Source organism: Pelagivirga sediminicola, from assembly GCF_003072125.1.
In the GTDB taxonomy this organism is placed as follows: Bacteria; Pseudomonadota; Alphaproteobacteria; order Rhodobacterales; family Rhodobacteraceae; genus Roseovarius; species Roseovarius sediminicola.
Genome location: NZ_QCYH01000013.1, coordinates 1 through 55,646 on the forward strand (window position 1 = coordinate 1; position 55,646 = coordinate 55,646).

Annotated in this window: 60 protein-coding genes and 1 pseudogene (1 of these 61 running past the window's edge); 40 read left to right on the forward strand and 21 right to left on the reverse strand. The window is 62.0% G+C overall.

Translation table 11 applies throughout. The features are described 5' to 3' along the window. The coding region (locus DC366_RS16110; protein ID WP_165802939.1) for a multicopper oxidase domain-containing protein at positions 1–897 on the forward strand (897 nt) is incomplete at its 5' end. 29 nt (positions 898–926) lie between these two features. Continuing rightward, positions 927–1,631 carry a copper resistance protein B gene (locus DC366_RS16115; RefSeq protein ID WP_243405174.1) on the forward strand — a complete coding sequence of 235 codons (705 nt, stop codon included), beginning with the start codon at positions 927–929 and terminating at the stop codon, positions 1,629–1,631. Positions 1,632–1,695: 64 nt separating this feature from the next. Here DC366_RS16115 and DC366_RS16120 read toward each other — a convergent pair whose 3' ends face one another. Beyond that, positions 1,696–3,087 carry an ATP-binding protein gene (locus DC366_RS16120; protein ID WP_108693253.1) on the reverse strand — a complete coding sequence of 464 codons (1,392 nt, stop codon included), beginning with the start codon at positions 3,085–3,087 and terminating at the stop codon, positions 1,696–1,698. Further along, positions 3,087–3,809, reverse strand: coding sequence for a response regulator (locus DC366_RS16125; protein WP_108693254.1), 723 nt, complete (start codon positions 3,807–3,809; stop codon positions 3,087–3,089). The genes DC366_RS16120 and DC366_RS16125 overlap by 1 nt, the downstream gene beginning before the upstream one ends. Before the next feature lie 182 nt (positions 3,810–3,991). On the opposite strand from DC366_RS16125, the gene DC366_RS19690 reads away from it, so the two are divergent. Beyond that, the gene (locus DC366_RS19690; protein ID WP_133176225.1) at positions 3,992–4,288 is read left to right on the forward strand and encodes a hypothetical protein; all 297 of its coding nucleotides are present in this window, start codon (positions 3,992–3,994) and stop codon (positions 4,286–4,288) included. 373 nt (positions 4,289–4,661) lie between these two features. Here DC366_RS19690 and DC366_RS16130 read toward each other — a convergent pair whose 3' ends face one another. The 6 genes from DC366_RS16130 to DC366_RS20485 form a co-directional block, all read right to left on the reverse strand. Continuing rightward, positions 4,662–5,003 carry a copper-binding protein gene (locus DC366_RS16130; protein ID WP_108693255.1) on the reverse strand — a complete coding sequence of 114 codons (342 nt, stop codon included), beginning with the start codon at positions 5,001–5,003 and terminating at the stop codon, positions 4,662–4,664. Between the two features lie 33 nt (positions 5,004–5,036). Beyond that, positions 5,037–8,216 carry an efflux RND transporter permease subunit gene (locus DC366_RS16135; protein WP_108693256.1) on the reverse strand — a complete coding sequence of 1,060 codons (3,180 nt, stop codon included), beginning with the start codon at positions 8,214–8,216 and terminating at the stop codon, positions 5,037–5,039. Beyond that, on the reverse strand, positions 8,213–8,563 hold the full coding sequence (locus DC366_RS20335) for a copper-binding protein (RefSeq protein WP_243405175.1): 351 nt from the start codon (positions 8,561–8,563) through the stop codon (positions 8,213–8,215). Before DC366_RS20335 ends, DC366_RS16135 begins: the two co-directional genes overlap by 4 nt. A gap of 6 nt (positions 8,564–8,569) precedes the next feature. Continuing rightward, a complete protein-coding gene (locus DC366_RS16140; RefSeq protein WP_243405176.1) occupies positions 8,570–10,204 on the reverse strand; it encodes an efflux RND transporter periplasmic adaptor subunit in 1,635 nt (544 codons plus the stop codon). Positions 10,205–10,295: 91 nt separating this feature from the next. After that, on the reverse strand, positions 10,296–10,697 hold the full coding sequence (locus tag DC366_RS19695; protein ID WP_133176226.1) for a hypothetical protein: 402 nt from the start codon (positions 10,695–10,697) through the stop codon (positions 10,296–10,298). Between the two features lie 31 nt (positions 10,698–10,728). Next, positions 10,729–10,860, reverse strand: coding sequence for a hypothetical protein (locus DC366_RS20485; protein ID WP_279305766.1), 132 nt, complete (start codon positions 10,858–10,860; stop codon positions 10,729–10,731). A gap of 164 nt (positions 10,861–11,024) precedes the next feature. Between DC366_RS20485 and DC366_RS16145 the strand changes: the two genes are divergently transcribed. The 7 genes from DC366_RS16145 to lgt all read left to right on the forward strand — a co-directional run bounded on the left by DC366_RS16145 (position 11,025) and on the right by lgt (position 16,427). After that, complete coding sequence (locus DC366_RS16145) at positions 11,025–11,660, forward strand: EF-hand domain-containing protein (protein ID WP_243405177.1); 636 nt, start codon at positions 11,025–11,027, stop codon at positions 11,658–11,660. 173 nt (positions 11,661–11,833) lie between these two features. Next, positions 11,834–12,220, forward strand: a complete 387-nt coding sequence (locus tag DC366_RS16150) for a DUF302 domain-containing protein (RefSeq protein ID WP_108693257.1) — start codon at positions 11,834–11,836, stop codon at positions 12,218–12,220. A 102-nt stretch (positions 12,221–12,322) separates the two neighbouring features. Beyond that, a complete protein-coding gene (locus DC366_RS19705) occupies positions 12,323–12,703 on the forward strand; it encodes a hypothetical protein (protein ID WP_133176228.1) in 381 nt (126 codons plus the stop codon). A 10-nt stretch (positions 12,704–12,713) separates the two neighbouring features. Continuing rightward, complete coding sequence (locus DC366_RS16155; protein WP_439331666.1) at positions 12,714–13,400, forward strand: TVP38/TMEM64 family protein; 687 nt, start codon at positions 12,714–12,716, stop codon at positions 13,398–13,400. Then, positions 13,393–14,193, forward strand: coding sequence for a hypothetical protein (locus DC366_RS19710; RefSeq protein ID WP_133176229.1), 801 nt, complete (start codon positions 13,393–13,395; stop codon positions 14,191–14,193). The genes DC366_RS16155 and DC366_RS19710 overlap by 8 nt, the downstream gene beginning before the upstream one ends. Continuing rightward, positions 14,194–15,516 carry an APC family permease gene (locus DC366_RS16165; protein ID WP_108693260.1) on the forward strand — a complete coding sequence of 441 codons (1,323 nt, stop codon included), beginning with the start codon at positions 14,194–14,196 and terminating at the stop codon, positions 15,514–15,516. 11 nt (positions 15,517–15,527) lie between these two features. Continuing rightward, the gene (lgt, locus tag DC366_RS16170; protein WP_108693261.1) at positions 15,528–16,427 is read left to right on the forward strand and encodes a prolipoprotein diacylglyceryl transferase; all 900 of its coding nucleotides are present in this window, start codon (positions 15,528–15,530) and stop codon (positions 16,425–16,427) included. Between the two features lie 925 nt (positions 16,428–17,352). Here the strand turns inward: lgt and DC366_RS16180 are convergent. Beyond that, positions 17,353–18,270: a DMT family transporter gene (locus tag DC366_RS16180; RefSeq protein ID WP_108693262.1), complete on the reverse strand. Its 918-nt coding sequence runs from the start codon at positions 18,268–18,270 to the stop codon at positions 17,353–17,355. A 470-nt stretch (positions 18,271–18,740) separates the two neighbouring features. Here DC366_RS16180 and DC366_RS16185 point away from each other — a divergent pair, with 470 nt between their 5' ends. Further along, positions 18,741–19,163, forward strand: a complete 423-nt coding sequence (locus DC366_RS16185; RefSeq protein WP_108693263.1) for a MerR family DNA-binding protein — start codon at positions 18,741–18,743, stop codon at positions 19,161–19,163. Next, positions 19,160–19,429: a four-helix bundle copper-binding protein gene (locus DC366_RS20655; RefSeq protein WP_108693264.1), complete on the forward strand. Its 270-nt coding sequence runs from the start codon at positions 19,160–19,162 to the stop codon at positions 19,427–19,429. Before DC366_RS16185 ends, DC366_RS20655 begins: the two co-directional genes overlap by 4 nt. 109 nt (positions 19,430–19,538) lie before the next feature. Here the strand turns inward: DC366_RS20655 and DC366_RS16195 are convergent, their stop codons facing one another. After that, complete coding sequence (locus DC366_RS16195) at positions 19,539–20,207, reverse strand: methyltransferase family protein (RefSeq protein ID WP_108693265.1); 669 nt, start codon at positions 20,205–20,207, stop codon at positions 19,539–19,541. A 518-nt stretch (positions 20,208–20,725) separates the two neighbouring features. Between DC366_RS16195 and DC366_RS16200 the strand changes: the two genes are divergently transcribed. Continuing rightward, positions 20,726–22,021 carry an SAM-dependent methyltransferase gene (locus DC366_RS16200; RefSeq protein WP_243405178.1) on the forward strand — a complete coding sequence of 432 codons (1,296 nt, stop codon included), beginning with the start codon at positions 20,726–20,728 and terminating at the stop codon, positions 22,019–22,021. Between the two features lie 548 nt (positions 22,022–22,569). On the opposite strand, the gene DC366_RS16205 is transcribed toward DC366_RS16200, so the two are convergent. Continuing rightward, positions 22,570–23,700, reverse strand: coding sequence for an IS110 family RNA-guided transposase (locus DC366_RS16205; RefSeq protein ID WP_108693266.1), 1,131 nt, complete (start codon positions 23,698–23,700; stop codon positions 22,570–22,572). A 120-nt stretch (positions 23,701–23,820) separates the two neighbouring features. Between DC366_RS16205 and nhaA the strand changes: the two genes are divergently transcribed. The 26 genes from nhaA to DC366_RS16335 all read left to right on the forward strand — a co-directional run bounded on the left by nhaA (position 23,821) and on the right by DC366_RS16335 (position 47,880). Continuing rightward, entirely contained in the window at positions 23,821–25,011 is a 1,191-nt protein-coding gene (nhaA, locus tag DC366_RS16210) for a Na+/H+ antiporter NhaA (RefSeq protein ID WP_207768745.1), read from the forward strand. A gap of 611 nt (positions 25,012–25,622) precedes the next feature. After that, positions 25,623–25,925, forward strand: a complete 303-nt coding sequence (locus DC366_RS16215; protein ID WP_207768746.1) for a DUF5676 family membrane protein — start codon at positions 25,623–25,625, stop codon at positions 25,923–25,925. Next, positions 25,922–27,682, forward strand: coding sequence for a DUF3141 domain-containing protein (locus DC366_RS16220; protein WP_108693269.1), 1,761 nt, complete (start codon positions 25,922–25,924; stop codon positions 27,680–27,682). Before DC366_RS16215 ends, DC366_RS16220 begins: the two co-directional genes overlap by 4 nt. An 18-nt stretch (positions 27,683–27,700) precedes the next feature. Beyond that, complete coding sequence (locus DC366_RS16225; RefSeq protein WP_108693270.1) at positions 27,701–27,880, forward strand: DUF2933 domain-containing protein; 180 nt, start codon at positions 27,701–27,703, stop codon at positions 27,878–27,880. Then, complete coding sequence (locus tag DC366_RS16230; protein ID WP_108693271.1) at positions 27,873–29,081, forward strand: acetate/propionate family kinase; 1,209 nt, start codon at positions 27,873–27,875, stop codon at positions 29,079–29,081. The genes DC366_RS16225 and DC366_RS16230 overlap by 8 nt, the downstream gene beginning before the upstream one ends. Before the next feature lie 3 nt (positions 29,082–29,084). Further along, entirely contained in the window at positions 29,085–30,116 is a 1,032-nt protein-coding gene (locus DC366_RS16235; RefSeq protein ID WP_108693272.1) for a bifunctional enoyl-CoA hydratase/phosphate acetyltransferase, read from the forward strand. Next, on the forward strand, positions 30,113–30,925 hold the full coding sequence (gene fabI, locus DC366_RS16240; protein ID WP_207768747.1) for an enoyl-ACP reductase FabI: 813 nt from the start codon (positions 30,113–30,115) through the stop codon (positions 30,923–30,925). The genes DC366_RS16235 and fabI overlap by 4 nt, the downstream gene beginning before the upstream one ends. 54 nt (positions 30,926–30,979) lie before the next feature. Continuing rightward, positions 30,980–33,376 (forward strand): copper-transporting P-type ATPase, encoded by a 2,397-nt coding sequence (locus DC366_RS16245; RefSeq protein WP_279305767.1) that lies wholly within the window; start codon positions 30,980–30,982, stop codon positions 33,374–33,376. A gap of 125 nt (positions 33,377–33,501) precedes the next feature. Next, positions 33,502–34,698 carry a copper-containing nitrite reductase gene (gene nirK / locus DC366_RS16250; RefSeq protein ID WP_207768748.1) on the forward strand — a complete coding sequence of 399 codons (1,197 nt, stop codon included), beginning with the start codon at positions 33,502–33,504 and terminating at the stop codon, positions 34,696–34,698. 78 nt (positions 34,699–34,776) lie between these two features. Beyond that, positions 34,777–35,028 carry a DUF2933 domain-containing protein gene (locus tag DC366_RS16255; protein ID WP_108693275.1) on the forward strand — a complete coding sequence of 84 codons (252 nt, stop codon included), beginning with the start codon at positions 34,777–34,779 and terminating at the stop codon, positions 35,026–35,028. Next, entirely contained in the window at positions 35,025–35,675 is a 651-nt protein-coding gene (locus DC366_RS16260) for a methyltransferase family protein (protein ID WP_108693276.1), read from the forward strand. The genes DC366_RS16255 and DC366_RS16260 overlap by 4 nt, the downstream gene beginning before the upstream one ends. 15 nt (positions 35,676–35,690) lie before the next feature. Beyond that, entirely contained in the window at positions 35,691–37,142 is a 1,452-nt protein-coding gene (locus DC366_RS16265) for a YfcC family protein (RefSeq protein WP_108693277.1), read from the forward strand. A gap of 15 nt (positions 37,143–37,157) precedes the next feature. Beyond that, a complete protein-coding gene (locus DC366_RS16270; RefSeq protein WP_108693278.1) occupies positions 37,158–38,387 on the forward strand; it encodes an arginine deiminase in 1,230 nt (409 codons plus the stop codon). Between the two features lie 14 nt (positions 38,388–38,401). Beyond that, a complete protein-coding gene (gene argF / locus DC366_RS16275; RefSeq protein ID WP_108693279.1) occupies positions 38,402–39,403 on the forward strand; it encodes an ornithine carbamoyltransferase in 1,002 nt (333 codons plus the stop codon). 3 nt (positions 39,404–39,406) lie between these two features. Further along, on the forward strand, positions 39,407–40,336 hold the full coding sequence (gene arcC, locus DC366_RS16280; protein WP_108693280.1) for a carbamate kinase: 930 nt from the start codon (positions 39,407–39,409) through the stop codon (positions 40,334–40,336). Positions 40,337–40,340: 4 nt separating this feature from the next. Further along, complete coding sequence (locus DC366_RS16285) at positions 40,341–40,901, forward strand: HdeD family acid-resistance protein (protein ID WP_108693281.1); 561 nt, start codon at positions 40,341–40,343, stop codon at positions 40,899–40,901. After that, positions 40,894–42,276 (forward strand): F0F1 ATP synthase subunit beta, encoded by a 1,383-nt coding sequence (gene atpD / locus DC366_RS16290; RefSeq protein ID WP_108693282.1) that lies wholly within the window; start codon positions 40,894–40,896, stop codon positions 42,274–42,276. The genes DC366_RS16285 and atpD overlap by 8 nt, the downstream gene beginning before the upstream one ends. After that, the gene (locus DC366_RS16295; RefSeq protein ID WP_108693283.1) at positions 42,273–42,674 is read left to right on the forward strand and encodes an ATPase; all 402 of its coding nucleotides are present in this window, start codon (positions 42,273–42,275) and stop codon (positions 42,672–42,674) included. The genes atpD and DC366_RS16295 overlap by 4 nt, the downstream gene beginning before the upstream one ends. 2 nt (positions 42,675–42,676) lie before the next feature. Further along, positions 42,677–42,931 carry an AtpZ/AtpI family protein gene (locus tag DC366_RS16300; protein WP_108693284.1) on the forward strand — a complete coding sequence of 85 codons (255 nt, stop codon included), beginning with the start codon at positions 42,677–42,679 and terminating at the stop codon, positions 42,929–42,931. Then, positions 42,931–43,233, forward strand: coding sequence for an N-ATPase subunit AtpR (locus DC366_RS16305; RefSeq protein WP_165802940.1), 303 nt, complete (start codon positions 42,931–42,933; stop codon positions 43,231–43,233). Before DC366_RS16300 ends, DC366_RS16305 begins: the two co-directional genes overlap by 1 nt. Further along, entirely contained in the window at positions 43,224–43,916 is a 693-nt protein-coding gene (locus tag DC366_RS16310) for a F0F1 ATP synthase subunit A (protein WP_108693286.1), read from the forward strand. The genes DC366_RS16305 and DC366_RS16310 overlap by 10 nt, the downstream gene beginning before the upstream one ends. Then, positions 43,913–44,203: a F0F1 ATP synthase subunit C gene (locus DC366_RS16315; RefSeq protein WP_108693287.1), complete on the forward strand. Its 291-nt coding sequence runs from the start codon at positions 43,913–43,915 to the stop codon at positions 44,201–44,203. Before DC366_RS16310 ends, DC366_RS16315 begins: the two co-directional genes overlap by 4 nt. Before the next feature lie 3 nt (positions 44,204–44,206). After that, positions 44,207–44,965: a F0F1 ATP synthase subunit B family protein gene (locus tag DC366_RS16320; protein ID WP_108693288.1), complete on the forward strand. Its 759-nt coding sequence runs from the start codon at positions 44,207–44,209 to the stop codon at positions 44,963–44,965. Next, positions 44,955–46,463 carry a F0F1 ATP synthase subunit alpha gene (locus tag DC366_RS16325; protein WP_243405180.1) on the forward strand — a complete coding sequence of 503 codons (1,509 nt, stop codon included), beginning with the start codon at positions 44,955–44,957 and terminating at the stop codon, positions 46,461–46,463. The genes DC366_RS16320 and DC366_RS16325 overlap by 11 nt, the downstream gene beginning before the upstream one ends. Continuing rightward, on the forward strand, positions 46,447–47,355 hold the full coding sequence (locus DC366_RS16330) for a F0F1 ATP synthase subunit gamma (RefSeq protein ID WP_108693290.1): 909 nt from the start codon (positions 46,447–46,449) through the stop codon (positions 47,353–47,355). Before DC366_RS16325 ends, DC366_RS16330 begins: the two co-directional genes overlap by 17 nt. A 36-nt stretch (positions 47,356–47,391) precedes the next feature. Beyond that, complete coding sequence (locus DC366_RS16335; protein WP_369333112.1) at positions 47,392–47,880, forward strand: CBS domain-containing protein; 489 nt, start codon at positions 47,392–47,394, stop codon at positions 47,878–47,880. Here DC366_RS16335 and DC366_RS20575 read toward each other — a convergent pair. The 4 genes and pseudogenes from DC366_RS20575 to DC366_RS20345 form a co-directional block, all read right to left on the reverse strand. Further along, positions 47,827–48,186 (reverse strand): annotated as a pseudogene (locus DC366_RS20575) (bifunctional enoyl-CoA hydratase/phosphate acetyltransferase); the annotation flags it as partial. The gene DC366_RS16335 and the pseudogene DC366_RS20575 sit on opposite strands and share 54 nt — an antisense overlap. Positions 48,187–48,498: 312 nt before the next feature. Then, positions 48,499–48,834, reverse strand: a complete 336-nt coding sequence (locus DC366_RS16350; RefSeq protein WP_165802941.1) for a chaperone modulator CbpM — start codon at positions 48,832–48,834, stop codon at positions 48,499–48,501. Continuing rightward, positions 48,831–49,358: a J domain-containing protein gene (locus DC366_RS20340; protein WP_243405181.1), complete on the reverse strand. Its 528-nt coding sequence runs from the start codon at positions 49,356–49,358 to the stop codon at positions 48,831–48,833. The genes DC366_RS16350 and DC366_RS20340 overlap by 4 nt, the downstream gene beginning before the upstream one ends. Then, entirely contained in the window at positions 49,268–49,756 is a 489-nt protein-coding gene (locus tag DC366_RS20345; RefSeq protein WP_243405182.1) for a J domain-containing protein, read from the reverse strand. The genes DC366_RS20340 and DC366_RS20345 overlap by 91 nt, the downstream gene beginning before the upstream one ends. 500 nt (positions 49,757–50,256) lie before the next feature. Here DC366_RS20345 and DC366_RS20350 point away from each other — a divergent pair, with 500 nt between their 5' ends. Then, positions 50,257–50,478 (forward strand): hypothetical protein, encoded by a 222-nt coding sequence (locus DC366_RS20350; RefSeq protein WP_243405183.1) that lies wholly within the window; start codon positions 50,257–50,259, stop codon positions 50,476–50,478. On the opposite strand, the gene DC366_RS16365 is transcribed toward DC366_RS20350, so the two are convergent. From DC366_RS16365 to DC366_RS16390, 6 genes are all read right to left on the reverse strand, one after another. Beyond that, complete coding sequence (locus DC366_RS16365; protein ID WP_108693293.1) at positions 50,440–50,889, reverse strand: hypothetical protein; 450 nt, start codon at positions 50,887–50,889, stop codon at positions 50,440–50,442. The two genes, DC366_RS20350 and DC366_RS16365, sit on opposite strands and share 39 nt — an antisense overlap. Before the next feature lie 98 nt (positions 50,890–50,987). Continuing rightward, complete coding sequence (locus DC366_RS16370; protein ID WP_207768750.1) at positions 50,988–51,215, reverse strand: NADH-quinone oxidoreductase subunit A; 228 nt, start codon at positions 51,213–51,215, stop codon at positions 50,988–50,990. A gap of 115 nt (positions 51,216–51,330) precedes the next feature. Then, positions 51,331–52,212, reverse strand: coding sequence for a DUF305 domain-containing protein (locus tag DC366_RS16375; RefSeq protein WP_207768751.1), 882 nt, complete (start codon positions 52,210–52,212; stop codon positions 51,331–51,333). Positions 52,213–52,305: 93 nt separating this feature from the next. Beyond that, positions 52,306–52,722 carry an ion channel gene (locus tag DC366_RS16380; protein WP_108693295.1) on the reverse strand — a complete coding sequence of 139 codons (417 nt, stop codon included), beginning with the start codon at positions 52,720–52,722 and terminating at the stop codon, positions 52,306–52,308. Positions 52,723–52,737: 15 nt separating this feature from the next. Next, positions 52,738–53,157: a Cu(I)-responsive transcriptional regulator gene (cueR, locus tag DC366_RS16385; protein WP_018065824.1), complete on the reverse strand. Its 420-nt coding sequence runs from the start codon at positions 53,155–53,157 to the stop codon at positions 52,738–52,740. 13 nt (positions 53,158–53,170) lie between these two features. Next, positions 53,171–55,646: the 3' portion of a heavy metal translocating P-type ATPase gene (locus DC366_RS16390; RefSeq protein ID WP_108693296.1), read on the reverse strand. The gene runs 32 nt beyond the window's last position; only the last 2,476 of its 2,508 coding nucleotides appear in the window; its start codon lies off the right edge, out of view; the stop codon is at positions 53,171–53,173.

Genomic DNA, 55,646 nt, shown 5'->3' on the forward strand with positions numbered 1-55,646 from the left:
TATGGCATCATTGCCGAATCCATGGGCCGTACGGCCATGGTCCGCGGATCGCTGTCGCCCAAGCAGGGCTATGCCGGTCTTGTTCCGCGGATGCGCCCGCAACCGCTGCTGACCATGGCCGACATGGGCGGCATGATGGACGGTATGGACATGAGCGGCATGGACCATAGTGCCATGACGATGTCCTCGCAAAGCAGCGCTATGCCCGAGGGCATGGACCACAGCCAGATGGATATGTCCGGCGCCACGACGGAAGTGGATCAGAGTCAGATGGACATGTCTGGAGACATGGAAGGGATGGACCACAGTCAGATGGACATGTCCAGCGACACGAAGAAGGTGGACCATAGCCAAATGGACATGTCCGGCGGCATGGCGGGCATGACTGGCATGAACCACAGCGCCCGTGACAGCAAGATCGGCGAATTCTACGCACCGGGCAGCGGTCTGATCCCAAGCGCGGCGAATGGCGGCAAGTTTCTGTCCTACAATGACCTGAAGGCACTCCGGCCGCTTTACCGTGATCGCCCGGCGACCCGGACGATTGAGGTGCGCCTGACCGGCAACATGGAGCGTTACATCTGGTCCATCAATGGCGTGAAAATGGATGATGCCGATCCGATCCGCCTGAAATACGGCGAGCGTGTCCGCTTCAAGTTCGTCAATGAAACGATGATGTCACATCCGATGCACCTGCACGGCATGTGGTCGATCCTCGATACCGGCAAGGGCAAGTGGGACCCGATCAAGCACACGGTCAGCATCGCGCCCGGCACCACCGTCTATACCGAGACCGAGGTCGATGCGACGGGCCAATGGGCTTTCCACTGCCACCTGTCCTACCACGCCGAAGCGGGCATGTTCCGCAAGGTGATCGTTGAAGGTGGACCGGTATGAACAGCGTTAGCAAAACAAGGATTGAACCGATGAAAACGATCTACCTGCCCGCTCTCGGTGCGGTGCTGGCGTCCATGACCTGGACACCGGCAGCGGCCGAGCCGATCATCTGGGGCTTTCAAGCCGAGCAGCTCGAATACCGGTTCAACGATGGCGAAGACGCGTTCGTCTGGGATTTCGACGCGCTTGCCGGGGCGGACGAGCTGCGCTTCGTCTGGCGCAGCGAAGGCGAGGTCGGCGAATCCTCGGGCGACTTCGAAGGGCTGGAAAACCAGTTGCGCCTGCAAATGCCGATCTCGACCTTCTTCGACGCGGTGGTCGGCGTTCAGGCCAGCACGCCCGATGGTGGGCCGGATCGCTACAACGCCGTGTTTGGGGTCAAGGGCCTTGCTCCGCAATGGTTCGAAATCGACGCCGATCTCTATGTCTCGGATCACCCCTTCTTTCGGTTTGAGGCCGAATATGAGGCGCTCCTGACCAACCGGATCATCCTGACGCCCAGCGTCGAGATGACGCTGCCGCTAAAAGACGATCTAGCGGCCGACCAAGGCGCCTGGGGCCCGGCGTTCGAGATCGGCGCCCGCGTCAGCTACGATCTGATCGATCGTGCGGTATCGCCTTATGTCGGCATCAATTACGAGCGGTCCTTTGGCGACACCGCCGACTTGCTGCGCGCGGCGGGCGACGACAAGGACGCGTTCTCCGTCGTCGTCGGAGCACGCATCATGTTCTGACGGGCGCAACACAACGAACGCATCCCGCAGGCCGTGTGCCTGCGGGATGCAAACCGGGGGCAAGTCAACTCTGGTCGCTGCCCTTTCGAGGCAGGACCAAAGCGGCGATCAACCCGCCCTCCGCCCGATTTTCAAGATGAACATCGCCGCCATGGGCGCGGGCAATCGTCCGCGCGATCGACAGGCCCAACCCGGTCCCGCCAGTATCGCGCGAGCGTGACTTTTCCAGCCGAAAGAACGGCTCAAAGACACGTTCCATATCCGCGTCGGGAATGCCGGGGCCGCTATCCAGAATCTCGATGACCACAGTTTCTGCGCCGCCCCGAGCAGACACGGTGGCGCCCCCCCCGTATCGCTGCGCATTCACAATGAGGTTTCGTAAGGCGCGGCGCATCGCATTTGGGCGCAGCCTGACACGTATCTGGCCAATGTCACCAATCTCGAAACCTCCGTGCATGTCCTGCTGCAGCTTTTCGAGAAAGGCGCGCAACTCCACGGTTTGCGCCTCTTCCGACGTAGCCATGCCATGCGCGAAGGCCAGGGTCCTTTCGACCATGTCCTGCATCTCTTCGATGGAGGAAATCATGCTGTCGCGGATGTCGTCTTCGTCAACCAGTTCGGCATGCACACGCAGCGCCGTCAACGGTGAGCGCAGATCGTGCCCCAGCGCCGCCAGCACGCGGGTGCGGTCCGCGATATGGCGCGTCAGGCGGTCCTGCATGTTGTTGAAGGCAACCGTCAGATCGCGCACTTCGCGCGGTCCTGTTGCTGGCAGCGTGCCCGGCGCCTCGCCCCGGCCGAAGCTTTCGGCGGCGGATGCCACGCGCCGCAGCGGGCCTATGAGGCGGTTGAGAAGAAACCATATCACTGCGACCAGGAGCAGAGCAGCGGTGATACCGAAACTGAGGGTCGAGACCACCGGCCATTGAAGCGGAGGCCGGTTGAACCGCGTATCGACGTTCAGCCAGCGCCCGTCCTGCAACCCCACCGACACGGTCATCTCGAGCGTCAACAGCCCGCCTCGCATCACTTGCAGATGCATATTGTTGCCGTCCGGGTTGATATGGGACATTGGCGTCAGCGTACCTTCGGCCTTGTGCAATTCGACCCGGATCGGGCGATCGTCCTCCGGGCCCAGAAGCGCGCGCATGCGTGCCTCGACGCTGCCGCCATCGACATGGTTCAAATGATCGACAGCCGACTCGGACGTCACATCAAACCGCACCAGAGGCGAATCCGCGGCGCGCAGGATCGACGCCTGCAATTCCTGCGGAGCTTCCTCGATCAGGCGGGCGACATTCGCGGCGCGCCCCGCCGCCTCGGCCCCCAGGGCCGCGCGAACCGCAAGGCCGCGTTCGTCCACGAAGAGCCACAGACTGATAGCTTGCGCCAGCACGAGCGCACTGATGATCAGGAGCACCAACTGGCCCCGCAGGCTGCCCAGAAATCTGCGCATCAGTCCGCGTCCTCGACTTCGGCAGACAGGCAGTATCCGCCGCCTCGCACCGTCGTGATCAACTTGGGTCGCATGGGGTCCTTTTCGACGCTGCGCCGCAGCCTGCTGATCTGATTGTCGATCGTCCGGTCAAACAGTCCGGGCGTTCGCCCAGCAGTCATTTCCAGAAGCTGCTCACGCGTCAGAACAAGCCGCGGCCGCTCCAGAAGGACGGTCAGAAGCTTGAACTCGGACACCGAGAGCTGTGCCTCCACACCGTCATCATCTACCAGAACGCGGGTATCGGTATCCAGCGTCTGGTGCCCAAACCTGACGCGCCTGCCAGTCAAAGTCCCGCCCAGGATTTCGGGGCGCGTAGATCGTCTCAGGATGGCTTTTATCCGCGCCAGCAATTCACGCGGATTGAACGGCTTGGCCAGATAATCATCCGCACCGACTTCGAGGCCGATGATACGGTCCATCTCTTCTCCCAAGGCAGTGAGCATCAGGATGGGTATCGATCCGTTGGAGGATAGACGCCGACAGACGGAAAGCCCGTCCTCTCCGGGCATCATGACATCCAGCACAATAAGATCGAACCGGCTTTTCGCCAATTCCGCATCCATTTCAGATGCGTTTTCGGCCTTCGTCACCCGCATCCCGTTCTTCACGAGATACCGGGAAACCGCATTCCTGATTTCGAGGCTGTCGTCGACGACAAGGATATGGTGAACATCTGACATATGGCGTTAGTATAGGTTTTCCGGTTAGATGTATCTGCTACTTGCCTGAAAAATGTAACGAAAAGTATCATGGGGGCCCTATGTTACAAACCGTTACCAAGCCGCCCTCGCCGCCCATTGTGAATGCCGTCGCAATGCTCAACTTGGTGTCATCGACAACGAGAGCAGAAGGAAGCTTCACAATGAAACGCAGTATCATCCACGTCTTTGCACTGGCCAGCGCCATTTTCGCAGGCGGTGTTGCCTTGGCAGATTCAGGCTACAGAACAGGCCATCACGAATTTCGTGCGCAGAGCGCCGGATCAAACTCCGGAGTAATGACGAAAAGCAGCGTCGGGCATAACGGCGCTTTCCTTGACGGAAAGGTTAACCCAAACGACGCCGATGCCCACCCCCGGAACATGCAACGGCGCGACATGCGGGCGGGACGCGATAGAGAGTACAGTCCGCTGCCTCCGAATGCCGGTAACGACCGCTGAACAAAGAGATATTCTTATGCACGGCGTCAAAAACGCGCCGTGCATTTTGACACAAGGTCGGTCGACGCCCCTCTACGAACCGACCACCAGGTTTCCTGGGAAAAAAGCGGGTCATAGGCTTGGCGTAACCGCTTCATTCTCCGATTGAATGACGGCGCACCCCTGAAGGACTTGACCGAGAATTTGACACGCGGCGGCGACCTCAATCAGCGGCAATATCGGTCCGGAGGCAGAGCCGCCCTATGGGACGTGTCCCGATGCGGGCTGTTCCCGGAGGGCACGACGTTCAGGAATTTCCAGCATGCCTTTTAGCTGGCGACGCCTGCGACACACAGCCACTCCTGCCCGCTCAGTTCCAGACCGGCACGCGATCTTACTCCGGCATCATGGCGCCAATGGCATACATGCCGTCCTCGCCCTTGATCAGCATCAGAGTGACTTTGTCTCCGGCTGAAGCCCCGCCCAACATCTGCGCCTCGGAAGTAAGGGCGAAATCCATCGTCATCGCGGGCCAGCCTATTTCCGGGATCGGATCATGGCTGACATTGACGGTGCCGTCGCCGATGGAATTCAGGGTGGCCGTGGTATGCACCGCGCCTTCCATCTGCGCATCGCTCATCTGCATCTGGGAATGATCCATCCCGTCGCTGGTCTGCGCCAGCGCCAAAGGCGCTGACAGAGCAAGGGCGAGAATGGAAAGGGAGAGGGTTTTCATGGGTATTCCTTTCAGTGGAGTTATAGTTAAGTGTCATTCGGCGAGGGTGGCAACTGCATCGGTCGGGGCCTGGCGCTGCAATTCTCGGTTGACACGCTTCAAGGCCAGCCGTTTCCAGATCACGAAGATGGACGGGATCACAAACAGGGTCAGCAGGGTCGCGGTTGCCATGCCGCCCACCATCGGCGCGGCGATCCGCTGCATGATCTCCGAGCCGGTCCCCGTGCCGTACATGATCGGGATCAGGCCCGCGAAAATCGTCGCAACGGTCATGATCTTGGGGCGCACCCGCAACAGGGCGCCGTCGAACACGACCTCCTCGACATCGATCGCGGTCATCAGCCTCGATTCAAGAATGGCCCGTTTCTTACGCTTTTCCCAGGCGAGATTGAGATAAAGCAGCATCACGATGGCTGTCTCTACCGCCACGCCCGCCAGCGCGATGAAGCCCACCAGCACGGCTACGGAAATGTCGAAGCTGAGATACCAAAGGAACCACACGCCCCCGGCCAGGGCCACAGGCAGGGCCGCAAGGATGATGCCAACTTCGATTATCCGGTTGAACGCCAGAAACAGCATCAGGGTTATGATCAGAAGTGTCGCGGGGGCGACCAGCGTCAGCCGTTCCTGCATCCGTTCGATATACTCGTACTGGCCTGACCAGGTGATCGAATAGCCCGGCGGCAGCGTGACCTGATCGGCCACGAGTGCGCGGGCCTCCTTCACATATCCGCCCCGATCGCGCCCGGCGATATCGATAAAGACGAACCCGGTGCGCCGGGCGTTTTCGGAACGGATCATGGCAGGACCGTCAACGATCTTTACCTCGGCCAACGCCCCCAGCGGGATATGCGCGCCCGACGGTGTGACGACGGGCAGATCGCGCAAGGTTTCGGGACTGTCCCGCCATTCCTGCGGATAGCGCATATTGATCGGATAGCGCTCCAGCCCCTCGACGGATTCCGAGACCTGCATCCCGCCGATGGCGGTCTGAACAACGTCCTGAACGTCCCGCACGCTCATCATATAGCGCCCGGCCGCATCGCGGTCGGGCGTGATCTCGATGAAACGTCCGCCGATCGGCCGTTCGGCATAGGCCGACGCGGTGCCTTCCACGCTGGCGACAGCACGTTCCACCTCGATCCCGATCTCTTCGATCACGCGCAGATCGGCGCCGGAGATCTTGACGCCCACCGGCGTCTTGATGCCGGTGGCCAGCATGTCGATGCGGTTCTTGATGGGCTGGATCCAGACGTTGGTCACGCCGGGAATCTGCACGGCCTTGTCCAGAGCATTGCGGATTCCTTCCATGGTCATGCCCGTGCGCCACTCCGCCTCGGGCTTCAGCTGGATTGTCGTTTCGATCATCGTCAGGGGCGCGGGGTCGGTTGCGGTGTCGGCGCGGCCCAGTTTGCCATGAACGGTCTGAACCTCGGGGATCGTGGCGATCATCCGGTCGGTCTGTTGCAGAACCTCCCGCGCCTTTCCGATGGAGATGCCCGGATAGAGTGTCGGCATGTAGAGAAAATCGCCCTCGTTCAATTCGGGCATGAACTCGCTTCCGATCCGCTGCAAGGGCCACCACATCGACGCCACCACCAGACCCGCCAGCAGTGTCGTCGCCCAGGGCCAGGCGACGGCGGCATCCAGAAACGGGCGGTAGATCCAGATGATCAGCCGGTTCAGCGGGTTCTTCCGCTCGGGGATGATGCGCCCGCGCACGAAATAGCCCATGAGAACGGGCACAAGTGTGATGGACAGGATTGCAGCGGCGGCCATCGCGTAGGTCTTGGTAAAGGCCAGCGGCTTGAAGAGGCGCCCTTCCTGGCTCTCGAGCACGAAGACGGGCAGGAAGCTGACCGTGATGATGGCCAGCGAATAGAAGAGGGCGGGCCCCACTTCGGAGGCGCATTCGCTGACGATGCGCCACCTGTTTTCGGGAGTGATCTTCTCCTTTTCAAGCCGTCGATGCATCGCCTCGATCATCACGATGGCGGCGTCCACCATGGCGCCGATAGCGATGGCGATGCCGCCCAGCGACATGATGTTGGCGTTGACCCCTTGCAGTTTCATCACGATGAAAGCCGCCGCGATGCCGAGGGGCAGCGACACGAGGATCACGAGGGACGAGCGGATGTGCAGCAGGAACGCGGCGCAGACAAGGATGACGACGATGAATTCCTCGGTCAGCTTCTTTTGCAGGTTCTTGATGGCCCGCTCGATCACGCCCGCCCGGTTGTAGGTGGTCACGATCTCGACGCCCTCGGGCAGGCTGCTGCGCAGTTCCTCCATTCGCGTCTCGACCGCCTTGATCGTGCTGAGGGCATTGCCGCCCCAGCGCAGGATCACCACGCCACCCACGGCGTCGCCCTCGCCATTCAGCTCGCCCACGCCGCGGCGCATCTCGGGGCCAAGGCGAATATCGGCGATGTCGCCAATCGTCAGGGCCGCGCCCCGATCATTGACCATCAGCGGCGCCTTGGCGATATCCGCCAACTCATCGACATAGCCGGTTGAGCGGACCATGAATTCAGCCTCGCCCATTTCGATCACGCTGCCGCCGGTCTCGCGGTTGGCGTTCTCTATTGCGGACCGGATCTGGGCCAAGGTCACATCATAGGCACGCAGCTTGTCCGGATCGATGACGACCTGATACTGCTTGACCATGCCGCCTATGGTGGCGACCTCGGAGACGCCTTCGACGGTTTGCAGCTCATATTTCAGGAACCAGTCCTGAAGGCTGCGCAGCTCCGACAGGTCATGCCCGCCCGTCCGGTCGATCAGCGCGTATTGGTAAATCCAGCCAACGCCGGTGGCATCGGGGCCCAGCTCGGGCGATACGCCCTCGGGCAGGTTCGAGGTGATCTGGGCGAGATACTCCAGCACGCGGCTGCGCGCCCAGTAAAGGTCTGTGCCATCTTCGAAGACGACGTAAACATAGCTGTCGCCGAAGAAGGAAAAGCCGCGCACGTCGCTGGCGCCGGGAACGGCCAGCATCGCGGTGGCAATGGGATAGGTGATCTGGTCCTCGACCACCTGCGGCGCCTGACCCGCATAGGGCGTGCGCACGATCACCTGCACGTCCGACAGATCGGGAATGGCGTCAACCGGGGTCGAGCGGATGGCCCAGACGCCGACGACGCCCATCATGATTGCCAGTGCGAGTATGATGACGCGGTTGGCGATCGAGGCCTGGATGATGGCGCGGATCATTCGCCTGCCCCCTCTGTGATGCCCACAAGGGTCATTGAGAAGTCAGGATTTTGCCGAAACTTCAGGGTGACCTCACGGCCCTCGGGCAGGGCTGAAGCGTCCACCGATGAGTCAATCGCGAAATCCATCGTCATGCCGGGCATCCCGGTTTCGGTGATCGGGCCATGGGTGATGGTTGCCGTTCGCGTGGCTGGATCGACGGCGTCGATGCTGCCGGGTACGGTTATGGGCGGTGTCTTGCCTGCCTCCGGGGTGGTCTTGGCCACAGAATCCGTCATCGTCATGTCCTGTGCGATGTCGTCGCCGCTGTCCGTGCCTTTGCCGCGAACGGCCACCACCGTGAACACGCCGTCCTAGCCCTTGGACAGATCAAATTCGACTGGGGCGTCCAGCGGAACCGAAGCGGGGTCGAACCCCGCGACGGGCATATCCATCTGCATCGCAGGCCAGCCAAGTTCTGGAATGGGATCATGGGCAAGCGTCAGCTTTCCATCGGCGGTGATTGCGACAACCCTTCCGTTGCCTGTTGCCGCAACACCGTCATCGCTCCCCAGCGAGATGAGCCCCAGCAGCCCGTCCGCGCCGCGCGCGACGCGAAAGACGACTTGCTGGCCGATCTTCAAACCATCCAGCGCGACATCCGCGCGCACCGCAAAGCGCGAGCTCATTGCAGGCCAGTCCAGCGCGTCGAGGGCGCCGTGCCGGATCGTCGCGATCCGCGCCTCTCGGTCCAGTGCGATCAACGCGCCCGTCCCGTCGGCCGGCGCGTCGTCCGTTGGCGCCATGCGCATCAATCCGGCGCTCAGCGCGCTTTCGCTGTCGAGCAGGAATTGCGCCGACGCGACGACCTCTTCGCCCGGAGCGAGGCCCTGAACCACTTCGGTGCGCCCGCCTTCGCCGAATTCGTCGTGCAGCCCCGTCGTGATGAGACGCGGCTTGTACGTACCGTCGCCGGTTTTCAGGATGACGCGTTCGGCGGAGCCGGTGCGGATGATCGCTTCGGTCGGAACGGTCAGCGCCATGCGCGTGTCGGTCGGGATCAGGTTGACCGTGCCGAACATGTTGGGCCGCAGGAGCCCTTCGGAATTGTCGAACTGCAGACGCACAGGCAGGGTGCGCGTCTCGGGATCGAGCTCGGGGTAGACATAGTCGATTTCCCCTTCGAAGGTGCGGCCACTCAGATGGTCGAACGTGGCAACGGCACGCATGTCTTCGGTCAGCCGGGCGATGTCCCGCTCGAACACGTCGACGATCAGCCAGACGGCGCTGAGATCGGTCAGCGAGACGGCACGGGTTCCTGGTTGCAGGAACATCCCGTCTGCCGCATCAAGCGAGATGACGACGCCGTCCTGTGGCGCCAGAACTTCGAGGTTGCGCTCAGGCGTGCCGCTCGCTTCGATCCGGGTGATCTGCTCATCGGACATTCCCTGACTGCGCAGGGCGTTTCGCGCAGCGTCGATGATCCTCTTGTCGCCTGCCTCGATCGCGCGGACCAGATCGCTGCTGGACGATCCGATCACGGGCGAGAACATCTCGAACAGGGTATCGCCCTTCTCGACGGGGTCGCCGACAGCCCGCACGTTGAGCGCCTCGATCCAGCCCTCGACACGGGTGTGAATGTGGCTGGTCAAATGCTCATCGTAGCCGACGAAGCCGACCGTCTCGATCCGTCTTGCAATCTCGGACGTCTTGGTGATCGCCGTGCGCACACCGATTGCATTGATCTCGCCAGTGGACAAAGTCACTTCTGCGGGATCGCCCGCTTCTTCCTGCCCAGAGTAGACCGGAATCAGATCCATCCCCATGGGCGACTTGCCGGGGCCGGGTTGCCTGAAGTTCGGGTCCATCGGAGCAACCCAGTACAGAATGTCCGGCCCGGCCGCGTCGGTCGTGCCTGCCGGGTTCAGGTGAACCCTTTCCAGATAAATCCCGCCTGCCGCGCCCGCAGCAAGCGCCAGAACGGCCAGGGCCGAATATCGTCCACGCATGTTTACCTCAATTTCGGCTCCTGCACAGGTGCCGCTTCCAATCAATCAGCATCGCATGATCGCAGGATGCGGCCACGCGTCAGGCAGTCGATCAGATGTTGCGCGGAGGACGGTCTTGAGTGGTTCCCAAATGTAGCGGAAGCACCGGGCCGCCTTCGGCCAAAAGATCCTTGGCCAGCAGAGTGCTCACAGGAGCGGGTGTCGACACATCAAAGGATACATAAACGCTGCACATCGACGGCCCGCAGTGCATGGCGCTGCCGGACTCATCATCGGTTTGAGAGCTGACATGTGCCGTGTCATCTGGCTGAGCCGCGTGCATCGTGCAGTCGCCGGCGTGCTCGGCTTCGACTTGATGGCGGGTATGGCATTGCAGCGAATTGGATGCTGAAGCGGGAAGTATCGCCTGGAGCAACAGCATGATTGTCAGCAGCAATAAACCTGCCGGTCTCAAAACCGCTTGAACATCGAAATTTCGATATAGCCATGCCATGTTGGTCGTGTGTCGATAAAACGCGCGAAGGTCAATTCAGAAACTTGTGATGGTAACGGGCCGGCGGAGAGGCGTAATCCGCGCCAACCACCGTCAGGTTGGCCCATTTTTTTGCCAAGCGGGCATCCGCTTCAAAGACGTCGATGGCCTTGAAAAAAAGCATGCTGGTCTTCTCAGGACAGCGCGAAACCACGTTCCGAACCTCCAGCGGATTGGAGAACCTGATAAGACGAAAAGCTGCACGATTGGCCCCACCGTTACAAAGCGTTACAAAAGAATTCACTGCCATGCCGTGCAGACCCGCGCTCAGTTGCCTAGGTTAGCCTCATGGCAACGGAAAAGGAGTTCACCATGTCACAACGTTTCATTCTTGCCCTCTCGATGGCTGCTGCAACCGCACTCGGCGGTGCTGCCTACGCTCAAAGTGATCACGGCCATGGCGGGAAAGCAAAACCCGCTGATGGCGGTATGATGATGCAGGGCGGCGGTTCCGGTATGATGGGCGATATGTCCGGCATGATGCAGAAAATGAAAAACATGCACCAGATGCACGGCAACAAGATGGGCGGCATGGGCAACATGGGGTCCGGTATGATGGGCGGCGCCATGATGCAGATGCTCGACGCCGATGGCGACGGCAACGTGACGCCCGAGGAGATGCGCGAGCAGATGCAGGCCAAGCTGGCCGAGTATGACAGCGACGGCGACGGCACATTGTCGATTTCCGAGTTCGAGGTGCTGCACAGCGCGATGATCCGAGAGAAGATGGTAGACAAGTTCCAGCATCTCGACGCCGACGGCGACGGCGCCATCACCAGTGACGAAATGACCGCACCAGCCAAAAAGATGGAGCGTATGCAGAAGATGCGTTCCGGCATGATGGAGCAGATGCAGCGTCAGCCCGGCACAGGTCAGGGTATGGGGTCCGACATGAACGATGCTGACGACTCCGGCGACAATTGAGGATTACGGCGCCGGCCCATGGCCGGCGCCACCTCTTCGCTGACCGGAACTGGAGGTCGACATGATGGGTTTTGGAATGGGTGGCTTTTGGATGCTGCTCGGCATCATTTTGGTCGTGCTGGGGATTCTGGCGCTGGTCAAATACCTGTCCAAATAATCGAAAGGAAAGAGAAATGTCCTATACCTATGACCGCATCCTGACGAACGTCGATATCGACGACGCGGAAATGCGCATCCGTGATGCTCTGGCCAAAAACGGCTTCGGCATTTTGACCGAGATCGACGTCAAGGCGACGATGAAAAAGAAGATCGACGTCGAGATGGAGCCTTACCGCATCCTTGGGGCCTGCAACCCGGAAATGGCTCACAAGGCTATCGGGATCGAGCCGCGAGTGGGTGCAATGCTGCCCTGCAACGTCATCCTGCGCAAAGTGGACGATGGCACCGAGGTCAGCGCCATCGACCCCGTGGCATCCATGCAGGCCATTGACAACGGCCAGCTGCACGAGGTCGCGGGCGAGGTGCGGGACATGATGCGAGCGGCTGTCGACACCGCCTGACGGAGATATTTTTCAACAATACCTTGACCTTCCAGCAGATTGAATAATTAGGGTTGGCCGGAATCGAATGCAACACCGGCTGGACGAGTGGGGGCTGGCAACATGTCAGGCGATGGAACTCAGCCCCTGGCGCCCGTCCAGAAGCTTGGTGCAAGTGTCATTGGAGCAGATCTTCTTATTGTCTTTGTGCCGATCCATTCGTTGGAGGCTGAAGAACTCTTTGTTGCGGTTGCCACATTGACGCTCGCATTGATCGAGGGTGCCAATATCAGCTTTGGCGCTTCAGCCTGGTCAGTGACGACCTTCTGGCTGGAACTTGGGGCATCATATTCTACGGGTTCATTCTACGGGGCTGTGGCGCTTGCCGGGTTGCTCTGGAACCCGCTTGCCTTGCCGCTGGGGCTTGCGGCATATGCCGTTTGGAGTTTTCTGCACCATAACCGGGTATTCGGCGCGCCGGTTCCGAAATGGTATCTCCCGTGAGGAGTGTTCAGTGACGCACGGATTCTTGATAGGAACGATCGCAAAAGGCGCCCTCGCAGCCGTCCTGGTCCTTGCTGCTGTGGCGCTGTTCGTCGGCCCCTTGTCCGATCTGGTCGAAAACCTCGATGGCGAGCGCATATCCGACTGGGTAGATGCCGCCGGTACGTGGGGGCCAATCCTGATCATTGCCTTGATGACCGTCGCGATTATTGCGACGCCCATTCCAAGTGCGCCGATCGCTCTGGCCGCCGGTGCCGCATACGGGCATACACTGGGCACCATCTACATTGTCATCGGCGCTGAAGTCGGCGCTTTGGCCGCCTTCGCACTCGCACGTTTTCTGGGTCGCGACGTGCTGACCCGATGGTTGGGCGACAAGGTGGACAAAGGCTGGCTCGGGTCGCAGAACGCGCTGACCTTCACGGTCTTTGCCAGCCGATTGATGCCGTTTATCTCTTTCGACATCGTCAGCTACGCCGCCGGCCTCAGCTGTCTACACTTCTGGCGCTTCGCGGTGGCCACCCTTGCCGGGATCATTCCCGCGAGTTTCGTTCTGGCGCATTTCGGCAATGAAGCCGTCAGTGGAGAACCAGGGCGTGCCGCTTGGGCCGCCATCGGGCTGGGTGCGTTGACGCTGACACCTCTCGTCATCGTTGCGGTAAGGGACCGGCGCAGAAAGCGGGTATCTCATGACTGAACAACCTTTATCGGGTGAACGCACGCCCCTTGGTTGGAGGATAATCCGCTGGCTTGTTTGGAAAGACGTCAGGCGCACGTGCCATCGGCATCTGGCCAACCGGACACTGCGGCTGACCAGCGGTGATGCGCTGCGCTGGTTGCCCGACGACACTGACCGCTTCCTCGACACGCTGGAGCGCGAAAGCACGGAGATGAGAGCGATTGCCGATTTGCCGCAGCTTCCGAATGCCGGGAGTCGGCTGATGGTTGAACTGGCGATCCATACGGTCGCCGCCGACGCGGCGCTGCGGTCCCACGGAGTCGAGACGGGCTCTGCACATTCGGTCGTGGCCGATGTAGGTTGGAATATTTATCGTCGCATGCTCGGTCTGTCGTCTCTGCCATCACGGATTGTCAGCCGCAATCCTGGGCGCAGACTTCGTTGGACAATTCGCGGATTGCTGATCTTTCCGTTCCGTCCGGTCGGCGCACCGGGCTACGAAACGCGTGTCTTTCGGGACGGCGAAGACCTGCGCACGCATTTCACGCATTGTCCGCCGCAGACCTTCGCACGCGCTGTCGCCAAGCGTCGCGAGGATCCTGAATTGCTGGAGGCATTCCGGCAAAGCTGGTGCCGCTACGATTGGCCCGGCGCAGACCTCATCGCCGACGATGGTAGGCGAGGACATTATCAGAGGCCTCATACGCTGTCGGCGGGGGACCCGGTTTGCGACATGTGCTGGAAGGCGCGCGGATCTGGACAAATGGATCAATCGAACGACACGCCGCAATCCAGAGAAAGGACGCTCTAAATGGTTTCGGAATACAAGGCGAACAGCATTACATTATCCGGAGCGATCGCAATGGGCACGGGCGTGATGATCGGCGCCGGGATTTTTGCCCTGACAGGGCAGATTGCGCAGCTTGCAGGGCCGCTCTTTCCATTGTCTTTCGTGGTTGGCGCTATCGTGACCGCATTCAGCGCATATACATACATCAAGGTGTCGAATGCCTATCCGTCGGCTGGCGGTATCGCGATGATCCTGCAAAAGGCCTACGGACCGACAACCATCGCGGCTGCGGCCGCGCTGCTTATGGCATTGTCGATGGTGATCAACGAAAGCCTCGTTGCGCGGACCTTTGCCACGTATCTCCTACGCGGTCTGGGCCTCGACCAATCCGGCTGGTTGGTGCCAGCCCTCGGCGTGGGCCTCATCCTCTTTGCCTATCTCGTCAATGCTGCGGGCAACCGATCCGTCGGCCTGTTCTCGATTGTCATGGCCATCATCAAGGTGGGCGGCATCGCGCTGTTCGGGGCGGCGGCGCTCTGGGCGGGCGGCATTTCTTTCGAGGCCGCTTCGGATCAGCAATCGACGCAAATAACCGGCTTTGTCGCGTCGGTGGCGCTGTCGATCCTCGCGTTCAAGGGCTTTACCACGATCACCAACAGCGGTGCCGAAGTCACCGACCCGCATCGCAATGTCGGACGGGCGATCATCGTATCCATCGGTCTCTGCGTCATTGTCTATCTGCTGGTGGCATTTGCCGTGGGGTCCAGTCTGACACTGGAGCAGATCATTTCCGCCAAGGATTATGCCCTGGCAGAAGCCGCAGGTCCGACCCTTGGCCAGACCGGTTTCTATCTGACTGTTCTTCTGGCCATCGTCGCCACCTCCTCGGGCCTGATCGCAAGCATCTTTGCGGTTTCCCGCATGCTCGCGATGCTGACCGACATGAAGCTGATCCCGCACAGCCATTTCGGCCTGCCGGGGATGATCCGCGATCATACGCTGATCTATACCGTGGTGATCGCCAGCTTTTTGACCGTGTTTTTCGATCTCAGCCGGATCGCGTCGCTCGGCGCGTTCTTCTATCTGGTGATGGACATCATCATCCACTGGGGTGTGTTCCGCCACCTGAAACAGGACATCAAGGCGAGCGGATGGGTGATGCTCACTGCGATCGCGCTGGATGTCGTCGTGCTGTCGGTCTTTGGCGCACTGAAATGGCAAAGTGACCCGCTTATCGTGCTTGTGTCGCTTGGTCTGATGGCGGCTGTCTTTGCCTTTGAGTGGCTGTTTCTGCGTCATCGCCCGAAAGACAAAGACCGTTCTCAATCTCACTTGCACATGTAGGAAGACAAGCCATGCTAACCGCCGCCATTCCCTTCCCAGATATCGGCACGGAACTCTTCGCGATCGATATCGGTACCTTTCACTTCGCGTTGCGCTGGTATGCCCTCGCCTATATCGCGGGTCTTCTCATTGGTTGGTGGATTTGCGTCAGGGCCGTCAAAAGACCTGCGCTCTGGTCCAAAGCCGGGCCTCCGCTTAATTCAGACCAGATCGGGGATCTAATCACGTGGATCATCCTCGGTGTGATTATCGGCGGTCGTCTGGGCTTCGTCCTGTTCTATCAACCGCAATACTACCTGCAAAACCCGCTCGAGATTCTCATGGTCTGGCAGGGCGGCATGTCGTTCCACGGCGGCTTCGTCGGTGTGGCGGTGGCCGGTCTGGTGTTTTCTATCCGCCAAGGCGCGCCGCTTCTCGGAACCGCAGACCTTCTGGCCCTTGCAACGCCGCCGGGCCTATTGCTCGGGCGTCTGGCCAACTTCACAAACAACGAACTCTGGGGCCGACCGACTGACGTTCCCTGGGCTGTAATTTTTCCAGGAGAGGCCGCGCAAACTTGCCCGGGCGTCGCGGGCCTGTGCGCACGGCACCCATCCCAACTCTATGAAGCGTTGCTGGAAGGTTTCTTTCTGGGCGCCGTATTGCTTGTCCTTGCCTGGCAGCGCGGTTGGCTGAAATGGCCCGGTGCCCTTACCGGGACATTCCTGGTGGGCTACGGTCTATCACGAGGCTTCGTCGAGTTTTTCCGGCAGCCGGACATGCAATTTGTGGCCGAAGGGAATCCGGTCGGATATGTGCTGCAATTCGGAAGCTGGGGGCTCACGATGGGCCAGACACTCTCGGTGCCGATGATCCTATTGGGGGTTCTTCTTCTCTGGCTTTCCAGTCAACGAACAGCGGTTCCCGCATGAGAAAGGGCAGGGTTGATAAAACAGAAAAGCAGGGCAGAGGAGCATAGAACGGTTCGGTCCGATCTCACCGCTCTGACGGAGCACCCAAGCGTGACCGCACTTGCCGTCGGTGCAACAGTGGATTGAACGGCATCCGACAAGCTCTGCGCCCCAATCGACATCTTTGTCACCTAAGGCGCCTGCACCTTACCGGTGCCCGCAGTTCGCACTAAGGTCAGGGCAAGAGCACATAGGATCCCGGCGCTTCACCCAAGAGTCGGTAGCCCTTGCGTGGCGCGCCCAGGCGAGGGGGCTTTGTGAGTTCACCTGAATGTTCGGCGATCCATCCTTGCCAACAGGGCCACCAGGAACCGTCGTGACGGGCGGCCCGCGCCTGCCAGGCGTTCGGATCCAAATAGTCTGCAAGATCATCGTGAGTCGCGATCTGGTGATGACGTCGAGGGTTCCCGGGTGGGCTCACAATACCGGCATTATGTCCACCATTGGATAGTACAAACGTGACATCGGCATTGGTCTGACGGTGGATTTTGTAAACTGAGCGCCACGGCGCGACGTGATCGGAAAGCGTACTGACCGCAAAGATCGGAATGCGGATGTCATGCAATGAAATTGGTCGATTCCGCCGATTCACAGCCCAGACTGTTCATCGCGGCCTCGACAGGGTCCGCGCCCAATTCACAATGACCATGGCGGCCTGCAATCTGGCCAGGCTACCGAAACTCCTTGCCGCCTGACGAAAGGGCCACGCCGGACCCGGCGTCCGCCGCCGCAAAGGCCCACCTTCAAACCGTGGCGAAAGGAAAAGCGTCCTTCAAGGCCGACTTCTTCATCAGCCTGTTAATGTATGCTTCCCCTTTCCGGGCACGCTTTTCGAAGCTTTTGTTTCCGCGATCGTGGAGCTTTTCTGGTTTCGCTTTGATATGCGCTAGTTCGGTGCGATGTAGAGTGGCGCAGGCGCATTGGCCTCCTGCGCGGCACCTTTTCGGGTTACCAGAACGACGCCGATAATCGCCAGCAAAATTCCGAGGAGTTTCAGAAATCCCAAGGTTTCGCCATAAAACAACACTCCCATCGTCAGGCCGAAGACCGGGATTAGGAAGCTGAACGCATTGGCCAGATTGAGCGGCACGTCACTCAAAACCGACATCCAAAGAATGTAAACGAGCGCCGACCCGAACACAGCGAGCGTAAGCAAGACCGCGATAAAGGTGAACGACCATTGGATTTCCGCAGCTTTCTCCATGATGCCCGCTGCGAGGGCCAGCGGTATGCTTCCGATCAGGAACTGCAAACCCATTGCCATGAACAGATCAACCCGGCCAGTGATCTTCTTGATCATCACATTGCTGACAGTGACTCCAAGCGCCGCGAGAACGATATACGCGATGCCAATGGCGTAACTGTCCCCACCGCTGGAAAAAAGCTGCGGGGCTGCAATGCCGACAATCCCCAGAAAGCCGATGAAAAGCCCTGCTTTTCCCCGACGGCTCAGACGTTCCCCCAATATGATACCGCCCAGTCCCGCCGCCAACAGAGGCTGGGTGTTCGCAATGACCGTGGCGATCCCTGGCGACACGAATTCCGCCGCATGGAACATCCCCAGAAATCCGAGGCTGGTACCCCCGAGGCCCATGACAACCAGGGTCGCCCAGACTGCGGCATCGCGAGGAAACGGGCGGCGTAGCGCACAGGCAATCCCGACCAGAACCAGACCGGCGATGACCGCGCGCAATGTCGCAAAACTCAGGTGCGGTGCGAAGACAATGCCGATCATTAAGAGTGGATAGCACGCCGCCCAGAGCAGCATTACCGTGACAATTTTGAACGCACTGAACACTGTCATCGTGTGGCCTCAATGCCCTAGAGGCCCAGACATGGGTGGAGATTGGAATACTATTCAACATTACCGGCAAGAGCGTCAAGACTACAAGGCGGTCAGCCCCGATGAATCGCTCGCATTATCTGTACGTTTCTCTGCTTCATCTCGGAAGGTTCGTGATTTCGCTGACCATTCAAAGGAGCTGACGCGCAACTTGCGTCTGCATTACGGTGGCCACCGCATGGGCCTCAGACCCAGCGGGAGCTGATTTGAAATTTCTAGCGCCCAATCTGATGCGGAAGCCTGAATCGCGCTTCTTTAGAAAAACAAGCAGGTGACTCAGCCGAAGACACCCGAATATGCAAAACGCCGCAAAGGCCATGACCGGATGGCCCCTTTCGAGATCCGAAAACGTCGTCGTGACAGCACGTAATCTAAGTCTCTCTCGATAGCGTCCTTAGCAATCCCGGTGTGGGCGACTCCGCAACCGGTATGTGGCATGGCGGCTGCGCTTCATCCGTAAGGCACCGCGCCTGGGGTTTTCCCTTGAGGAAATAGGTGAATTGCTGGTGTTCGGGTCCTCTCCCGAAAGCACCGCGGGCGACATCCTGGAGATTGCCGAACGGAAGATCGCGGAACAGCAGGCGAAGATCGAAGATCTGGCGCAATTGCGCGCGTCCCTCGTGCACCTTGCCCTCGATTGCACAGGGGAGGGCCCCGTCGCGGCATGCCCGATCCCGAACCACTTCTACGACGAAGGGGATGCTGTCCTTCCCTCTGCGAAGAACGCCGGGGCGATCCCGGCCGCTGCCTCGACCAGAGGCATCTCTGTAAACCGTCCGTCACGGACCTCAAAGGAAGACAACGCCATAAACACGATTTTGAAGCCTGTACACAGGCCTGCCTCGATTGCATGACAGCCTGCGCCCGGTGTCTGGACGCCTGCATCGGCGACCAGAAAATGGCAGACTGCGCCAAGCTCTGCCGCGACTGCATGGTCGTCTGCAATCCCTTCGCCATCCTCTGTGCCTCCGGCTCTGTTAGTTACGCCAGCCTGTGCAAAGCCTGTGCCGAGATCTGCGACGCCTGCGCCGCAGAATGCGAAAAGCACGATTCCCATCACTGCCCGGAATGCGCCGAAGCCTGCCGGAAATGTGCCGAGGAAAGCCGCAAGATAGCATGACCGAAAGGGCGGACCGTTCGCGGTCCGCCCCTTATACCCGGATAAAGTTAAGGGATTCCTTAATCGGGGAAGCCAGAGAGGGTGTGCAAGGCCGAGGCGAGTGCGCGCGTCAACCTTTATTGTCGTCCCTGCTGTCTCGTGACGCAGCCGCGAGCCGACGCCACTGGCCCCAGCGGGGGATGAACATCGGTACCCGACGTTGATAGTCGCGATAGGCTTCGCCAAATTGGGCCAGGACCTGCTTTTCCTCGCGCCGGGCCAACCAAGTATAAACCAGGACAACCACGGGAAACAGGCCGACCGAGAACAGCGTTGGCCAATGCACCACACCTTCGCCAAACAAGGCGATGAAAAGCCCGGTGTACTGGGGATGGCGCACGAACGCGTAAAGCCCATCGGTTACCAGCCGGTCTTCCGCCCGTGCCTTATGGACCTGGCGCCAACCCTGGATAAATATGCCGATGCCGGTAAAGGCGAGTGCATAGCCAAGCAGCATGGAGATCAGCATGCCGGTTTCGCCCAATCCGACCAACGTGGACCAGAGACTGGCGCTGACATAGTCACTGTCGAGGCCGAAGAATCTTACCAGCAGGTAGATCGTGAGCGGAAAGCCATACATCTCTGCGTAGAGTGCAATGATGAAGGCCTGTACCACGCCTGCACCAGCCCATTCGCGCCAATTCTTCGGTGCAAAATAGCGATAGAAAAACCAGGAGATCAGCACGATGACAATCAGTGCGATACCCCAGGTTCCAGCGTGGTTGAAGGATTCATTCATTACTCGATCCTCTTTGGTGAAATCCATTCGAGACGGTCGCGCGTTGATATTACGCCCGGCGTTGGCACTTTCGTGGCCTATGCCGACCATACCCCGTGTTGCCGGTTCTGTAGGATGTATCGTACCGGCGCAACCTCGAACGCCTCCCGACAGGTGCCCGAGCAGAATTAGTAGGTCTTGCCACGGAGGTTGAATTCGTCAATGGCAGTGGTGTAGCTGATCTTCATGCCGCAAACTGGATCCTTGTGCATGCGATTGGTTGTTTCTCGTCTGATATAGCCTCCTGAAACATAGCGACGTGTTTTGGCGAATACGGTCATGACTGCTGCAGATCTGGACTGCAACGCAGCGGCGCGTGGCCGAAGGTCCTGACACGGTTTCGCTGGGCCGTCCCAAACCGATTGCCTGACGATCTGGCATTTGCAGAATGCGCCTCAGGGTGTGCGGTCCTGAAGCTGTAACGATTATCCACCGGCAGCGTCCTGATATCGAACCTATGGACACAGGGAGATCCAGCCGTGAGTGACAGCACTGAACTGGAGAAACATGACGCAACCAAGGTCCATTCTGTGGCGCCTGATAAACCCGTACGGGGTCAGTTTAATCTCTGGAGACGTCTGCTAGGCGGCTTTTTGAACCGGTCTATCAATACCGGCACTCTGATCTTGACCTTCCCCGATGCCTCGCGTCTTCGGTTTGGTTTCGGTGATCCATGCGTGGCCGCTACGATCACCTCTTCCCGCTCCTTGCGCCGGATTGCGCTGAACCCGGATCTGGCAACCGGCGAAGCCTACATGGACGGCACTCTGCGCATCGATTACGGAGACATCTACGGTTTTTTGGATATTGTTCTGGGCAATCTCGGTGATGCATCCGGCTCGCCATTGCGCCGGGCCTGGCTGGCTCTGCGCCGCTTAGTCCGGCCATTGACGCTGTTCAATCCGGCGCGTCGCTCCCAAAGTAACGTGGCGCATCACTATGATCTCACCGATCAATTGTATGATTTGTTTCTCGATGCCGATCGCCAATATTCCTGCGCGTATTTCGCAACGCCAGGAGACACACTGGAACAGGCCCAGGCTCAGAAGAAGCGGCATATAGCGGCCAAGCTGCTTTTGGAGCCGGGTCAGCGGGTTCTTGATATCGGATCGGGCTGGGGCGGGATGGCGCGGTTTCTCGCGCGCGATGCGGATGTATCTGTGACCGGCCTGACGCTCTCGAAAGAACAGCTGCTTTATGCAAAAATCGAAACTGCCAACGCGGGACTTGACGACGAGGTGACGTTCCATCTGCGCGACTACCGACACGAAGCCGCGCGCTATGATCGGATTGTCTCGGTCGGTATGTTCGAACATGTGGGCACGCCACATTATCGCACCTTTTTCAATACGGTCTCTGATCGTCTGACAGACGATGGCATCGCAGTGGTGCATACGATCGGCACAAGCGGCCCTCCGGGAGCTCCGGGGGCGTGGATCAAAAAGTACATCTTTCCGGGCGGCTATGCCCCGGCCATGTCCGAGGTTTTGCCCTCCATCGAAAAGAGCGGGCTGATCGTGACGGATGTCGAGGTCTTGCGCCTGCATTACGCCGAAACGCTTCGCGCATGGCGGCAACGGTTTCTGGCCAATCGCGCGCAGCTTTCCGATCTCCATGACGACAGGTTTTGCCGGATGTGGGAATTCTACCTGTCCGCCTGCGAGGCTGCATTCCGTCACACCGATCTTGTCGTATTTCAGTTCCAACTGGCGAAGCGCAAGACCACAGTCCCGCTGACGCGTGACTACATCGCCAATGCGAAAGCAAATCAATGACACGATACAGACGCAGCCAGGCATGGCCGACTACACGGACTGCGTCCAAAGCGGCGCTGCGGCCTGCTGAGGGTCGTTGCTACCTTGGTTCGAGACCGGTCGGGAAAAAATGGACCTAACAGGCTGCTGAAAAAGTCTGGCGCAGCCCACGACACCGGCAAAACAGGGTGATTTTTGCGCTCTCTCGTTGACGTGATGAACAGCTCTTGCGACCCGTATCGATCAGCTCCACGAAAACAGCTGTTCAAAATCCTTTTTCAGCAGCCTGCTCTCATGATCGCTGTCAAGCCTTTGTTTCATGACGAAGATTCCGGCGGGCCGGGCGTAGCGTGATATGGATGCACAAGGTAGGAGACGGAACTGAGACGACGGTTGAGCAAGCTCTCATACGCGGGTTGGATACCGCATGACCGTGGTTTCGTCCTAGGGCTGCCTCGGTCTAAATGGCGAGCGTCGACCGGGTCGGCTCATAACAGGGCACGAGGGTTCCCCACCGCGTTCCGCCCCCAACCTTGCGCACCGGCGTGGTCAGGGCGTTTTTCCTCTTCTCAGCCTTGAATGCGAGCGGGAGCGTCAGGCAACGGCATCACTGCCCTGGCGATGGCCCAGATGAAGCCGACCATCTCGCGTGCGATGGCCGTGGTGACCACCACCTTCGCCTTTCCGGCCGCAACCAGATGGCGGTAGCGCTGGCACATCCGCAGCTGCCCTTTCCAGGCGATGTCCCGCACGGCCTTGGGCAGCCCCTCGAGCCTGTCGTGAAGCTTGCGGCTGACACGCGCCTGCATCCGGTAGCTCCACGCGCCTTCGATCAGGGCGCGCCGGGCGATCCCGCTGCCGGCCTTGGTGATCCCGCCGCGACGCACGCTGGCGCCGCTGGAATGCTCAGACGGCGTCAGTCCGAGATAGGCCATCAACTGACGCGGGTTGTCGAAACGCCGGAAGTCCCCGACCTCGGCCACCACCGTCACGGCGACGATGAAGGCCACGCCCCTCATCGCCTGAACCGCCTCGACCACAGGCGCAAGGGTCCAGCTTGGGAGTAGGTCGGCGATCTGACCAGTCAGCTTCTCGACCCTGGCTTCGGCATCGGCCACCGCGTCGACATAGTCTTGGAACACGATCTGCTGCACCGGGTGCTGGAACCGCACCGTTGTCAGCCAGCGCCGGTATGCCTTGGTCCAGCCTTTCTTCCCGGGATAGACGCAACCGTGGCGCAACAGGAAGCCCTGCAGATGCTGGCGTGCCTTGCTGAGCACCTTCATCGCAGTTGCCCGTGCCCGGACCAGGTCGCGCATCGCTTCATGCGCCGCGTCCGGCACCCACACGGCTGTCAATTCACCAGCCCGGTGCAGCTTTGCGAGCATGACCGCATCGCGGCGGTCCGTCTTTACCCGGTCCCCAGCCTTCACCGGAATGAGCGAGGGTGCCACCACGATACAGTCATGCCCCATCTCGACAAGTTGGCGATACAGGCCATAGCCGCACGGGCCCGCTTCATAGCAGAAAAGCAATCGCCCCCCGCCTGCTGCCAGTTTCTCCACCAGCTTTCGAACATGATCTGCCCGATGCGGAACCGTGCCCCAGTGGCGGACCTCACCGCCACGTTCTCCGCGCGCAACCGCGACCGATATCGTCGCCTTATGGACATCCAACCCAATGAAAGTGCTATCCTGCATATGGTCTCTCCCCCATTCTTGAGGCTCGGCACCGGCCGATCCGGCGCAACCCTCGAACGGAGAATGCCGCGGGAGAGACCACCGAACCAGTCAGCTCACACCGTGATCATGGGGTCTAAAGTGACCGTCAAGCCCCTGAGCCTCGACAGGATATCCGGCGTGTTGATACTCAGCGCCATTGTTCTTGCGCTGGTCGCTGCAAATTCGCCGCTAAAGGAGCTGTACAAAGTAATTCACCATGCTCCGATCCGTATTGGCCTGGCACCATACCAGATCGACGAACCGCTGATCGTCTGGATCAATCAGGGCCTGATGACCATTTTCTTCGTGCTTGTCGGGGTCGAAATCAAACATGAGCTTGTCGACGGACATCTGTCGACCCTGCGCCGGGCGGCATTGCCCGCGATCGCCGCTTTCGGCGGAATGGTCGTCCCCGCCCTCATCTATGTCGCGTTTACCGCGCCCGAGGGCGAAGCCATGCGCGGCTGGGCGATCCCGATGGCGACCGATATTGCGCTGGCCCTCGCGCTCCTGTCTCTGTTGGGGCGTCGCATCCCTGTGGGTCTCAAGATATTTCTGATGGCCTTGGCCATTTTTGACGACCTCGGGGCGGTTGCGATCATCGCGGTCTTCTACGGCGGGGAGATTCAATTCCTGCCAATGATCTTGGCCTTTGTGACGTTCGGGGTCATGATCGGCCTGAACCGGCTTGGTCAGGCTCACCCGCTTGCGTTGGCGGTTCTGGGCGCGATGCTTTGGGTGGCTTTATTCGAAGCAGGGGTCGAGGCCGCCCTTGCAGGCGTCCTGATCGCAGCCGTCATCCCCAATGGGATCAAAGATGATCGCGGAAATTCACCGCTGCTGACAACTCACCGAATGCTGCATCCCTGGGCAAGTCTTCTGATCGTCCCGCTATTTGGTTTCTTCAATGCAGGTGTCACAATCGAGATCGAGACTTTGCGCAATGTTTCCAGCGGCGTGTCTATGGGGGTCTTTTTCGGGCTGTTTCTGGGCAAGCAGATCGGCGTGCTGGGCGCGACCTGGTGCGCCGTAAAACTGGGCATCTGCTTACTGCCACCGGGCATCAGGTTCCGACATATCTACGGAGCCGGTCTTCTGGCTGGCGTGGGCTTTACCATGGGCCTCTTTGTCACCGCGCTTGCGTTTGATACGCCGACATTTGCCGCCAGCGCGCGTCTGGTGATACTTGTCGGCTCCAGCCTGTCGGCCTTTGTCGGGCTTGCCGTCCTGTGGTTTGCACAGGGCGAACCCGAAATGCAGAGGTCACGGCATCAAAGTGGCGGCACCTGACTGTCAGGCCTACCGGCTTTCTGGCAGAACTCGCCGTGTGGTCGCCGTTTCCGCCCGGGCACATGGCAATAGTTTGACGTAGGTCAATATCATTTGGACCCGTTTCGTGCTATGTTGCGCGGATGGGCCACAGTAATCGACATTTTGTGCTTACGAAGATCGTGCGGAATTTCCGTTTTTTGATGGCAGCATTTCTGACAGCTATGTTGATTGCTGGAATAGCTCACACCGATGTCCATCAGACGGCTGATGTCGATCGGAATGGCACCAATCTGCTAGTGCATGCTCAGGATGTGGGTCCTGACAATCACGATGCCGTGGAATCGTCACACGATGCATCTTGTCCTTCACAATCTTTCTGTCACAATCAGCAGATGTTAAGTGCCGAGACTCTTGGGTCCAGACAGCCCCTGTTTAAGAGCTTCCGGCTCCCAATGCCGGACCCGTCTTTTGGCAGCAGCCAAATGGTTGCACTGGACATTCGCCCGCCGATCGCTTGACGATCCGGCGTTGGCCCGATTTTTTGACAGGTTTTGGTTTCTGAGCCTGTAATGATCTCCCTCTGACAACGTCTTGATATTGAGCCCGTGGAAACACGGGGCCGTTCGCGCTTGCGCGACGTCAAGTTTCAAGGAGTGATTCATTTGTCAAATCCAAGTCCCATTCGCATTTATCCGGTCGGCATGACCCTTGGCCTCCTGCTGGCACTGAGCTTTGCGTTGTGTGTTGTGTTCGGACTGCTGTTTCCCGGGGCCACAATGTACCAGGCGTGGTTGCCGCTGTTACCCGGCGTAACCTGGATCAGCTGGGCAAGCGCTATTCTGGGTCTGGCCGAAAGCTTTGCCTACGGCTGGTACATCGCCGTGATTTTTGTGCCGACATTCAACTTCTTTTCGCGGAGGACACAAGCATGAACACCCAAGCCAAGTTCGACAAATTAGTAGCTGCAAACACGGATCCTGAAGTTAAATTCGCTGGGGATTATCAAGCGTCACCTGATCCCGTCGCCTATGGCCGCGATCTGTGGGAACGCTCGGTGCTTTTCATGGACACGCTGCGTGAACGTGCCGACAACATGATCGCGCATGATCGCGCCGGAATGCCGCCACTGCTGGATTTCAAATACGAAACGCTGCTGGATGCGCGCCAGTTCGATCAGCCTGCCAATTACGCGCTGTTGCGGATCACCGAAATTGACGGAAATTGCTGGGACGATTGCGTCGATGAGGCAAAGCCGCCGGTGATTGTTGTCGATCCGCGCGCCGGCCATGGTCCCGGCATCGGCGGGTTCAAACGCGACAGCGAGGTCGGGATGGCGATGGCCGAGGGCCACCCGGTCTATTTCGTTATCTTCTTTCCGGAACCTGTCGCAGGTCAGAAGCTCGACGATGTTCTGTTCGCCCTGCGTCGCTTTGTCGAAGAGGTCTCGGCTTGTCACGACGGCGCGGCCCCGGTGCTTTACGGCAACTGTCAGGCTGGCTGGGCTGTCACGCTTCTGGCCGCGCATTGCGAAGGTCTGGCGGGTCCGGTGGTGCTGAACGGCTCGCCCCTGTCCTACTGGGCGGGCGAGGAAGGTGTGAACCCGATGCGGGTAACCGGCGGATTGCTGGGCGGATCGTGGCTTGCTCATCTCACCGCCGATCTGGGCGACGGCCGTTTCGACGGCGCCTGGCTTGCGCAAAACTTCGAGAGCCTCAAGCCGGAAAAGGCGATCTGGGAGAAATACGCAAACCTGCTGACCAACATCGATACCGAACGCGAGCGCTTTCTCGACTTCGAGCGCTGGTGGAACGGCTTTTACACGCTCAGCCGGGAGGAAATTTTGGAAATCACGCAGGACCTGTTTATCGATAACCAGATTGAGAGCGGCAAAATGCGTATTGGCGATCACTGCATCGCCGACCTGCGCAAGATCACGAACCCGATGATCGTCTTCGCCTCCTATGGCGACAACATCACACCGCCCGCGCAGGCGCTTGGCTGGATTCCTGCGGTCTACAAGGACACTGCCGATCTCAAGTCTGCTGGACAGAGGATCGTCTACATGACCAACGCCCATGTAGGGCACTTGGGGATTTTCGTTTCCGCCTCGGTGGCACGTCTCGAACATCGCGCCATTCTCGAAAGCCTTGAGCGGATCGGCAAGCTGAAGCCCGGCCTGTACGAGATGAAGATCGACAATCCCTCGGGCGATCCCGATTGCCACGCGCCGGACTACAAGGTGCGGTTCGAGCCGCGCGACGTCGCCGATCTGCGACATGATGTGCCGACGGAAGCCTTCGAGAAGGTCGCCCGCCTGTCGGAGGCCAACGAGACATTCTATTCCGCATTCGTCAGCCCCTGGGTTCGGCTGATGACCTCTCCGGCCAGTGCAGAGATGCTGAAATGGATGCATCCGATGCGCACCAGCCGTCTGATGTTCTCGGAACGCTTCAATCCCTGGATGCACCTTGTCCGGCAAACGGCGGAGAATATTGCCGAGTCCCGCAAGCCCCTTGATCGCGACGACCCCATGCTCGCGCGCGAGCGGGCCACACTTGAGGCGGTCGGTGACGCCATAGAACGGGCACGCGTTGCCCGCGACGCCGGCTTTGAGCGCACATTCAGGACACTCTACAGTGGTCGCGATGACGGGATGGATAGCGAAAAAGACGCGCGTCTGCCGGTCTGACAGGAAGGGACAAAAGAGATGCAATGGATTTTGGAAAACTGGGTGCTTTTGCTTGTCGGCGGCGCAATGGTGGCGATGCATGTGTTCCGCCACGGGCACAAAGACCGGGGCCATGCTTCACATCTGGGCTCCGCGACGCCCGCTGAAGCTCCCGGAATCGAGGTCTCGGATCAGGCCAGGGGCCGCACCAATGACTGAACGGGTCATCCTGACACTGAATGCGGGTTCGTCCTCGCTCAAGTTCGCGCTGTTCACTGCAGTCGGAAACCCGAGACGACTCTGGTCGGGGTCGATTGATCGGATCGGCCTGCCAAATGCGCGTTTCCAGTTGAGCGATGCGCGCAAGACTGTCGTGGTGGATGAACCGGGGTCGCTCGACTGCCATGAGGCAGCGCTCACCCGGTTGCTCAGCGCGATTGCCAGCTTACCTGGGGCGCTTGATCTCGTGGCGGTCGGCCATCGCGTTGTTCATGGCGGGCCCGAATGTGATTGCCCCAAGCGCGTCACGCCCGCGCTGACGGCGCGACTGCGTCGTTTGACGTCGCTGGCGCCGCTGCACATCCCGCCCAATCTGGCGGGGATCGACGCGGTTCTGGCCACCCGGCCCGATCTGCTGCAGGTGGCCTGTTTCGACACCTCGTTTCACCACGATTTACCTCGTATGGCGCAGATGACGGCTCTGCCGCGCGCCCTCACTGACTCCGGCGTCCGACGCTACGGCTTTCATGGGCTTTCCTACGAATACATCATGGAGACGTTGCAAAAGGATGGCGTGAAGACCGGTGCCGAACGCATCATCATCGCGCATCTCGGAAACGGTGCGTCGATGGCCGCGATCCGGGGTGGCTGCCCCGTCGAGACGACAATGGGGTTCTCCACGATCGCGGGCCTGCCGATGGGCACGCGCAGCGGCGACCTCGATCCCGGTATCCTGTTCTATCTGATGCGGGAAAAGGGCATGACGGCAGACGAGATTTCTGATCTGCTCTACAACCAAAGCGGCCTTTTGGGAATCTCGGGCATCAGCCGCAATATGCAGGATTTGCTCGACAGCCGTAAGGACGCCGCCGTAGAGGCTGTCGATTACTTCTGCTATCAGGCCCGGTTGCATCTGGCCCGACTGACCGGCGCGCTCGGCGGACTGGACCGCGTCGTGTTCACCGGCGGTATCGGTGAAAATTCGGCCGGGGTTCGCGGCCGGATTTGTGCGGAGCTCGGATATCTGAGGATAAGCCTCGACAGTGCCGCGAACAAGGCAGGGACGGGCGTCATTTCGAAACCCGGTGCCGGTGTGACAGTGGAGGCGCGCTCCACCGACGAAGAAAAGATGATCGCCTGCCATGTGGCTGCGAAGCTTGCGGTTGATTCGGTGCCGCAACCTGCTCGGACGGAGGCCTGAACCATGTCCCCAAATCCTGAAAAGCTGCAAAACCTGATCGAAAGAGCCTGCGCGCTCACTCCAGTTCGGGTGGCTGTGGTCGACGCCGCGCAATTGGTGGTTCTCGAAACTGTCCGTGATGCGGTGACACTTGGTCTTGTCGAGCCGCGATTGGTGGGCGAGCCGGACGCGATCCTTGCCATGTGCCGCGAACTGAGCTGGGACGTCGATCCCGCGTGGATCACTCCGGCCACGTCCGACACCGAAGCCGCTGTCCGCGCCGTGGCCATGGTGCGCCAAGGCGAGGCCGATCTTCTGATGAAGGGCAACCTGCATACCGATGTGCTGCTGCGCGCGGTGCTGGACAAGAATCGCGGCCTGCGTCTACCCGGCCGCCGGGTCAGTCATGTCTTTCTGGTCGATGTGCCCGGTCACGATCGGCTGATCGGCATTACTGATGCCGCGATCAATATCGCACCTAACCTGACTGCAAAGGCCGAGATCTGCCAGAATGCCGTCGATATGTTGCACATCCTTGGAATTGCAGAGCCGCACGTCGCCGTTCTCTCGGCGGTCGAGACGGTCGCGAGCGGCATCGCCTCGACGCTCGATGCGGCCTGCCTGACGCTGATGGCGCGGCGCGGCCAGATTACCGGCGCGCAGGTCGATGGGCCGCTGGCTTTCGACAACGCCATCTCGGCGCTGGCAGCGAAGGAAAAGGGCATCCTGTCGGATGTCGCAGGACGGGCCGACATCCTTCTGGTGCCCGATCTCGTTTCTGGCAATATCCTTGCCAAGGCGCTGGAGTATCTCGGGCGGGCGGTCGCCGCCGGTGTTGCCGTCGGTTTATCAGCACCCGTCGTGCTGACCTCTCGTTCCGACCCTGCGCCCGCCCGGATGGCATCGCTCGCCGTGGCGGCATTGATGCACCATCAAACCGGGTCTGACAATGAGCGCGGACAGCTGCAGGAGAGCAGCATCGCTGCCGCACCGCAAGCAGAGCATGCCTGTTGCCCCTTGAGCGTAACCGCCGCCATCAGGGAGGCCGCAGAATGAGAGACGTTTCCCTTGCGAGCAACCCCGGCAGATTACTCGACATGACCGGCAAGAAGGGTCTGGTCATCGGCATTGCCAATGAACACAGCCTGGCCTGGGCGGCGGCGCGCAATTTCCATGCTGCGGGCGCCGACCTCGCGGTGACCTATCTCAACGACAAGGCCCGGCCATTCGTCGAGCCGTTGGCTACCGAGATCGACGCGTCCATACTGCTGCCCTGCGATGTGGCACAGGACGGTCAACTGGAGGCGGTCTTCGGTGCCATGACCCGGACCTGGGGGCATCTCGATTTTGTACTGCATGCCGTCGCCTGGTCACCGTCTGAAGATCTGCACGGTCGCTTGACCGACTGTTCGGCCGACGGATTCGCGCAAGCGATGCTGGTGTCCTGCCATTCCTTCATCCGCACGGGGAAACTCGCCGAACCGCTGATGCGCACGGGCGGCAGTCTGATGACGCTCAGTTTTCTTGGTGCTGAAAGAGTTGTGGATCATTACGGCGTCATGGGTCCGGTCAAGGCCGCGCTCGAGTCGTCAGTGCGCTATCTGGCGCATGAGCTCGGACCCAAGGGGATTCGCGTCAACGCAATCTCGGCAGGCACGGTCAGGACCCGCGCCGCCTCCGGTATCGAACATTTCGACGAGTTGATCGACGAGACCGAGCGCAAATCCCCGCTGCGCCGCACCGTTACCGCTGACGAGGTCGGGCGCGCCGCGCTTTTGCTCGCCAGCGACTACACAACCGCAATCACCGGCGAAGTCATGCATGTCGACGCCGGATTCCATGTCAATGGCATGGTGTTTCACTAAGTTCCAAACTCGTCGCGGAAACCCCGCGAGGAGGAGGACAGGAAAGGGCACGAGATGAACGTAACCAAGGGTAAATTTGGCAAGAGGACGGACGACGTGGAGAGCTTTGACACGGTTCCGGAGGGCTATTCGGGAACGGTCTACACCTGCTCGATGCACCCCGAGGTGCGCAGCGCCGAGGAGGGAACCTGCCCGAAATGTGGTATGTTCCTGATACCGGAAGGGGAAGTTGCGGAGCACGGGCATCACGACCATTCCGGTCACGCCGAGGCGCATGGTAGCGTGAGTGGAACGGACGGCGAATACGACACCGTGCCCGAGGGCTACAGCGGTACGGTCTATACCTGCCCGATGCATGCGCAGGTGCGCCATCCCGGACCGGGGTCATGTCCGATTTGTGGCATGGGGTTGGAACCGGAAACCGTAAGCCTCGAAGATGACGGCCCGAACCCCGAACTGGTGGATTTCACCCGGCGGTTCTGGGTTGGTGCCCTGCTGACGATCCCGGTTCTGGTCCTTGCGATGGGTCCATTCGTCGGATTCACATATTTCCAGGAACTGTGGGGGGAGCGCACTGCGCTCTGGATCGAAACGGTTCTGGCGACCCCTGTGATCCTCTGGTCGGGTTGGCCGTTTTTCGTCCGCGGCTACAATTCGTTCCGCACGATGAATCTCAACATGTTCAGTCTGATCTCAATGGGCGTCGGTGCCGCTTGGATTTTCAGCGTCGTGGCCGTCATCGCACCGGGGATATTCCCCGACGGATTCCGCGACCAGAACGGCAATGTCGGCGTCTATTTTGAAGCGGGCGCCGTGATTGTGGTCCTGGTCCTGCTAGGACAGATGATGGAGTTGCACGCCCGCGAAGGTACCGGCAAGGCGATCCGCGCGCTGCTCGATATGGCGGCCAAGACGGCGCTGGTGATCCGCCCCGACGGCACCGAAGAAGAAATCGAGCTGGACCAGGTGCAGTTGGGCGATCACCTGCGGGTGCGCCCCGGCGACAAGGTGCCGGTGGATGGCGTGGTTGTCGAAGGCCGCTCATCCGTCGACGAATCGATGATCTCGGGCGAACCCGTGCCGGTCGAAAAGGTCAAAGGAGAGCCTGTCACCGGGGCCACCATCAACGGCACCGGCAGTCTGGTGATCGAGGCGACACGTGTGGGCAGCGATACCGTGCTCAGCCAAATCGTGCAGATGGTCGCGAATGCGCAACGCAGCCGCGCCCCCATCCAAAAATACGCCGACAAGGTGGCGGGGATGTTCGTGCCAGCCGTCATCGTCATTGCGATCCTGTCGTTCATTTCCTGGGCGATCTGGGGGCCGGACCCGGCCATGGCCTATGGCCTTGTATCGGCGGTGGCAGTGCTGATCATCGCATGCCCGTGTGCGCTTGGCCTTGCCACGCCGATGTCGATCATGACGGCCACGGGCACCGGGGCGCAAATGGGTGTGCTGATCAAGAACGCCGAGGCACTGGAGCGGTTCGAGAAGATCGACACACTTATCGTGGACAAGACCGGCACCCTGACCGAAGGCAAGCCCAAGCTGGTGGCCGTGCTGCCTGAAAAGGGTCACGACGAGGCCGAAGTGCTGCGCCTTGCAGCATCGCTGGAGCGCGGATCGGAGCACCCGCTGGCCGAAGCCATCGTGCGGGGCGCCGAAGAGCGCGGCGTGGAGTTTGCCAAAGCCGAGGATTTCGAGGCCGTGACCGGTAAAGGTGTCAAAGGCCGGGTGGACGGCAAGTCCGTGGCCCTCGGAAACGCGGCCCTGATCCATGATCTGGGGCTGGACAGCGGCGCGCTGGTCGATCTGGCCAACGCGCGCCGCGACGAGGGCGAGACGGTGATGTTCATCGTGCTGGACGGCGCCATCGCCGGCCTCGTGAGCGTCGCTGACCTGGTAAAGGAAAGCACCCCTGCTGCGATCGAGGCGCTGCACGAACAGGGCTTCCGGATCATCATGGCGACGGGCGACAACAAACGCACGGCGCAGGCGGTCGCGAGCCGGCTGGGCATCGACGAGATCCGTGCCGACGTGCTGCCCGAAGACAAGGCCCGGATCATCAAGGAGTTGCAAGCCGAGGGAAAAAAGGTCGCGATGGCAGGAGATGGGGTCAACGATGCCCCGGCGCTGGCTCAGGCCGATGTCGGCATTGCCATGGGCACCGGAGCCGACGTGGCAATCGAGAGCGCGGGCTTCACGCTGGTCAAGGGTAATCTTGATGGCATCGTAAGGGCTCGAAAACTAAGCCACGCGACCATGCGCAACATCCGCCAGAACCTGTTCTTTGCGATGATCTACAATGCCTCGGGCGTCCCGATTGCGGCAGGCGTGCTTTATCCGTTCCTTGGCATCCTGATCGGCCCTATCTTTGCCGCCTTCGCGATGAGCGCGTCGTCCCTGTCGGTGGTGCTGAACGCGCTCCGACTGCGGCGGCTGAAATTCTGAAGAGCGGGCGCGGCGAGGGTTCATATCCCGCAATGGCATGCGGCCTTGTCGATCAGAAACAAATTTGGAAATCCGATCATCGGGTTTCTTACAGAAGCACCAAAGTATGCAAAGGAGACAAGCAAATGACACGTCAGAAAAACCATGACGCGAACAGCCCTGAGGCTGGGGCGGATGAAGCCCCGCAACAGGCGCAGGGTCAGGGTCTGAGCCGCCGGAACCTTCTTGTCGGTTCGGCTGGAGCGACACTCGGAAGCATGGTCGGCGCATCGGCGGCCGTTGCGCAGAGCGATCAGTCGGGCGCAGGGTCCCACATGCGCCCGACAGCGAGTCTGGGCAACCGGATCTACAGCGCCAATCCGACCCATCCGGGCATGACCGACATAAGCGAGAATCCCGCGAACGTACCGCCGCCGATCACCCGGACCGAACCCGCCACGGTACGGATCCAGTTGGAGACGATCGAAATCGAGGCCCATCTCGACACCAACAGCCGTTTTCGGTTCTGGACCTTCAACGGCACCGTGCCCGGCCCCTTCCAGCGCGTACGTGTTGGTGACACGGTGGAGGTCTACCTCAAGAACAACGAGGACAGCTGGTTCGCCCATAATGTCGATTTCCACGCCGTGACAGGTCCGGGCGGCGGTGCGTCACTGGGCGCGCCCGGCCCGGGAGAGAGCTACAGCTTCAAGTTCAAGGCGCTGAACCCCGGCCTTTACGTCTATCACTGCGCGGTTGCTCCCGTGGCACTCCATATTGCCAACGGGATGTACGGCCTTATTCTGGTCGAACCCGAAGAGGGGCTGACCTCGGTCGACCGCGAATTCTATGTGATGCAGGGCGAAATCTATACCGAAGAACCATTTGGCAGCGTCGGAGTGCTGACTGAAAGCTACGACAAGCTGATCGACGAACGTGCCGAATATCTCGTCTTCAACGGGCATGTCGGAGCGTTGACAGATCACTATCCTTTGCAGGCCAAAGTGGGCGAGACGGTCCGCATTTACTTTGGCGTTGGCGGCCCGAACTACACCTCTGCCTTCCATGTGATTGGCGAGATATTCGACAAAGCCTATTTGCACGGCTCGCTGGTCACACCGCCTCTCGAAAGTGTGCAGACCATTGTGGTGCCACCGGGAGGCTCGGGAATTGTCGAGTTCAAGTGCGAGGTGCCCGGGCGTTTCGTGCTCGTCGATCACGCACTGTCGCGTGCCGAGCGCGGTCTCGCCGGTTACCTCATCGTCGAAGGCGAGGAAAATCCGGACATATTCTCGTCCCTGGACGAGGCACCCGGCGCGGCTAGCCCAGACGGTCAGGAGTAGCGTTATTGCCCCCGTCGTTGATCGCGGCGGGGGAAATGCAAATGACGAAATTGAGCGCAAAGAGAAAGCAAACAGCACATGACCCCGGATGACTCCCATCAGATCGAGCCGACCCAACCAGCAAAACCCGCGCAATCCTTCTGGCGGTCGCGTGTCGGGATCAGCCTCATTATCGCGCTTGCAATTGCCGCGGTTCTGCTCGGGTTCGAGCACCGGGTCCACATCTTTGCCGGTAACGGTTTTCTGGCCATCCTTTTGCTGGGCTGCGTCGTGATGCATCTGTTCATGCACGGCGGACATGGCGGCCACGGGGGCGGGGACAAATCATGACCGAAGCACCTGCCTATGGTTTGTGGCTTTTTGCACTGCTCAATGCCGCGATCTTCATCATGTTCGCGTTCAGCTTCTTCAAGCCACAGACTGCGCGCGACTGGCGCAGTTTTGGGGCTTTCAGTGCCTTTCTCGTTGCTCTTTTCACGGAAATGTATGGCTTCCCGTTAACGATCTATCTGCTGTCCGGCTGGCTGCAGACCCGTTTCCCGGGGGTTGACTGGTTTTCCCACGATGCCGGACACCTGCCGGAAATGATGTTCGGCTGGCAGACCAACCCGCATTTCGGCCCTTTCCACATGCTCAGCTTCGTGTTGATCGGGCTTGGGTTCTGGATGATCTCGGCGGCGTGGCGGGTGCTCTATCAGGCACAGCGTAGCGGAGCGCTGGCCACGACAGGGCCCTATGCACGTGTCCGGCATCCGCAATATATGGGGTTCGTTCTGGTGCTGACAGGGTTTCTTGTTCAGTGGCCGACCCTGCTGACGCTCGCGATGTATCCGGTGTTGATCTGGATGTACGTGCGGCTGGCCCGGGCAGAAGAACGCGAGACGCGGGCGGAATTCGGCGGTCAATTTGATGCATACGCCCAAAACGTCCCGGCGTTCATTCCATCAATGACGCCGGCCTCACAGCAAGCAAACTAAAGGAAAGGGATAAAAGTGTCGAACGACCAACTGGACAAAACACCCGATGACGAACAGGCGCTCGAGTCGCGGTTTCCGACGGCCTATACGATCCTGTTCCTGCTGATCGTCGTGATCGCCGCGCTGACCTGGATCATACCGGCGGGCCAATATGAACGCATTCTTGATCCGGCGCTGGACCGCGAGATTGCCGTCGCCGGCAGCTACGCCGAGGCCGAGCGCAATCCACAGGGCTTTGTCGACGTGATGCTGGCGCCCATCGCCGGGTTCTACGATCCCGACAGCTATGCCGCGAACGCCATTGACGTGGCGCTCTTTGTTCTGTTCCTCGGCGGGTTCCTCGGCGTAGTGAACGCCACGGGCGCGGTCGATACCGGCATCCGCACCGCGATGACGCGCATGAAGGGGCGCGAGGTCTGGATGATCCCGATCCTGATGGCGCTGTTTGCACTGGGTGGCACGACCTACGGCATGGCCGAGGAAACGCTGGCCTTCTACGCCATCCTGATCCCCGTCATGATCGCCGCCGGCTATGACGCGGTGACGGGCGTCGCCGTCATCCTGATTGGCGCGGGCATCGGCGTGCTGGGCTCGACGATCAACCCCTTTGCCACGGTGATCGCATCCGATGCGGCGGGGATACCCTTCACCAACGGTATCGTGCTGCGCCTTGTCATCCTGATCGGCGGCCTTGCGATCTGCTCCGCCTTTGTCATGCGCTACGCAAAGGCGGTGCGGGCCGACCCCTCGCGCTCGGTCGTGGCGCATCAGGCGGCGGCGCACAAGCGCCTGTTCCTTCAGGATACGCCGAAAGGCGAGGTCGATGACGTCCTTTCCGGCACGCAAAAGGTCGTGCTGGTCGTCTTTGCGCTGACCTTCGCGGTGATGATCTGGGGCGTCGCCAGCCAAGGCTGGTGGATGGCGCGTATGGGCGCGCTGTTCCTCGGTGCGGCCATCGTGACGGGTCTCATCGCGCGCATGGGCGAGAAGCGGTTGACCGGCAGCTTCGTCGACGGGGCGCGCGATCTGCTGGGTGTTGCGCTGGTCATCGGGCTGGCCCGCGGCATCGTCGTCATCATGGAGCAGGGCATGATCGCCGACACCATCCTGCACAGCGCCGAGCAGACGCTGGGCGGCTTGGGCGAGCTTGCCTTCATCAACCTGATGTTCTGGATCGAGGCGGGGATGAGCTTTCTCGTGCCCTCGTCCTCGGGCCTCGCCGTGCTGTCGATGCCGATCCTCGCGCCGCTGGCGGATTTCGCCAATGTGGGCCGCGATCTGGTGGTCACGGCCTACCAGTCGGCGAACGGCCTCGTGAACCTCATCAACCCGACCTTCGCCGTGGTGATCGGCGGGCTGGCCATCGGCCGCGTGTCCTATGACCGCTGGCTGGTCTTCATCTGGCCGCTGCTGGTCATCCTCATCATCTTTGTCACCGTTGCGATCAGTATCGCGGCCATTCTCTGAACGAAAGGAAATACGATGTCCGATCAAAGTCTTGGGGTTCACTCGGAATCCGGAAAATTGCGACAGGTCATCATCTGTCGCCCGGGTCTCGCCCATCGTCGTCTGACACCAGACAATTGCGAGGAAATGCTGTTCGACGATGTCTTCTGGGTCAAACAGGCGCAAAAGGATCACGATGCCTTCGGTCAAGCGATGACCGATGAGGGCGTCGAGGTGCTGGAGACCGGTGCCCTGCTGGCGGAGACGCTGGAGATTGCGGAGGCGCGTAAATGGGTGCTGGACCACCGCATCGCCGCCATCCATGTCGGCGTCGGCATGCGTCGCGAATTGCGCGACTGGATGGACGACTTGCCGGCGAGCGAACTGGCGAAATGGCTGATCGGCGGGCTGACCGTCTCCGATCTCCCGTTCGAGGTGACGGGCATGTTCGGTGCCTATCTGGGCCACCATGGATTTGTCCTGCCGCCGCTGCCGAACTTCCTTTTCACCCGCGACAACTCGGCTTGGGTTTATGGCGGCGTGACGCTGAACCCGATGTATTGGCAGGCCCGCCGCCCCGAGACGCTGCTGACGGCTGCGATCTACAAGTATCACCCCAAGTTCGAGGGCCAGGTCGAGGTGATCTGGGGCGATCCGTTGCAGAACTATGGCCTCGCGACGCTGGAAGGCGGCGACATCATGCCCGTTGGTGACGGTGTCGTGCTGGTCGGCATGGGCGAGCGGACGTCGCCTCAGGCCGTGGGCCTTCTGGCCGAGGCGCTGTTCGATCAAGGCCGGGCAAACCGCGTCGTCGCCTGCCAGATGCCGAAATCGCGCGCGGCGATGCACCTCGATACGGTCTTCACCTTCTGCGGCGGCGATGTCGTCACCAGCTTCAAGGAAGTGGCGGACGAGATGACCTGCTATGACCTGCACCCCGCCGAAGGCAACAAGCCGCTGGACATGCGCCACGACAAGCGCGCGATGTTCGATGTCGTCGCCGATGTCATGGGCTTCAAGAAGCTCAATGTCATCCCCACCGGCGGGCACGACCCGTTCGAGCAATCGCGCGAGCAGTGGAACGACGGCAACAACGTGCTGGCCCTGCGGCCCGGTGTGGTCATGGGCTACGACCGCAACGACGACACCAACGCCGCACTGCGCGCCGAGGGGATCGAGGTGATCGAAATGCCCGGTGCCGAGCTGGGCCGGGGCAGGGGCGGCAGCCGCTGCATGTCCTGCCCCACCATCCGCGATGCAGTGTGACAAGGAGTAAAGTAATGGCTTTCAACCTGAAAAACCGCAGTTTCCTGACGCTGCGCGACTATACCCCGGCCGAAATCGCCTTCCTGCTGAGGCTGTCGGCGGACCTCAAGGCCGCGAAGTATTCCGGCACCGAGGTGGAGACGCTGAAAGGCCGCGAGATCGCGCTCATCTTCGAGAAGAACAGCACGCGCACGCGCGTCGGCTTCGAGGTGGCGGCGCACGATCAGGGCGCGACGGTCACCTACCTTGGCCCCACGGGCACCCATATCGGCACCAAGGAAACGGTCAAGGACACCGCCCGCGTTCTGGGCCGCGTCTACGACGCGATCGAATACCGCGGCTTTGGCCAGAAGATCGTGCAGGAACTGGCCGACTGGTCGGGCGTGCCAGTCTATAACGGGCTGACGGATGAATTTCACCCGACGCAGATCCTGGCTGATTTTCTCACCATGCAGGAGCACGCCGAGAAACCTCTGCGCGAGGTCGCCTATTGCTTCATCGGGGACGCGGGCAACAACATGGGCGACAGCCTGCTCATCGGCGGGGCCAAGATGGGCATGGATGTGCGACTGTGCGCGCCCAAATCGCTCTGGCCCACGCCGGCGATACAGGACGAGGCGCAGGACATCGCCAAGGAGACCGGCGCGCGCATCACCATCACCGACGATGTGGACGAGGGCGTGAAGGGTGCCGATTTCGTCTATACCGATGTCTGGGTGTCGATGGGCGAAAGCAAGGAAAAATGGGCCGAGCGGATCGACCTGCTGAAACCCTATCAGGTCAATGCCGATGTGATGGAAAAAACCGGCAATCCGCGCGCCCGCTTCATGCACTGCTTGCCAGCCTTTCACAACACCGACACCGAGGTGGGCCAAGACATTGAGAATGAGTTTGGCCTCAATGCGATGGAAGTCACCGAGGAAGTGTTCGAGAGCCCCGCGTCGATCGTCTTTGACCAGGCGGAGAACCGGATGCACACGATCAAGGCGGTTCTCGTCGCCACATTGGGGGGCTGAACCATGCTTGTCGTCGCAGCCCTTGGCGGCAATGCCCTGCTGGAGCGCGGGCAGCCCCTGACGGCGGAAAACCAGCGGGCCAACGCGCGCCGCGCCGCCGCCGCGCTGGCCGAAATCGTGCATGCCGGCCACGATCTGGTCATTACCCACGGCAACGGCCCACAAGTCGGTCTGCTGGCCCTTCAGGGGGCCGCCTACAAGCCGGACGAGGCCTATCCGCTGGACGTGCTCGGGGCCGAGTCCGGCGGCATGATCGGCTACATGATCGAGCAGGAGCTGGAAAATGCGCTGAACCACGCGCGCCCGGTCGCGACACTGCTCACGCAGGTGGTCGTGGATGGGACCGATCCGGCCTTTCAGGCGCCGACCAAGTTTATCGGCCCGGTATACGAGCGGGCCGAGGCCGAGGCGCGGGCCGCAGCGGCAGGTTGGAGCATCGCGCAGGACGGCGACAAGTGGCGCCGCGTCGTGCCGTCGCCCAAACCTGTCGAGATCCCCGATATCCGCGTGCTGAAGCTGCTCTTGGATCAAGGTGTCATCGTGATCTGTACCGGCGGCGGCGGCATCCCCGTTCTGCGCGACAAGGACGGCGGCCTGACCGGTATCGAGGCGGTGATCGACAAGGACGCGGCCAGCGCGCTTCTGGCGCAGGAGCTGGGCGCGGACGCGCTTCTGCTTCTGACGGACGTGCCCGCCGTGATGACGGACTTCGGCACGTCCGAGCAGGCCGAGATTGGCGAGATTTCCCCCGATGACGCGCTGACGCTGGACCTGCCCGCAGGGTCGATGCGCCCCAAGGTCGCCGCCGCCGCCGAGTTTGCCGGTAGCGGCGGCATGGCCGGGATCGGACGGCTGGACAGCGCGCTCGACATTTTGGACGGCAAGGCCGGGACGCGGATCGTTTCTGTGAAGTCGGATAAGCGAACGGAGTAGAGAAATGGACGCTTTCATCGAAAGACTTGCAGAAGGCTGGTGGGTGTTCCTGATCCGGGGCATCGCGGCGATCATCTTTGGCATCGCGGCGTTCATCTGGCCGGGCCTGACGCTGGCGGTGCTGATCCTGCTCTTCGCGGCCTATGTGCTGGTCGATGGCATCTTGGGGCTGGTCTACGCCATCCGCAACCGCGCGAAACTCAATCACCTGTGGATCTGGTTGCTCGAGGCGATCCTTGGCATCGTCGTGGGACTTTTGACCTTCTTCATGCCGGGCGTCACGGCGCTGGTCCTGCTGATGTTCATCGCCGCCTGGGCCATCGTCGGTGGCATCTTGCGGATCATCGCGGCGATCGAACTGCGCAAGCAGATCAGCGGCGAATGGTTTCTGGTGCTGGGCGGCGCGCTGTCGGTGGCGTTCGGCATCCTTCTGGTCGCCATGCCAGGGGTCGGGATCATCTCGGTCGTGTGGCTGATCGGGCTTTATTCGGGGCTGTTCGGCATGATCCTGATCGGCGTTGCGATGCGGCTGAAACGCGAGCGCCCCGAGGCAGGTCATGCCTGACACCGCCCCCACCCAGGCCACGGGCCATGTCGTCGCCGTGCGCGGCGGGATCGTCGATGCGGTGTTCGCAGGCCACGGCCCCGAAATCGACGACCTTCTCTATGCGGGCGACGTGGCCTTGCAGGTGATGACCTTCGTCGAGGGCGGTGCGGCACGCTGCATTGCTTTGGGCGGTGTGCAGGGCCTCGGCCTCGGCACACCGGTGCGCGCATCGGGTGGCCCCGTGCGCGTGCCGGTGGGTGAGGCGGTGCTGGGCCGGATGCTGGATGTTTTCGGCGCGCCCATCGATGGGCTGCCTGCGCCCGAAAGCGACGCGCGCCGGTCGATCCACCGTGCGCCGCCGCCCCTGGCGGCCCGCGTGTCCCGCGCCGAGGTGCTGGAGACGGGCATAAAGGCCATCGACCTTCTGGCCCCCATCGAGCGCGGCGGAAAGACCGGCCTTTTCGGCGGCGCGGGCGTGGGCAAGACCGTGCTGCTGAGCGAGCTTATTCACAACACGGTCGAGCATCACCGCGGCGTCAGCCTCTTTTGCGGCATTGGCGAGCGATCGCGTGAGGCCGAGGAGCTCTGGCGCGAGATGGGCGATGCGGGCGTGCGCGACAAGATGGTGATGCTGTTCGGGCAGATGAACGCCGCGCCGGGTGTGCGGTTTCTGGTCGGCAAGGCCGCGCTGACCATGGCCGAATGGTTCCGCGACGACCGCAGCCAGGATGTGCTGCTGCTGATCGACAATATCTTTCGCTACGTCCAGGCGGGCTCCGAAGTGTCCGGCCTGATGGGCCGCATGCCCAGCCGCGTGGGCTATCAACCGACGCTCGCCACGGAACTCGCCACCTTGCAGGAGCGCATCGCCTCGACCCGCGAGGGCGCGATCACCTCCATTCAGGCAGTCTATGTGCCGGCTGACGACTTCACCGATCCGGCGGCGGCGCATATCTTTTCGCACCTCTCGGCCTCGGTTGTGCTGTCGCGCAAACGCGCGAGCGAGGGGCTCTATCCTGCGGTCGATCCGCTGGGTTCGACCTCGGTCATGCTGACGCCGAACGTGGTGGGCCAGCGCCATTACGACATCGCCCGCGCTGTGCGCCGCACGCTGGCCGAGTATGAGGATCTGCGCGACATCATCGCCATGCTGGGCATCGAGGAGCTGTCGGCCCATGACCGTGCCATCGTCGCCCGCGCGCGGCGGCTGGAGCGGTTCCTGACGCAGCCCTTCACCACCGTCGCCGGATCGACCGGCGAGGGCGGCAAGCTGGTGACGCTGGCCGAGACGCTGGACGGGTGCGAGACGATCCTGAACCAGACCGAATTCGACCGCCCCGAAAGCGATTATTACATGATCGGAAGCCTGGTCGACCTGGAGGGCGCGGCATGAGCATGGCAACCGACATGCAAGTGCGTATCAGCCTTCCGGGCAAGACGCTGTTTTCCGGCGCGGCACGCCAGGTCAATGGCGTTGCGGAAAACGGCGGCTTCGGCATCCTGCCCAACCATGTGGATTTCGTCACCGCGATTGTGCCCTCGGTCCTGCTGGTCACGCAGGCGGATGGGCTCGAGCGGATTATCGGCGTTGATGGCGGCATGCTGGTCAAGAAAGGGCACAGCGTCGAGATCGTCGTGCAGCGCGGCGTGGAGGCGCCCGATCTCGTCTCGCTCGATGCTGCCGTCGCCGGGTTCTGGGACGCGATGGAGGACGAGGAGCGCGTCGCGCGCGCCGCCCTGTCGCGGCTGGAGGCTGACATGGTGCGCCGCTTTGCCGGGCTGAGGGCGTAGCCATGACAGGAGACCGCAACGACAGAGACCGGATCGGGCGCGACAATCCCGGCCCCAGCCCGCTGCGCGGGATCGGCGTCTTCGGGATGATCGGCTGGGCGGTCGCCGTGCCGACGGTGGCGGGCGCGTTCCTGGGGCTTTGGCTGAACCGCGCATACCCGCAGGGGTTTTCTTGGACCATCGCGCTGATCCTCGGGGGCGTGGTCATCGGCGCCCTGCTGGCCTGGGCATGGATCGACAAGGAGGGTGGCGAGTGATGTTGGCTATCGACTGGACTGCTTTCGCGCTCGGCACGCTGGCCGGATCGGCTGCCGGGGCGTTTTACTTCGCGGGGCTCGCCTGGGGGGTGCGGCTCGCGTTGGGGCACGCAAGGCCGATGGCCGTGCTCTTGCCCAGTGCAGCCCTGCGGATCGCCCTTCTGCTGATCGCAGGCTGGTGGACCGCGCAGCTGGGCGCGGTGGCACTGGCGGCCTGCGCGCTGGCATTCCTCGGCCTGCGCGTCGTCTTTGTGGCCGCCGCACGGCGCACCCCCGCGAAAGGAGGCGCATCATGGAGTTGACGCCTGACACCACGATCCTGTTCACCATCGCCGGTTTTGGCCTGAATGCGACCATCGTTTTCACCTGGGTCGTCATGGCCCTGCTGACAGTGGCGTCCATCCTGATCACGCGGGGGCTCGAGCCCGACGTGCCACCGAACCGATGGCGCACGGTGCTGGAGGCGATCGTGCTGACCATTCAGGATCAGATCGACGAGATCAGCGCGCGCCCCGACCGGCGTCTGCTGTATTTCTCGGGCACGCTTTTCCTCTTCATTGTCGTATCTAACATGCTGACAGTCGTGCCGGGATGGCACGCGCCGACCGCCTCGCTTTCGACGACGGCGGGGCTTGCGCTGGCGGTGCTGGTCGCCGTGCCGCTCTTCGGGATCGGCAGCCGGGGGGTGGGTGGCTACCTGCACAGCTACATGGAGCCGAACATCATCATGCTGCCTTTCAACATCATCGGCGAGGTGTCGCGAGGCATCTCCCTCGCCATTCGCCTTTACGGCAACGTTATGAGCGGCGCGGTGATCGTGGCGATCCTGCTGGGCGTCGCGCCGTTCTTCTTTCCCGTGGTGATGGATCTGCTGGGTCTGCTGACGGGCGTCATCCAAGCCTACATCTTCGCCATACTCGCCACCGTCTACATCTCCTCCGCCACGGCGGAGCCGGAAATCCAAAATGCAAAGGAGCAGACATGACCGATCTTTCCATCATCGCCGCCATTTCCATCTTCACCGCCGGGCTGAGCGTCGCGTTCGGTGCAATTGGCCCGGCGCTCGGCGAGGGGCGCGCGGCGGCTGCGGCGCTCGACTCCATCGCCCAGCAGCCCGACGCGGGATCGACCCTGTCGCGCACGCTTTTCGTCAGCCTCGCGATGATCGAATCCACCGCGATCTACTGCTTCGTGATCGCGATGATCCTGCTGTTCGCCAATCCGTTCTGGAACGCCGCGCTCGAGGCGGCAGCGCCGGGGGCCGGAGGCTGAGCCATGTCCATCGACTGGATCACGGTCGCCGCGCAGATCGCCAACTTCTTGGTGCTGGTGTGGCTTCTCAAACGGTTCCTCTACCGTCCGATCCTGGATGGCATAGACGCGCGCGAGCGCCGGATCGCCGAGCGGATGGTGGAGGCGGGCCGCATCCGCCAGCAGGCCGAGGCCGCCGAGGCCAGACACGACGCCGAGATCGCGCGGCTGAAAGAGGGCCATGAAGGTGTGATCGAGAAAGCCCGCCAAGAGGCCGAGGAGGAGCGCGACGCGTTGCTCAGGCAGGCCCGCGAACGGTTGGAGCGCGAGCAGGCCGCGCGCGAGGAGGCCCGCGCGGACGAGGCGCGCCGCTATACCGCCGATCTGGAACTCCGCGGCGCATCAGCGCTGGTCGCGCTGTTGCGCAAGGCGCTGAGGGATCTCGCAGGGGAAACGCTGGAGGATCGCATCATAGCCCGCGCGGCCGAGCGCCTGCCCGACATGGCCGGCGATCTGGCGGAGGCCGCCGGCAGGGACAGTGACGCCATCGTCACGTCGAAAGACCCGCTGCCGGAGGATCTGCAAGCGCAGCTCACGCGCCAGATCAACGATGCTCTACCGGATATCGCCGTGCATTTCCGGACCGATCCCGAGCAATCCCCCGGCCTCGGCCTGCGCGTCGGCGGCGCGCAACTGGGCTGGAGCACCGACAGCTACGTCAACGGCCTGCGGGCGATACTGGAGAACGCGCGCCATGGAAGGGGTGAGGCCAATGCCGCATGAAGATAAGTTGTTGCAAGACCTGCTCGACGCACCCGCACCCGCGCCCGAACTGAGCGAGATCGGGCAGGTGGCCGAGATCGGCGACGGGATTGCCATCGTGGCCGGCCTTGCCCGCGCCCTCGTGGATGAGCTTCTCGATTTCGGCGGCGGGCTGATGGGCGTCGTCTTCGATTTGGAGGAGGGGCGACTGGGCGTCGTCCTTCTGGGCGCTGCGGGCCATGTCGTGCCCGGCGCGGACGTGCGCCGCACCGGCGAGGTGGTCGCGGTGCCGGTGGGCCGCACGCTCTTGGGCCGTGTCGTCGATGCGCTGGGACGTCCGCGAGACGAGGGCGGCGAGGTCCGCACGGACCGCACCCGCCCCATCGAGATGGAGGCCCCCGGCGTGCTGGATCGCGCGCCCGTGGCGCGCCCGCTGGCGACCGGGCTGAAAGCCGTCGATGCCACCGTGCCCGTGGGCCTCGGCCAGCGCGAACTGATCATCGGCGACCGGCAGACCGGCAAGACGTCCATCGCGATTGACACTATCCTGAACCAGAAGGACACGGATGTGATCTGCGTCTATTGCGCCATCGGCCAGCGGGGTGATGCGGTGGCCAAGGTGATCGGCGCGATCCGCGACGGCGGTATGATGGAGCGGACCATCATGCTGTCGGCCGGCGACGAAGAGGCCCCGGGCCTCAGCTATGTCGCGCCTTACGCCGCGATATCGATGGCCGAAGACCTCGCGCAGGGGGGCAATGACGTCGTCGTCATCCTGGATGATCTGACGCATCACGCCCATTCCTACCGCGAGTTGTCACTGCTCCTGCGCCGCCCGCCGGGGCGCGAGGCGTTTCCGGGCGATATCTTCTACCTCCATGCTAGGCTGCTGGAACGGGCGGGCCAGTTCGCGGATCACGCGGGCCGCGGATCCATCACCGCGCTGCCGGTGGTGGAAACGCAGGCGGAAAACCTCTCGGCCTATATCCCGACAAACCTCATCTCGATCACCGACGGGCAGATCTACCTCTCACCCCGCCTCGTGCGCCGTAACCAGTTTCCGGCGGTTGATCTGGGCGTTTCGGTCAGCCGCGTAGGCGGCAAGGCGCAGGCGCCCGCGTTCCGCGACGTGGCGGGCAACCTGCGCGTGACGCTGTCGCAATTCGAAGAGCTGGAGGAATTCGCGCGCTTCGGCACCCGCCTCGACGAGGATACCCGCCGCAAGCTGGCGCGCGGCGCTGCGGTGCGCGCCGCCCTGCGCCAGAACGAGCGCGATCCGATGCCTGGCGACGAGCAGCTGGCAGTGCTTCTGGCCGCGATGGACGGGTTGCTGGACGACATGAGCGAGGCTGACGCAACGGCCGCGATGAACATCATACGCAAGGACATGCGCGAGAATGACGGCGACACGGCGGATCTCATTGCGACGGGGCGCACCCTCGGGGACGAGGGGCGCGGGCGCATCGTGAGCGGGGCCCGCGCCGCCTTGGCGGAGGGAACAGATGGCGCAGACGCTTGAAGTCCTGATACGGCGAACCGACACGATGGACGGCATTCGCGGAATCGTGCGCACGATGAAGACGATGTCGGCCATCAATGCGGCCCCTTACGAGCAAGCCGCCGAGGCCATCGACGTCTGGCGCGAGACCATCCTCGAGGGGCTGCACGCATTCTTGTACTGCAACGGTCCGCTCAGGCGGGACCCGGTGGAGGCGCCGCAAAGGGTGTTGATCGTCATGGGTTCGGACCACGGGCTTTGCGGCAATTACAACGAACTGCTGGCGCGTGAGGTCACCCGTCACACGGCCCTGCGCGACGTGCCCGTCATCTGCGTCGGCGCGCAGATGGAGGACGCGCTGCGGGGCGAGGAAATCCTCCCGGAGGACGTGCTGATGCCGCCGGCCAATACAGACGGGTTGATTCGGCTCTCGGGTCAGCTGGTCACGCGGCTAGACGCGCGGCGCAGCCGGGCTGCCTCGGGCGATCTGGCGGCCGATCTCATCTACATGGAGCGCGGCGCGCATGGTCTGCAATCGCCGGTGACGCAGGCGCTTCTGCCGCTCGATCCGGAAATGCTGGAGGTCATGGCGCAGCGGCCCTGGAACTCGCGTAGCCTGCCGCAGTTCAGCCTGCCGGCACCTGATCTGCTGGCGGCACTGGTGCGCAATCTGGTCTTCGCCACGCTCTATCGCGCCGCCGCCGAGGCGCTGGTGACGGAAAACGCGGCCCGGCTGGCGCGGATGCAGCAGGCCGAGCAATCGGTGGATGAACGCCTGGAGGACCTGCAATCGGAAACGCGCCAGGTCCGGCAAAGCGAGATCACGACCGAACTGCTGGACGTGATCGTCGGGTTCGAGGCGCTCAAGGGGCGGGACCGTCGCCAGAGGCGCGATGCCGAGAGTCGCGATTGATGGACGCCGGAGGCGCGGATGATGGTACATGAGATCATGCAGTCGAACGTCACCACGATCGGGCCGAACACCTCCGTTCGCGCCGCCGCGGCGTTGATGGCGAACCTCGATATCGGCATGCTGCCGGTCTGCGATGGCGACAAGCCCGTCGGGATCGTGACGGACCGTGATCAGGTCGTGCGGCTGATGTTCGATCTGGAGCCGAACGCAGACCTCCCCGTCGGCGCGCTCATGTCGCGGCCGGTCCTTTGCTGCCGGCCCGATCACGATGTCGTCCGGGCGGCCCGGCTCATGGGGCGTCAGCGGGTCAGGCGGCTTGTCGTGTGCGATGATGCCGGGGCGCTGATCGGCGTCCTGTCGCTGGGCGATATCGCCCGCGACGCGAGCGAGGAACTGGCCGGGCAGGCGCGGCACCTTGGGCCGTTCAACCCCGAGGGCATGGGCCAGGTCGATGGCATTGGCCGTAATATAGTGCAGCGTCCTGAGATCCGGGCGAATGTTGATCGCGGCATCGGATACGAATAGCAGCCGTGCGTAGCTGCACACGTCGACGGCAAAGACATGGCTCATCCTGCGCCGGGTGTGCAGCGCCGTTTCCGAAACCACGGCATGCATCAACACATGGGTTCGCAGCGCGCCTTTCATTAGCCCGTCCACCTTGCCCGTCACGGCCAGATCGATCGCTGCCCTGGCGGACTGCTCCGGCGTGTCGGCAAGATGCGTGCCGGCGTCCTGCGCCACTTGCCGGACCTCCAGTTCGGGGCCGACGATCACCGCGTCGATCAAGCCCCCTGTTCCAGCTTTCCAGCGCACCGAGCAGTCTCGGGCCATCCACCGGATGGACGACGGCGACCTTGACCGGATCGATTTCGCGCTCAAGTTGTTCCAGCCGATCCGGGTGCAATTCTTGCCGCGCTTCGGAACCGATGGTCTTGTTCGTATTCATCCCATGTTCCCTTTTTCGCGGCGGCCCGGCCCGGGTCGGCAAGTGCGGGCGGCGTTCAAGTCATGCGACGCTTCCGGAGCTATTGGCAGCGTTCCTGTACCCGCGCGTTGATCGCGGTTAATCGAAGCGGAAGACCGTAGGTAAGGGGATTAAGGATTGTCGTTCGGAAAATGTCCTTGCCGATGATAGCCAACCGCTCAGTCTTGCGCGGCCCGCGAGCGGCAGGCTTCGATGATCCTGCGGCGGGTTTCCTTGGGCTGCTCGTCGACTGCCTCCGCCAAGGTGCGCAATTCACGGCGAAGCCCGTGCACCTGATCCAAAAGTGACAGTATCACCGAGATGGCATCTGTCGGCAGTGACAGGTCTTTTTGCAGATCGCAGACCAGCCGGATGCGCGCCACGTCCAGTTCATCGAAGATCGGTCCGTTTTCACTTTCGGACGGCCTGACCCAGCCCTCGCGCACCCAGAGCCGGAGTTCGCGCAAATGCACACGCTGAACCCTTGCAACAACATCGCGTTCATCCAGCATCATAGCGCCCTCCACAGTTTGCCGCGCGGATCTTGGGTGACATGGTCGCGCCATTGTTGCGCGATTTCTTCCATCTCGATATCGATCTTGTAGGGCGACACGATCATCAGCCGCACATGCTGATCGCCCGCCGCCCCCTTCGCGGGTTTGATTCCCTTGCCCTTGAGCCGCAGACGCCGCCCCGAGGACGCGCCTTTCGGGATCGTCATGGACACCTTGCCCGAAAGCGTCGGGACTTCGATCTTCACGCCCAGAACGGCCTCGTCAAAGGTGATCGGCAACTCGATTTCAATGTCCTCGCCATCCCGGGCAAAGACTGGGTGCGTGCGCACGCCGATTTCGACATAGGCATCGCCTGCTAGGCCGCCACCCGCCCCAGGCTGTCCCTTGCCGCGCAGACGCAGGATTTGCCCGTCCTTTACACCTGCGGGAATGCTTAGTTCGATGGCCCTGCCGTCCGGCAAGGGCACGCCGCGTTTCGCGCCGAGCGCCGCATCCATGAAATCCACGTCGAGATGATAGCGCAAATCCGCCCTCCGCGCAGCAAAGCCCTGATCATGCTGCGCGCGGCCCCGGGCGCCGAACAGATCGGCGAAAATGTCGGAGACACCCTCAAAATCGCCATAGCCACCGCTCGACTAATAGCGTCCCTGCGGATCGGCACCGGTATGCGCCGGTAATACTGCCGCTGGGGCCGTTCATGGCCACGCGCATCGATCTCGCCCGCGTCGAAACGTTTGCGTTTCTCGGCGTCCCCCAGGATGTCATAGGCCGCGGCGACGGCCTGAAACACGGCCTCTTTCGAGCTGTCGCCCGGATGCAGGTCGGGGTGCAGGGTCTTGGCGAGCTTGCGATAAGCCTTCTTGATCTCGGCTTGGGTTGCATCCCTTGCGACGCTAAGCACCTTGTAGGGATCGTCACTCATTCCTCGCCACCTTTGCTGCGCCCGGCGCGAAGCTCGGCACCGTCGAGAGTTTCCGCCTCCAGCGGACAGCTGGCGCGCTTTCCCAGGATATTACGATTATCGGCCGAGATTTCAGTGTCCGTGCGAAGTCCGTGCTAATACCTCACGGCCGGCATAGCCCGTCGTTCAGAAAGGGACGCGTTCGGGCGCGAGGCTTGTGCCGCCTTCAAGCGACAGAGCCCCTCAGGCTCGTTCCGGACGGTCGCGCCGGTGTCCGATGGCGCGATCCTCAGTGCCCGGAGCGCGTTCAGGATGACCGCAGATCAATCGCCTTCTGCAAAAGCGCGCCCTCGACCGGGGTCAGATAGCCGGACACCGCGCGATCAGCCGCGTGTGCCGGACACCATCGGCACCCAGTGTGTCGGTCGCGCAGGGTACACGTCGTTATTTGATGAACGCGAACCTGATCTTCAACTGGCTGAAAGACCCCCGCTTTTCTGCCGGCAGCAGAGGGACCGAAAATGGCTTTGGAAGGCGGCAGCCTCTTTTTGCCGGTGGAAGCATCGGGGCCGTCCATCGACCATGTTGCCGAGGACGTGACGATGGGGACAGCGGGTTTGACATCTGCCCGCCTTCTGGCGCATAGGGTCGACATCACGCTGTCGGATGGACGACGGGTCGTTGTCGAAGGGTCGACGGCGCTGTCATCGGTTGTCGGCCTCGTGCAGGGTCTGATGGCATGATCCCGGTTCCGAGCAATACGCGGGTGTGGCTCGCGGCCTCTCCCACGGGTGCGGCGGCACGTCGGGGCGCTGGTCGGGGTCGCCCGCGTGCGCCGCCCGGCGGATCGCCTCTAGCGGGTCGTCCCCAGCCACCGTTTCACCGCGCTCGAACAGACGCGACCCCAGAGGCGACCCCTGCCACCAGACCGTACCGCGCGGGGCGGGAAGCTGGGCGTGCAGCCGCTCCAGCGCGCGCTTGTGCGCCGGCGCCACCTCTCCGGCCACCAGCAGCACGCGGGCGTGGCGCGGACTGTCCACCAGCCGCAGGCCGGGCCGGCGGCGCAGCGTCTCGACCCGCGCAAGACCCCGTGCGCCGACGACCGGAAAGACCGGTACCTCGGCCCGGCGCGCCAGCGCGGTGAGCAGCCTCATTGCCACCGGAACACCCCCTCGCGCCAGCCGTAGAGGATGCCGAGGAACATCCCCATCTCCGCCAGCGCCTTCGCCCCGGTCTCCACATAGGCCACGGCCTACGGATACATGAACATCATCTCCATCTCGAACGCGATGAAGAGCAGCGTCATCGGATAATAGCGCACATGGAACCGCTGCCAGGCATGGGCTTCCGGCTGGCCGCCCCCGAGAAAGGCCGCGCGCCCTGGCCATGTCGCTCCGTCCTGCGACCCGATCCGCTGCACCGCGAGCGCAAAGGCCACGGCGAACAGCACAAGAATGAGTGGCATCGCAATCTCGGTCATCGTGCTGTCCTCCTTCACATCCCATGCGGCGTTTTTCCCGACGCTTTACCACCCTTTTCGCGAAGGATCATATCCTGCTGCAATCGCGCCTGCCTGCGCCAACCCGAAGCAACGCTCACGCCGCACAACGGTAGAAGCCGCGGAAGCCGGCGGTCAGGCCCGCGTCCAGCTCCAGCGTCAGGTCGGCTTCCTGCATGGTTCCGCCCGCGTTCAGGGCACCGCCACCCGGTGCGCTTACATGCATGGCAAGGCCGTCGGCGCGCGGCGCGGCGCCGGTCGCGATGTCGCCGTCCGAGGAAACGTCGAGGCGCACCAGATCGCCGCTGAGTTTCACCAGGCCGGCCATCCCGTCGCCAACCGAACCGATCGCCAGAACCGCGGGACTGTCCGAGGTATAGGCGAAGGTGCAGATGGGGCCATCGGGGAACAGGCGGGCGATGTCCGCTTCCGTCATGAACCCTGGATCGAGAACCGCGATATTGGCCGTGGAAAGCGCCTGCTCCAGGTTCATCACGTCCCCGGCGGGTGCTTCTTGCGATCCCGACACCACGCCCGACGCCTCGATCTCGTCGACAAGATACCGCATCTGGGCAATTTCCTTGTCCTGGGCATAGATGATTTCATCGGCCAGCTTGCGCACGCGGGCATCTTCGATATTGGCCCGGCTCGACGTCATGATGGCGATGGAATGATGCGGGATCATCGCCCGCATGAAGCTGGTATCGCCGACCGTCACCTGGCTGCGCACCAGCCAGAGCGACGCTGCGAAGGCCAACGCTGCACCCGCAAAAATCGAGGCGTTGATTGTCTTGCTGGAATACATTGACAACATGAATCCGAGCATGATGAAGGCCATTGTCGCGCCCATCAGGACCGCCATGTAGGCCCGTGTCTCCGACCAGAAGACATGCGCCCAGAGGTAGGTATTGAGATACATCAGGATGAACATCACGACCGTCGAGGTCGCGATCATTGCGGCAAATCTCCAATATGACATGAGTGACCTTTCAGATTCGCGTTAAAACAAGGTAACGACCTTCCAGCGCTGGAGGGTTCCAAAGCTTTGGAAAGTCCAGATATGCGGCAGGCGTCAGGAATGTCGTCTGGTCGTGACCAGAAAGATGGTCGAAGCCGAACAGCTGATCAGCAAGAAACCGTTCAGCGCCTCAATCCCCGCCAGAAAGCGCAGATGACCTGTCGGATAGATGTCGCCCAGCCCAAGGGAAGAATAATTCACCACTGAGAAATAGAACACATCCATGAACGAGTTCACGTCAGCTTGCGCAAAACCGCCAATGCCCGTCGGTTCGCCGATAAAGAAGCCGACCGCGTAGAGCCCTGCCTCGGCAATATGCGCGGCCGCCAGGACGTAAAGGGCAATCAACAGTGCACCTGTGCCGGTGATGTGCTTCCGGTCGGTAAGGTGCATGGCGAATGCCATTGCACGCGCATGCAGGCCACCGCACAATCCGAAAAGAATGATGACCAGCCCTGCAGCCAGTGTCATACGCGACTGTCCCTCTTAACCGGCTTCATTCAGCAGAGCGATTTCTTCCTCTTTCGCTGCAAGATCGGCCAGGATAGGGCAGTCGGGCCGGTGGTCTCCGGCGCAGGCATCGACGAGATGCGCAAGCGTCGCGCGCATCTCCGTCAACTCCGCGATCTTCCGGTCAATCCGGTCAAGCTGCACTTCGGCGATCTGTTTGACCTCGGAGCTGGTGCGGTCGTCGTCCTCGTAGAGCTTCAGGAGATTGCGGCAATCCTCGATGCTGAAGCCGAGCGCGCGGGCGCGCCCGAGGAATGCCAGCTTGTGCACGTCGCGGTCGCGAAAGCTGCGATAGCCGTTGGCGCTGCGCAGCGGCTTGACCAGCCCGATATCCTCGTAATAGCGGATTGTCTTGGCCGGCAGGCCGGAGCGTTCCGCGACATCTCCGATGTTCATCTCAAAATCCTCCTTATTCGGCAGGGGCGGGGTAAAGGTTGGCGGCCGGGCGGACCGACCTCGTCTCGTCCATTGCGGGGGACACACGGCGGAGCCTGAGCGCGTTGGTCAGCACGAAGACCGAGGACAGCGCCATCGCGCCCGCGGCCAGAACCGGCGACAGCAACAGGCCGAACAGTGGATAGAGCACACCCGCCGCCACCGGGATCAGCGCCACGTTATAGCCAAAGGCCCAGAACAGGTTCTGGCGGATATTGCGCATGGTGCGGGTGGACACCTGATAGGCATTCACCACGCCGCGCAGATCGCCCGACATCAGCACCACATCGGCCGACTCAATCGCCACATCGGTTCCGGTGCCGATGGCGATGCCCACATCCGCATGCGCAAGCGCCGGCGCGTCGTTGATGCCGTCGCCGACGAAGGCCACCTGCCGCCCGCCTTTCCGCAGATCGTCCAGCGCCGCGACCTTGCCATCGGGCAGAACGCCCGCGATCACCTGGTCGATACCGGTTTCCCTTGCAATCGCCTCCGCCGTCTCGCGCTTGTCGCCGGTGATCATGGCGATCTTCAGTCCCAGATCGTGCAGCGCACCGATGGCCGCCGCGCTGGAAGGCTTCACCGGGTCAGCCACCGCGATCACCGCGGCCACCCGCCCGTCGATGGCGGCAAAGAGCGCGGTGCGCCCCTGTTCGGCGAGGCGCGTTTCCGCCTCGGCGAGGGCACCAAGTTCCAACCCTTCGCGGGTCATCAGCCGGTCGGCCCCGACCAGGACATCGCGCCCGGCGACATGCGCGCGGACGCCGTGGCCGGTAATCGACTCGAAGCTCTCCACCTCATGCCGCGCCACGTTTTCGGCCCGGGCCGCGCGGACGATGGCATCGGCAATGGGATGTTCCGACTGCGCCTCGACCGCAGCGACCAGTGCCAGAACTTCGGTCCGGACGAACCCGCCCGACAGCACCATGTCCGTCAGCTCCGGACGGCCTTCGGTGACGGTGCCGGTCTTGTCGACGGCCACGACGCCGATGCCGGACAATTGCTGCAGCGCGTCTCCCTTCCGAAACAGCACGCCCATCTCGGCGGCCCGTCCGGTGCCGACCATGATCGAGGTCGGCGTGGCCAGACCCATCGCGCAGGGGCAGGCGATGATCAGCACCGACACCCCGGCCACCAGCGCATAGGACAGCGCGGGCGAGGGGCCGACGACCAGCCAGACCAGAACCGTCAGCGCCGCGAAGGCCATCACCGCAGGCACGAACCACAGCGTGATCCGGTCGACCATGCCCTGGATCGGCAGCTTGGCGCCCTGCGCCTGTTCGACCATGCGGATGATCTGCGCCAGCGTGGTATCGGCGCCGACGCGCGTGGCGCGGAACTGGAAGGCGCCGGTGCCATTGACCGTGCCGCCCGTGACCGGATCGCCGGTGCCCTTGGCCACCGGCACCGGCTCGCCGGTAATCATGCTTTCATCGACATGGGCGCTGCCGTCGGTCACTTCTCCGTCCACTGCAATCCGCTCGCCGGGACGCACGACGAGGATGTCGCCCACGCGGATCCTCTCGATCGCCACGTCCTGCGCCTCACCGTCAACGAGAACCCGCGCGGTGCGCGCCTGAAGCCCCAGCAGTTTCTGGATCGCGGCGCCGGTGCGGCCCTTGGCGCGCGCCTCCATCCAGCGGCCCAGCAGGATCAGCACCACGATCACCGCCGCCGCCTCGAAATAGACGGCGCGCGAGCCTTCGGGCAGCAGTGCGGGCGCGAAGAGGGCCACCAGCGAAAAGAGATAGGCCGCCGAGGTGCCGACCGCGACGAGGCTGTTCATGTCCGGCGCGCCCTTGAAGAGCGCCGGGAAGCCCTTGGTGTAGAAGGCACGCCCCGGCCAGGCCAGCACGATGGTGGTCAGCACGAACTGGATCATCCAGCTTGTCTGATGGCCGATGGTGCGCCCGATCAGGTCATGCGCACCCGGCACGACATGCGCGCCCATTTCCAGAAGGAAGACGGGAAGGGCAAAGGCGGCGGCCAGCGCGGTTTTTCGCGCCATCGCCTTGGCCTCGCTGTCCTTGCGGGCGCTGCGATCCTCCGAGGCGGTGTCCTCTGCGGGCTCCGCAGGGTAGCCTGCGTCCTCGGCCGCCTTCAGCAAATCCGCAAGCTCCACCGCCCCTTCGGCATAGGTCACGGTCGCGGTTTCCGAGGCGAGGTTGACGTTGACCTCCAGCACACCGGGTACCGCCGCCAGCGCCTTGTCCACGCGCCCCACGCAGGAGGCGCAGGACATCGACGCCACGTTCAGACGCACATCCTGGGTCCGTGCCGGATAACCCGCCTCATCCAGCGCTGTCATGACGTCGGAGATCCGCTCGGGCGCATCGATCTGCGCCTGCGCGGTCTCATTGGCGAGGTTCACATGGACGTCATCGACGCCCGGCAGCGCGGACAGGGTCCGCTCGACCCGTCCGATACATGAAGCGCAAGACATGTTCTGC

Bases quoted from the DNA above. Each gene is read 5' to 3' on its own strand.
- DC366_RS16270 (WP_108693278.1), top strand. From the start codon at position 37,158: ATGTCCGATCAAAGTCTTGGGGTTCACTCGGAATCCGGAAAATTGCGA.
- DC366_RS16375 (WP_207768751.1), bottom strand. From the start codon at position 52,212: ATGTCATATTGGAGATTTGCCGCAATGATCGCGACCTCGACGGTCGTG.
- DC366_RS16310 (WP_108693286.1), top strand. From the start codon at position 43,224: ATGGAGTTGACGCCTGACACCACGATCCTGTTCACCATCGCCGGTTTT.
- DC366_RS16135 (WP_108693256.1), bottom strand. From the start codon at position 8,216: ATGATCCGCGCCATCATCCAGGCCTCGATCGCCAACCGCGTCATCATA.
- DC366_RS16260 (WP_108693276.1), top strand. From the start codon at position 35,025: ATGACCGAAGCACCTGCCTATGGTTTGTGGCTTTTTGCACTGCTCAAT.
- DC366_RS16295 (WP_108693283.1), top strand. From the start codon at position 42,273: ATGAGCATGGCAACCGACATGCAAGTGCGTATCAGCCTTCCGGGCAAG.
- fabI (WP_207768747.1), top strand. From the start codon at position 30,113: ATGAGAGACGTTTCCCTTGCGAGCAACCCCGGCAGATTACTCGACATG.
- lgt (WP_108693261.1), top strand. From the start codon at position 15,528: ATGCTAACCGCCGCCATTCCCTTCCCAGATATCGGCACGGAACTCTTC.
- DC366_RS16225 (WP_108693270.1), top strand. From the start codon at position 27,701: ATGCAATGGATTTTGGAAAACTGGGTGCTTTTGCTTGTCGGCGGCGCA.
- DC366_RS16145 (WP_243405177.1), top strand. From the start codon at position 11,025: ATGGCAACGGAAAAGGAGTTCACCATGTCACAACGTTTCATTCTTGCC.
- DC366_RS16150 (WP_108693257.1), top strand. From the start codon at position 11,834: ATGTCCTATACCTATGACCGCATCCTGACGAACGTCGATATCGACGAC.
- DC366_RS16230 (WP_108693271.1), top strand. From the start codon at position 27,873: ATGACTGAACGGGTCATCCTGACACTGAATGCGGGTTCGTCCTCGCTC.
- DC366_RS16325 (WP_243405180.1), top strand. From the start codon at position 44,955: ATGCCGCATGAAGATAAGTTGTTGCAAGACCTGCTCGACGCACCCGCA.
- DC366_RS16315 (WP_108693287.1), top strand. From the start codon at position 43,913: ATGACCGATCTTTCCATCATCGCCGCCATTTCCATCTTCACCGCCGGG.
- DC366_RS16380 (WP_108693295.1), bottom strand. From the start codon at position 52,722: ATGACACTGGCTGCAGGGCTGGTCATCATTCTTTTCGGATTGTGCGGT.
- DC366_RS20485 (WP_279305766.1), bottom strand. From the start codon at position 10,860: ATGCTTTTTTTCAAGGCCATCGACGTCTTTGAAGCGGATGCCCGCTTG.
- DC366_RS16235 (WP_108693272.1), top strand. From the start codon at position 29,085: ATGTCCCCAAATCCTGAAAAGCTGCAAAACCTGATCGAAAGAGCCTGC.
- DC366_RS16115 (WP_243405174.1), top strand. From the start codon at position 927: ATGAAAACGATCTACCTGCCCGCTCTCGGTGCGGTGCTGGCGTCCATG.
- DC366_RS16285 (WP_108693281.1), top strand. From the start codon at position 40,341: ATGGACGCTTTCATCGAAAGACTTGCAGAAGGCTGGTGGGTGTTCCTG.
- DC366_RS16350 (WP_165802941.1), bottom strand. From the start codon at position 48,834: ATGATGCTGGATGAACGCGATGTTGTTGCAAGGGTTCAGCGTGTGCAT.
- DC366_RS20345 (WP_243405182.1), bottom strand. From the start codon at position 49,756: ATGAGTGACGATCCCTACAAGGTGCTTAGCGTCGCAAGGGATGCAACC.
- DC366_RS20655 (WP_108693264.1), top strand. From the start codon at position 19,160: ATGACAGCCTGCGCCCGGTGTCTGGACGCCTGCATCGGCGACCAGAAA.
- DC366_RS16245 (WP_279305767.1), top strand. From the start codon at position 30,980: ATGAACGTAACCAAGGGTAAATTTGGCAAGAGGACGGACGACGTGGAG.
- argF (WP_108693279.1), top strand. From the start codon at position 38,402: ATGGCTTTCAACCTGAAAAACCGCAGTTTCCTGACGCTGCGCGACTAT.
- DC366_RS16120 (WP_108693253.1), bottom strand. From the start codon at position 3,087: ATGCGCAGATTTCTGGGCAGCCTGCGGGGCCAGTTGGTGCTCCTGATC.
- DC366_RS16370 (WP_207768750.1), bottom strand. From the start codon at position 51,215: ATGACCGAGATTGCGATGCCACTCATTCTTGTGCTGTTCGCCGTGGCC.
- DC366_RS20350 (WP_243405183.1), top strand. From the start codon at position 50,257: ATGGCTTTGGAAGGCGGCAGCCTCTTTTTGCCGGTGGAAGCATCGGGG.
- DC366_RS16305 (WP_165802940.1), top strand. From the start codon at position 42,931: ATGTTGGCTATCGACTGGACTGCTTTCGCGCTCGGCACGCTGGCCGGA.
- DC366_RS16220 (WP_108693269.1), top strand. From the start codon at position 25,922: ATGAACACCCAAGCCAAGTTCGACAAATTAGTAGCTGCAAACACGGAT.
- DC366_RS16300 (WP_108693284.1), top strand. From the start codon at position 42,677: ATGACAGGAGACCGCAACGACAGAGACCGGATCGGGCGCGACAATCCC.
- DC366_RS16125 (WP_108693254.1), bottom strand. From the start codon at position 3,809: ATGTCAGATGTTCACCATATCCTTGTCGTCGACGACAGCCTCGAAATC.
- DC366_RS16140 (WP_243405176.1), bottom strand. From the start codon at position 10,204: ATGCGTGGACGATATTCGGCCCTGGCCGTTCTGGCGCTTGCTGCGGGC.
- DC366_RS16255 (WP_108693275.1), top strand. From the start codon at position 34,777: ATGACCCCGGATGACTCCCATCAGATCGAGCCGACCCAACCAGCAAAA.
- cueR (WP_018065824.1), bottom strand. From the start codon at position 53,157: ATGAACATCGGAGATGTCGCGGAACGCTCCGGCCTGCCGGCCAAGACA.
- atpD (WP_108693282.1), top strand. From the start codon at position 40,894: ATGCCTGACACCGCCCCCACCCAGGCCACGGGCCATGTCGTCGCCGTG.
- DC366_RS16130 (WP_108693255.1), bottom strand. From the start codon at position 5,003: ATGAAAACCCTCTCCCTTTCCATTCTCGCCCTTGCTCTGTCAGCGCCT.
- DC366_RS16330 (WP_108693290.1), top strand. From the start codon at position 46,447: ATGGCGCAGACGCTTGAAGTCCTGATACGGCGAACCGACACGATGGAC.
- arcC (WP_108693280.1), top strand. From the start codon at position 39,407: ATGCTTGTCGTCGCAGCCCTTGGCGGCAATGCCCTGCTGGAGCGCGGG.
- DC366_RS16335 (WP_369333112.1), top strand. From the start codon at position 47,392: ATGCAGTCGAACGTCACCACGATCGGGCCGAACACCTCCGTTCGCGCC.
- DC366_RS19710 (WP_133176229.1), top strand. From the start codon at position 13,393: ATGACTGAACAACCTTTATCGGGTGAACGCACGCCCCTTGGTTGGAGG.
- DC366_RS16365 (WP_108693293.1), bottom strand. From the start codon at position 50,889: ATGAGGCTGCTCACCGCGCTGGCGCGCCGGGCCGAGGTACCGGTCTTT.
- DC366_RS19705 (WP_133176228.1), top strand. From the start codon at position 12,323: ATGTCAGGCGATGGAACTCAGCCCCTGGCGCCCGTCCAGAAGCTTGGT.
- DC366_RS16205 (WP_108693266.1), bottom strand. From the start codon at position 23,700: ATGCAGGATAGCACTTTCATTGGGTTGGATGTCCATAAGGCGACGATA.
- nirK (WP_207768748.1), top strand. From the start codon at position 33,502: ATGACACGTCAGAAAAACCATGACGCGAACAGCCCTGAGGCTGGGGCG.
- DC366_RS16195 (WP_108693265.1), bottom strand. From the start codon at position 20,207: ATGAATGAATCCTTCAACCACGCTGGAACCTGGGGTATCGCACTGATT.
- DC366_RS16320 (WP_108693288.1), top strand. From the start codon at position 44,207: ATGTCCATCGACTGGATCACGGTCGCCGCGCAGATCGCCAACTTCTTG.
- DC366_RS19695 (WP_133176226.1), bottom strand. From the start codon at position 10,697: ATGGCATGGCTATATCGAAATTTCGATGTTCAAGCGGTTTTGAGACCG.
- DC366_RS16165 (WP_108693260.1), top strand. From the start codon at position 14,194: ATGGTTTCGGAATACAAGGCGAACAGCATTACATTATCCGGAGCGATC.
- DC366_RS16180 (WP_108693262.1), bottom strand. From the start codon at position 18,270: ATGACAGTGTTCAGTGCGTTCAAAATTGTCACGGTAATGCTGCTCTGG.
- DC366_RS19690 (WP_133176225.1), top strand. From the start codon at position 3,992: ATGAAACGCAGTATCATCCACGTCTTTGCACTGGCCAGCGCCATTTTC.